This window comes from Caballeronia sp. LjRoot29 (genome assembly GCF_964252755.1).
In the GTDB taxonomy this organism is placed as follows: Bacteria; Pseudomonadota; Gammaproteobacteria; order Burkholderiales; family Burkholderiaceae; genus Caballeronia.
The window spans coordinates 1-40,874 of sequence record NZ_CAXUPU020000051.1; the positions used below are offsets into that span (position 1 = coordinate 1).

At 59.4% G+C, this 40,874-nt stretch carries 33 protein-coding genes and 1 pseudogene; 17 read left to right on the top strand and 17 right to left on the bottom strand.

What is annotated here, in order from left to right:
• Positions 1-151 precede the first annotated feature (151 nt).
• From ACSQ83_RS33315 to ACSQ83_RS33335, 5 genes are all read right to left on the bottom strand, one after another.
• On the bottom strand, positions 152-796 hold the full coding sequence (locus tag ACSQ83_RS33315) for a hypothetical protein (protein WP_414954219.1): 645 nt from the start codon (positions 794-796) through the stop codon (positions 152-154).
• A 61-nt stretch (positions 797-857) separates the two neighbouring features.
• Entirely contained in the window at positions 858-2,252 is a 1,395-nt protein-coding gene (locus tag ACSQ83_RS33320) for a selenium-binding family protein (protein WP_436231041.1), read from the bottom strand.
• A gap of 265 nt (positions 2,253-2,517) precedes the next feature.
• Entirely contained in the window at positions 2,518-2,739 is a 222-nt protein-coding gene (locus tag ACSQ83_RS33325; RefSeq protein ID WP_414954217.1) for a hypothetical protein, read from the bottom strand.
• 131 nt (positions 2,740-2,870) lie between these two features.
• A complete protein-coding gene (locus ACSQ83_RS33330) occupies positions 2,871-3,146 on the bottom strand; it encodes a hypothetical protein (RefSeq protein ID WP_414954216.1) in 276 nt (91 codons plus the stop codon).
• Between the two features lie 81 nt (positions 3,147-3,227).
• Positions 3,228-3,494 carry a hypothetical protein gene (locus ACSQ83_RS33335; RefSeq protein WP_414954215.1) on the bottom strand — a complete coding sequence of 89 codons (267 nt, stop codon included), beginning with the start codon at positions 3,492-3,494 and terminating at the stop codon, positions 3,228-3,230.
• 380 nt (positions 3,495-3,874) lie between these two features.
• Here ACSQ83_RS33335 and ACSQ83_RS33340 point away from each other — a divergent pair, with 380 nt between their 5' ends.
• A complete protein-coding gene (locus tag ACSQ83_RS33340) occupies positions 3,875-5,896 on the top strand; it encodes a protein kinase domain-containing protein (RefSeq protein WP_436231042.1) in 2,022 nt (673 codons plus the stop codon).
• A gap of 17 nt (positions 5,897-5,913) precedes the next feature.
• Here the strand turns inward: ACSQ83_RS33340 and ACSQ83_RS33345 are convergent, their stop codons facing one another.
• Positions 5,914-7,779, bottom strand: a complete 1,866-nt coding sequence (locus ACSQ83_RS33345) for an SUMF1/EgtB/PvdO family nonheme iron enzyme (protein ID WP_436231043.1) — start codon at positions 7,777-7,779, stop codon at positions 5,914-5,916.
• Between the two features lie 494 nt (positions 7,780-8,273).
• Between ACSQ83_RS33345 and ACSQ83_RS33350 the strand changes: the two genes are divergently transcribed.
• The 9 genes from ACSQ83_RS33350 (at position 8,274) to ACSQ83_RS33390 (ending at position 20,621) form a co-directional block, all read left to right on the top strand.
• On the top strand, positions 8,274-8,669 hold the full coding sequence (locus ACSQ83_RS33350; protein ID WP_436231056.1) for a DUF4399 domain-containing protein: 396 nt from the start codon (positions 8,274-8,276) through the stop codon (positions 8,667-8,669).
• 26 nt (positions 8,670-8,695) lie between these two features.
• Positions 8,696-9,136 carry a DUF4399 domain-containing protein gene (locus ACSQ83_RS33355; protein WP_436231044.1) on the top strand — a complete coding sequence of 147 codons (441 nt, stop codon included), beginning with the start codon at positions 8,696-8,698 and terminating at the stop codon, positions 9,134-9,136.
• Positions 9,137-9,411: 275 nt separating this feature from the next.
• Positions 9,412-9,678 (top strand): hypothetical protein, encoded by a 267-nt coding sequence (locus ACSQ83_RS33360; RefSeq protein WP_414954211.1) that lies wholly within the window; start codon positions 9,412-9,414, stop codon positions 9,676-9,678.
• Positions 9,679-9,775: 97 nt separating this feature from the next.
• Entirely contained in the window at positions 9,776-11,320 is a 1,545-nt protein-coding gene (locus tag ACSQ83_RS33365) for an efflux transporter outer membrane subunit (RefSeq protein ID WP_436231057.1), read from the top strand.
• 250 nt (positions 11,321-11,570) lie between these two features.
• A complete protein-coding gene (locus ACSQ83_RS33370; protein WP_436231045.1) occupies positions 11,571-14,093 on the top strand; it encodes an FHA domain-containing protein in 2,523 nt (840 codons plus the stop codon).
• Positions 14,071-15,444, top strand: coding sequence for an HlyD family efflux transporter periplasmic adaptor subunit (locus ACSQ83_RS33375; RefSeq protein WP_436231046.1), 1,374 nt, complete (start codon positions 14,071-14,073; stop codon positions 15,442-15,444). The genes ACSQ83_RS33370 and ACSQ83_RS33375 overlap by 23 nt, the downstream gene beginning before the upstream one ends.
• A gap of 50 nt (positions 15,445-15,494) precedes the next feature.
• Positions 15,495-16,247 (top strand): peptidylprolyl isomerase, encoded by a 753-nt coding sequence (locus ACSQ83_RS33380; RefSeq protein ID WP_414969948.1) that lies wholly within the window; start codon positions 15,495-15,497, stop codon positions 16,245-16,247.
• A 28-nt stretch (positions 16,248-16,275) separates the two neighbouring features.
• Complete coding sequence (locus tag ACSQ83_RS33385; protein WP_414954207.1) at positions 16,276-19,335, top strand: peptidase domain-containing ABC transporter; 3,060 nt, start codon at positions 16,276-16,278, stop codon at positions 19,333-19,335.
• Positions 19,332-20,621: a sigma-54 interaction domain-containing protein gene (locus ACSQ83_RS33390; protein WP_436231047.1), complete on the top strand. Its 1,290-nt coding sequence runs from the start codon at positions 19,332-19,334 to the stop codon at positions 20,619-20,621. Before ACSQ83_RS33385 ends, ACSQ83_RS33390 begins: the two co-directional genes overlap by 4 nt.
• Here the strand turns inward: ACSQ83_RS33390 and ACSQ83_RS33395 are convergent.
• Positions 20,618-21,397, bottom strand: a complete 780-nt coding sequence (locus ACSQ83_RS33395; RefSeq protein ID WP_414969946.1) for a PP2C family protein-serine/threonine phosphatase — start codon at positions 21,395-21,397, stop codon at positions 20,618-20,620. The two genes, ACSQ83_RS33390 and ACSQ83_RS33395, sit on opposite strands and share 4 nt — an antisense overlap.
• 113 nt (positions 21,398-21,510) lie before the next feature.
• Complete coding sequence (locus ACSQ83_RS33400; protein WP_414969945.1) at positions 21,511-21,804, bottom strand: hypothetical protein; 294 nt, start codon at positions 21,802-21,804, stop codon at positions 21,511-21,513.
• Between the two features lie 510 nt (positions 21,805-22,314).
• Here ACSQ83_RS33400 and ACSQ83_RS33405 point away from each other — a divergent pair.
• The 5 genes from ACSQ83_RS33405 (at position 22,315) to araH (ending at position 27,504) form a co-directional block, all read left to right on the top strand.
• Positions 22,315-22,812: a lecithin retinol acyltransferase family protein gene (locus tag ACSQ83_RS33405; RefSeq protein WP_436231048.1), complete on the top strand. Its 498-nt coding sequence runs from the start codon at positions 22,315-22,317 to the stop codon at positions 22,810-22,812.
• Between the two features lie 29 nt (positions 22,813-22,841).
• Positions 22,842-23,090 carry a hypothetical protein gene (locus ACSQ83_RS33410; protein ID WP_436231049.1) on the top strand — a complete coding sequence of 83 codons (249 nt, stop codon included), beginning with the start codon at positions 22,842-22,844 and terminating at the stop codon, positions 23,088-23,090.
• Positions 23,091-23,805: 715 nt separating this feature from the next.
• Positions 23,806-24,810, top strand: a complete 1,005-nt coding sequence (locus tag ACSQ83_RS33415; RefSeq protein ID WP_436231050.1) for an arabinose ABC transporter substrate-binding protein — start codon at positions 23,806-23,808, stop codon at positions 24,808-24,810.
• A gap of 49 nt (positions 24,811-24,859) precedes the next feature.
• Positions 24,860-26,431 carry an L-arabinose ABC transporter ATP-binding protein AraG gene (araG, locus tag ACSQ83_RS33420; protein ID WP_414954200.1) on the top strand — a complete coding sequence of 524 codons (1,572 nt, stop codon included), beginning with the start codon at positions 24,860-24,862 and terminating at the stop codon, positions 26,429-26,431.
• A gap of 68 nt (positions 26,432-26,499) precedes the next feature.
• A complete protein-coding gene (gene araH / locus ACSQ83_RS33425) occupies positions 26,500-27,504 on the top strand; it encodes an L-arabinose ABC transporter permease AraH (protein ID WP_299717926.1) in 1,005 nt (334 codons plus the stop codon).
• 1,043 nt (positions 27,505-28,547) lie between these two features.
• Here the strand turns inward: araH and ACSQ83_RS33430 are convergent.
• From ACSQ83_RS33430 to ACSQ83_RS33455, 6 genes are all read right to left on the bottom strand, one after another.
• Positions 28,548-29,477: a Gfo/Idh/MocA family protein gene (locus ACSQ83_RS33430; protein ID WP_414970156.1), complete on the bottom strand. Its 930-nt coding sequence runs from the start codon at positions 29,475-29,477 to the stop codon at positions 28,548-28,550.
• 64 nt (positions 29,478-29,541) lie between these two features.
• Complete coding sequence (locus tag ACSQ83_RS33435) at positions 29,542-31,284, bottom strand: IlvD/Edd family dehydratase (protein WP_436231051.1); 1,743 nt, start codon at positions 31,282-31,284, stop codon at positions 29,542-29,544.
• Between the two features lie 176 nt (positions 31,285-31,460).
• Entirely contained in the window at positions 31,461-32,555 is a 1,095-nt protein-coding gene (yjfF, locus tag ACSQ83_RS33440; RefSeq protein WP_436231052.1) for a galactofuranose ABC transporter, permease protein YjfF, read from the bottom strand.
• On the bottom strand, positions 32,552-33,589 hold the full coding sequence (locus ACSQ83_RS33445) for an ABC transporter permease (protein ID WP_436231053.1): 1,038 nt from the start codon (positions 33,587-33,589) through the stop codon (positions 32,552-32,554). Before ACSQ83_RS33445 ends, yjfF begins: the two co-directional genes overlap by 4 nt.
• Positions 33,586-35,100: a sugar ABC transporter ATP-binding protein gene (locus ACSQ83_RS33450; RefSeq protein WP_436231054.1), complete on the bottom strand. Its 1,515-nt coding sequence runs from the start codon at positions 35,098-35,100 to the stop codon at positions 33,586-33,588. Before ACSQ83_RS33450 ends, ACSQ83_RS33445 begins: the two co-directional genes overlap by 4 nt.
• An 89-nt stretch (positions 35,101-35,189) precedes the next feature.
• Complete coding sequence (locus ACSQ83_RS33455) at positions 35,190-36,155, bottom strand: ABC transporter substrate-binding protein (protein WP_414954194.1); 966 nt, start codon at positions 36,153-36,155, stop codon at positions 35,190-35,192.
• A gap of 178 nt (positions 36,156-36,333) precedes the next feature.
• Between ACSQ83_RS33455 and ACSQ83_RS33460 the strand changes: the two are divergent.
• Positions 36,334-37,284, top strand: a pseudogene (locus tag ACSQ83_RS33460) (SulP family inorganic anion transporter); the annotation flags it as partial.
• 3 nt (positions 37,285-37,287) lie between these two features.
• Here ACSQ83_RS33460 and ACSQ83_RS33465 read toward each other — a convergent pair.
• From ACSQ83_RS33465 to ACSQ83_RS33475, 3 genes are all read right to left on the bottom strand, one after another.
• On the bottom strand, positions 37,288-37,590 hold the full coding sequence (locus ACSQ83_RS33465; RefSeq protein WP_414954193.1) for a DUF4148 domain-containing protein: 303 nt from the start codon (positions 37,588-37,590) through the stop codon (positions 37,288-37,290).
• A gap of 120 nt (positions 37,591-37,710) precedes the next feature.
• Positions 37,711-38,133, bottom strand: a complete 423-nt coding sequence (locus tag ACSQ83_RS33470) for an ACT domain-containing protein (RefSeq protein WP_436231055.1) — start codon at positions 38,131-38,133, stop codon at positions 37,711-37,713.
• 79 nt (positions 38,134-38,212) lie between these two features.
• Positions 38,213-39,670 (bottom strand): NCS1 family nucleobase:cation symporter-1, encoded by a 1,458-nt coding sequence (locus ACSQ83_RS33475; protein ID WP_414954191.1) that lies wholly within the window; start codon positions 39,668-39,670, stop codon positions 38,213-38,215.
• A gap of 268 nt (positions 39,671-39,938) precedes the next feature.
• Here ACSQ83_RS33475 and ACSQ83_RS33480 point away from each other — a divergent pair, with 268 nt between their 5' ends.
• A complete protein-coding gene (locus ACSQ83_RS33480; protein ID WP_414954190.1) occupies positions 39,939-40,781 on the top strand; it encodes an EamA family transporter in 843 nt (280 codons plus the stop codon).
• Positions 40,782-40,874 lie beyond the last annotated feature (93 nt).

A 40,874-nucleotide genomic window follows, 5' to 3' on the forward strand; every position in this document is an offset into this window, starting at 1 on the left:
TCAGCCAACATAAAACCCGCGAAGACCTAAAAAGCAGCAACCCGGCAATGAACCCGACCGCTAACCCTAAAACCCGTGCAACCCGGCATTAACCCTGACCGCCACCCCAGAACCGCACCTCATCAAACCCGAGTGCGAACGACCCCCCGTGCTATGCAGTAGCAATCAGCAACACCCCCGTACCCGCGAGCCCGATTGTCCAGAGCCTGTCGAAGTTGATCCATCCGCGCCTGAGCACACCCACGCCCAGCCAGTCGTAAACCAGCAGCGCGATGGCACCCGTCACGACCAACGTGGTTAACGTATGAAGCCCAACAGCGGCAAGCGAAACCAGCAACGGCCCAGAGGAAAACTGGCCCGCCACAGACCCACATAAAGGAATCAGCGCAGGGATCAGCATGAGGCCGGCTCCATGAGCGGTTGCCATCAGGAACGACCAGAGGACGAGGCCGGCAAAGCCTGTCGTCATGCCAACACGCACGCGGTGCCGGTGCCCATAGCGAACCTGGTACACAGCCCAGGCGACAAGCAAGGCGCCGCTAGCGATACGGATCAGATGACTGTCCAGCACCATCCCGGTAGTGAACACGAGCGTGGCGACTATGCCAATAGAGAGCGCGTGGCCAAGCGCCATCGGCGGGATCGCAAGAAGAACCGCCCGCCGGCTACGCCGATGCAAACCAAGCGCGACCGCGAACAGCCAGCCCATCGCAGGGTTGATCCCATGAAATACGCCAAGGGCCGCTATGGCGAACCACTCCCATGCATGGCTACTCCCGGCCCATGCCATATTCATGACGTGCCCGGCGCGAACGCTTCACGAAAACGGCGGCTCACATAGAACACAACGAATAACATCACGGATAACAATACGAGTCCGACGAGCAATCGCCACCCTCGAGCCGTACCTGATGCGGCCGGTGCGTGGAAGGCCACTCAACTAGGAAGCGCGGATCAAATTCAATACCGCCGTCGAGCGCCGCATCGAGTTTCACCATCCAGCCTTTAAGACCTTCAGGATAAAACTGTTCGTCAATCGCGCCATACAGCGAGTTAGTGAAATACACACGGCGACCATCGCGACTGACTTCAACCATCTGCGGTCCGCCGTTCAGCGCGCGACCGTCCGCTTTCGGATGCGATTCTCGCGATACGATTCCACCGATCCGTACCGTCCCGGTGAGCTTGGGTGCAAAGGGATCGGACACGTCGTATTGCTTCAAATCACCGGTTCCCCAACACGCAACGTAGAGAAAGCGATCATCCATTGAAAGATCAATGTCGGTGACAAGCGGAGGCACTGCACCGAAACCCTTCAACATGGGCGGCAAAAGGTCAGGGTCGGCAGGCTCGGCAGGAATCTCGATGATCTTCTTGACGCCCCACTTGTCACCATCGCGATACCACGTCCAGATAGACGCCGATAAATCGTTCAGGCTGATAACGGAGTTAACGAAGCCGTATGCCTTGGTCGGATCGTGGGCCGGACGCAATTCGAATACGAGCTGGTTCTCTTTGCCGAAATCGATCTCCTGCTTATGTTTGCGCGTATGCAGGTCCCAGAAATGCAGCTTGTGTCCATATTGACCACCCAGCAAGATTTCCGGCACGAGGCCGTTCTCGAAGGTAGCAGGCAAACCCCATTCGCTTGTGACCAGGGTGTCGTGTCCGAGATGCCACCAGGCATCGTAGGAGAGTTGCTGAGGACCCCGATCAATTTCCCATTGACCGCGAATGTTGAAGGTCTCGTGGTCCATCAGGAAAATGCCACCCGGCGCCTCGCCTTGCGCATTGCCCAATGCGGCCACGTAGATTCCCTCGGGGCCGCAATGAACCGTATGCGGTCTCGTATAGCCGGCTTTCTCGGCGACTTCCGCAGGCTCCAGCACGCGCACGATCTTGGGGTTGCGCGGGTCGGCCTTGGTATCAAGAATATGGATTCTCGACGATCGCAAGCCCGGCACGACCAGATAGCGACGTTCGGCATGCGGGTGAGGTGCGTTCGGGCATAAACAGGAACTACAAGCGTTCCAGCCGAAATGATGAAGTTCGTCGCCCGTGTTGGGCATTGCAACAGTGCTGATTATTTGCGAATAGCTGGGCGACGCGGGGTCCACGTCTACAACGGCAATGGCATCCGGAACCTGTCGCGTGGGATCGAAACTCGCTACGTACGCAATGGTCTCGTGCGGCGCCTTCATGGCCATCCGCGGGGAAGGATAGAACGTTGGATCCGGGGTCCAATTTGCCATGTCATTTCTCCAGGAATGTTTGTCCCTGGTGGCCCGGTGGAAGCCCGTCCAAGGATTGCCCGCAGAACTACGGAGCAAATATACCTTGTTTTCAGCTTTCGACGAACGACCTGCCTAGCGACCAAAGCTTGATTTCTTCTAAGGGAATGCCGTGCGGCGATAAGCATTGGCTTAGCCGTTACGAATAGCTCTTACGGGTTCCAAGAACGAGAACGCCCGGCAATGGGATTGCCGGGCGTGCATTGAGCGCGTGCGCCAAACCAGTTTATTTACGCGGTTTCCGGCCGGTGATTTTGGCCGCGGGTTGCGCCGCGGCAACGCCAATCTGGCTAGCTGGAAAATTGACGATCCGCGTACTGTTCGCAGGCGCTGCATACGAGCGAAGCGCCCGGCGGACGCTCGACCTCGCGCCGCCGACAATCGCGCTCATCGCCTGCTTGTCGAGTTCCACGCTGTCGGGCAGATCCTTGATCAGAATTGCAGCCATGGTGTCATCCAGAAAAGTTGAGGGTGTCTATTCAGACCAGTATAGGCAATTTAGGCCCTTAGAAACGCCGGATCCGCCGCGGGAAAAATCTTCCCGCAGCGGACGTCGACGTGTGCAGACCTGCAGTGCGTTCAAAACATCACAGCCGTACCCGTGTTCGCGTACTGGGCTGGATTGACGTTTAGGTGTATCGGCCCGAGGTTGGCGCCAAGCACGCCGATGTTATTGAGCGCATTGACCTCTACGTTTTGATACTGAACGATGTTCTCGTTCGTGTTCACTGCGACGTTGACGTTGGCCAAGGCACCGGCGCTGGCAAGCGATGCATTGCCGCCGCGCACGTCCGACATGGCGTGACGGTCCAGCTCCCGGCTGTGAGATAAGTCGTGAATCGTGATGGATGACATGGCGGTGCTCCAAGCTAAAGAGTAAGGGAGGCCTGAACGGGCAACCGGAGGCCGCAAGGCCCCCGGAGTTGCCGCGCAGCTTCAGAAGTTGATCGTGTTCTTGTTGCTGGCGGTTTGCTTCGGGTCGACCGTCGAGTGAATGCCGCTCGCGAACGCCACGTTGTTGCCGTTGTTGTTCAGCGTGTTCTGGGTCTGGCTGATCAGTTGGTCGGCGCTGAACGATGCTTCGTACGACGACACGTTCACGCCGGGCCAGAAGCCGGGCAGGTTGCCGCCGCGTACGGCCGACATGGCGCGGCTGTCGAGTTCTTCGGTGACGGACAGGTCTTTGATGGAAAGTGATTTCATGGCAGTTCTCCTAAGGGTTAAGCCAGGTGGCTTTAAAGGTTGGTGAGCATCTTGTCTGCTCGCTGGACACTAATGCATGGCCTGTGCCAGAAGTGCCGCCCGTCGATGAAAAAGTCCTGGAAGGCTCGTGGAACAAGGCCTGGAAGACCCCAGTGGACGCGTGCCGCGCAGGTCTTCTCTCTGCCGTTCGAAACGCCTGACGGCTGGCGGCCAACATCTGGAAGCCGATCTGTTGGGCCGGCAACAACATGTGCCCGATCGAACATCTGCAACGAAACCATGTTGCGAAAGGCAGGGCTGTCACCTAGTATCGAAACACTGCGAGTGCGGGTAACTACAGACAATATGTTCACTAATGGAGCCGCGTACGAGCCGTCGAGATGACCAGTCTTGCCCAAGCTATTCGAACCTTCCAAAACAGCGGTGCGTCCCGCGATGAGTTCCTGATACTCGTCGACAGCGCGTTGTCCGTCGACGACACCTCGCCCGGGCGGCTGCTGGAAATACTCCGCGAAGAACAAGCCAGGACGCCGCTGCCAGCCGATCTTTATGGGGCCGTGCATCGGCGGATCGAGCAGGCGTCGCTTGCCGGTCACGGCGCGAATGCCGATGAGACTCGCCTGCAGACTTCGCCGGGCGCATTGCAACAACCATCGATTCCCTCCTCGCCGTCACGCTCTTCCTCATCCTCGTCCGCGCCCATGCGCGAGTTCGTGATGTCCGGGACGGATCAGGTGAAGGACGTCGGCGATACCCTCAACGGGCGCTTCGTGCTCGAAGAATGTCTCGGTGTGGGCGGCATGGGCACCGTCTACAAAGCGCTCGATCTGCGCAAGCTCGAAGCCTCTGATCGACGTCCATACATTGCGATCAAGGTCCTTAATCTGCAGTTTCGCGGCAATCCGAAATCGCTCATTGCCCTGCAGCGCGAAGCGAAGAAAGCGCAGGCGCTTGGGCATCGGAACATTGTCACGGTGTACGACTTCGATCGCGATGGCCCAGTGGTTTACCTGACCATGGAGTATTTGTCGGGCAAGCCGTTGAGCCGGATCTTGCGGGCACCGGATTTCAAGGGCATGCCGTATGCAGAGGCCTTGCCGATCTTCAAAGGCATGGCAAATGCGCTGGCCTACGCGCACGAGCGTGGTTTCGTGCATTGCGATTTCAAACCCGCGAACGTATTCCTGACCGATACCGGCGAGGTGAAGGTCATCGACTTTGGTATCGCCCGCGTGTTCCAGCGGCCCGAAGAAGAGACGGACGCAACAATCTTCGACCCTGGAAGTCTCGGCGCGCTGACACCCGCTTATGCGAGTCCGGAGATGCTTGAGCATCGCGAACCCGATCCCCGCGACGACATCTATGCGCTCGGCTGCACAACCTACGAGCTGCTCACGGGGCGGCATCCCTTTGACCGCATACCCGCAACGCAGGCGCGCAGCTCGGGGCTTAAGCCGCAGCGTCCTGAGAGTCTGGGGACGCGGCAATGGCGGGCGTTGAGGTCCGCGCTTGAATTCGAGCGTAAAGCGCGCATGCCGACGGTCGTGCGCTTTCTCCAGGAATTCGGCGAGCCCCAAAAACGTAGTGGTATGTCGGACGTCGCGGTAAAAGCGGCTATCTCCGCGGGCTTGCTGGCTGCGGTGGCTGCGGCCGGCTATTTCTACGCGTCGACGAATAGCATCACCCCACCGGAGAAAGCCGCCACGGCATCCGTACCCACACCGATTGTCCCGGCCACCCTCTCACTCGCCACGATCACCCCCGTGCTCGCACGTGTACCGTGTTCGGCGCTGGCTGCGTCGGTGCAGGATCAGGCACTGAGTGTGAGCGGCTATGTTGGCCGTAGCTATGGCACGCAGAAGTTGCGCACGACGCTAAGCCAGATTCCGGGCGTCACCGATCCCGGCGTACAGGTCCAGGAAGTCGATGACGATAAATGCGACATGCTCAAGCTGATCGCGCCTTACTTGACGACGAGCCGCCCGGCATCGATCCAAACGCGGAACCATGATGCGCAGTTGACCGAAGGCCATCCGCTGGTCGTTCAGATCACGACGCCGCCCTACGATTCATGGGTCAATATCGACTATTACCAACTCGATGGCAGCGTCGTTCATATGCTGCCGAACGCGCGTTCGAAAGACAATCAGGCGCCGCCGAACTACGCCGCGACGATTGGCAGCGCGGGTGACTGGATTGTCTCGAAGCCGTTTGGCTCCGAAATAATCGTGCTGCTCGTGACGCCCACAGCGCTGTTCGACCCGATCAGGCCGGAGAGCGAGTCGCGAGCGGATTATTTGCGCGCGGTCGAGAAGCGGCTTGCAGACATCGCGAACAAATTCGGACGCGACAAGATTGCCGTGGATCTCGTTCAGATCGACACGCATCCCCGCAAACAATAAAGCCCCTCTGGGCCGCGTTATTTCATGTCGCGTGCGACGCGCATGCCGTTCTGCGATTGCCGCACGCTCGCGCTGTATTTGAAGCGCGTGGACGACTGCATGTAGGCGGCGCCGTCGGGCCACGAGCCGCCGCGGATGACACGCACCGGGCAGCCCGCTTCATCCCATACACGGCCGTCCGCCGGCGCGCCCTTGTACGTGCTGTGCCAGCAGTCGCCGACCCATTCCCACACGCTGCCGTTCATGTCGAACAGTCCGAAGGGATTGGGCGTGAACGAGCCCACGTTCACTGGACTATCCTTGCGCCACGGCGCGCCGCAGTCCTTGCAGTCGGCGTAACCCTTGCGCATCTCGTTGCCCCACCAGTAGTTTGTGGTCGTGCCGCCGCGAGCGGCATATTCCCACTCGGCTTCTGCCGGCAGGCGATACGTCTTGCCGGTCGTCTTGGTCAGCCATTTGACGTAGGCCTGCGTGTCGTCCCAGCTTAGATTGCGCATCGGCGCAGATTTCGCGGCGTTGCCTTCTATATCGACGTGCGGGCATCCGTTTGCATCCGCGCAGGCGTTCCACTGTTCGATGGTCACTTCGTATTTGCCGATCGCAAATGGCCGGCCGATGCTGACTTTATGCGCAGGGCGTTCGGCGGGATCGTCGGAGTTACTGCCCATTTCGAAGGTGCCGCCCGGTAACGAGACCAGCGCCGGGCATGTGGCGCAGTCCTTGATCTCGCCGGTGGCGGACGCGGCTGTCTTGACGGCTGGAGCAGGAGAAGGCGTAGCTTCTGGCGGCGGGGAAACGGCCGCTTTTTCCGCAGGCGCGGGTGCGGGCGGCACGGCTGTGATAGGCGAGGCAGGCGAGCTGGCTGCGCGCGCATGCTCGGCCTGAGCAGGTGGTTGCGCCTTCGGAGCAGAGGCCGCCGCGCGGAGCCGGTCGATACGGGCGTGGGCGAGCGTGGCGAAGCGCCCGTTAGGATAGGCCTTCAAATAGGCTTCGTAATCGCTCGGGTAAGTGCTGTCCTTGATCGAGTCCCAGAACGTGAGCTCGTATTGTTCATTGCTGTCTTTAGGGAGAATTCCCCGGCTTTGATACGCGACGATGGTCTCAGGCATCGTCATGCTGCTGCGGTTCGCTCGTCCGCCAGCGGAAGCGAACTGGAATCCGTCTGTTGCCGTGGCGGGTCCCGCCATCATCCACGGTACCTGCTGCCCCTGCGTTGCAAGGCTCACTGATCGCGCCACATCGTGCAGCACGTCTTCAATACTTCGTCCCGGCTGGTTGATCGCGTTCAACAACGCTGCGGTGTACGTGCCATGCCGCGTGCCATCGGCCGCGTAGGCACCGGGTGCGGTCGCGTACGCCACGATCGTCCGCGAAGGCGGCTCGACCATGCTGACATTGACCGGGTCATAGGGATTGTTCAGACAGGTATCGAGCACGACCAGATTGAGTTGATCGACGCGGGGCGCCGACATGCCCGCAGTAATGCTATTCAAGTCGATACCCTGGGTGATCGGCGCCTCGGGCGACCCCTGCGCGTCGACCGGCAGCAGCAACGTTGACTTGCCGACCTGCATCGCATGTCCGGCGAAATAGAGCAGCCCGACACCGCCTGCAGCAAGCCGTTTGTTGAACTCCTGAACTGCTTCGTTCATGTGTGCGCGATCGAGGTTCGAGTACGTCATGACCTCGAAGCCGAGCCGGTTCAGCATCTCCCCGGTCGCCGTTGCGTCGCGCGTGGCATTGGCGAGCGGATGGTCGTCATAGTTCCCATTGCCGATGACCAGCGCAAGACGGCGCGGATGCGCCCCGCCATTCTGTTCACTAGCGGCGCTGCTGAACGCAACCGCTCCAAGCAGGACCGCGAGCCAAATGTTTCCCGACATGAGTCGTCGTCTGATTCTTCGTATGAGTCTTCGCCACATGAAAACACCCCGTGCCGGTATTGGACGGCACCCGTAAAGTCAAGGAGCCGCGCCAGAGCCGCATGATCCGCGGGAGGGGAACTCCTCTCACGCAGAATTCGTCCGTCCGATGGGCGAGCATCACAACCAACCATAGCACGCAACTACTTCATATCAACGTGGTCGAGCCGGCGTAACGATGCAACGTGTCGTGATTAGCCCGGGAATTGGCCTTTTATAACGAATCCATTTTTCCGATTAAGGACGGATACCTAAGTATTATGCCGATTCAGAATAAATAATTGGTCGTACCGTGCCTGTAAAACGGCCGAATTGCGCTCCCTCGAAGTATGTCTTTTTATCGGATTACGTCCTAAGCTAGCTAGGAGAAAAACGTGCGTAGCGTGCATAACGTGCATTAGGCTCGGGAGAATACGAAAATGCTAAGAAGAACCTTCCTCGGCGTGCTCGCTTTCATGACGGTGCTCATGCCGTCGCGCTCGTTCCCGGCTACGCGCACGCCGTCGCCTCCTGGCGCGGAGGCCTTCATCATCTGGCCGCCCGACGGCGCGGTGATCACGGGCGGAAAACTTTGGGTCCGCATGGGACTGCGCAACATGGGCGTGTGTCCGAAGGGCGTCAACATTCCCAATGTAGGTCACCATCATTTGCTGATCGATACGGAGTTGCCTCCGTTCGACGAGCCAATTCCCTCAGATCGCCAACATCTGCATTACGGTGCGGGCGAAACCGATGCCCGGCTTGAGTTGCCGCCCGGCAAGCACACGTTGCAGTTGCTCATGGGGGACTACAACCACGTGCCGCACGATCCCCCGATCTATTCGAAGAGGATCACGATCACCGTGAAATGACAGGCTGCAGATTAAGGGGGTGTGCCATGAAGAAATCTTGCACTGTCGCAATAGCTGCAATCTCGATCTCGATCTCGCTGATATCAGGGGCCGCGCTGGCCGGTCCCACTCCCGCTCCGGCCGATGCCTACGCGTATATCGGCTATCCGAACAATGGTCAGACGCTTCCGGCGGGCAAGCCATTTCGCGTGTGGTTCGGGTTGCGATACATGGGCGTTGCCCCGCGAGGCGTGAAGTATCCGAATACGGGTCACCATCATTTGCTGATCGACACGGACCTGCCCTCGTCGTTCGACGATGAGATTCCTTCCGACCGTCAGCACCTGCATTTTGGCGCAGGCGAAACAGAGACCACACTCGAGTTGCCCCCGGGCAAGCACACCCTGCAGTTGCTGATGGGTGACGCCGCGCACGTTCCGCACAATCCTCCCGTCTATTCAAAGAAGATCACGATCTACGTTAAATGATCGGGCAGGTTCACGCGCAGCGAGTGTCGCGGGTGAACCAACAGTTCACCGAGCAAGCGTTGGTTATGGCCCATCACGCGACTGCCGGATGACTCGCGAGCGGCCACCTCAGCCGCCGTGAATTAATCGCGCAAATCCTTTTCCAGTAAAGCTCAGAACGCCTCGGGCCAATTCATTGGTCACGCCTGGCATGCGCCATGCATTAGTGTCCAGCGAGCAGACATGATGCTCACCAACCTCTAAAGCCACCTGGCTTAACCTTTAGGAGAACTGCCATGAAATCACTTTCCATCAAAGACCTTTCCGTCACCGAAGAACTCGACAGCCGCGCCATGTCGGCCGTACGCGGCGGCAACCTGCCGGGCTTCTGGCCGAGCTATAACAGCTCGATGACCAGCCTCTCGTTTGGCGCAGAGCAGTTGATCAGCCAGACGCAAAACACGATCAACAACAACGGCAACAACGTTGCGTTTGCAAGCGGCATTTCGTCGACGGTCAAGCCGACGCAAACCGCCAGCAACCACAACACGGTCAACTTTTGATCATCAGGCGCAGGCAGCAAAGGCCGTCCGGCCTTTGCTGCCGCACCGGTTTTAACCTCGCCGCAATCAATTTCCCCGGAGTGAGATCATGCAAGTCATGTCGCCATCGCGCGGGTTGCAGGGCCGTGCTGCCGAGTCTTCATCTCTGGGTGTTGCGCGTTGCCTGTTCGTGCGCGCGGTACTTCCGATACTTGCCTGCACGACACTTCTCAGTGGTTGCATCGATGTGAACGTGCCGGACTACAAGCGTCCGGATACGCCGGCCAAGACCACGTGGTCGCAAACGGCCAAGTCGCTGGTCTCACCGGCCGACACCATCACCCTCGACTGGTGGAAACAATTCCATGACCCGTATCTCGACTCCCTCGTCAGCCGGGCCATTGCGAACAATTTCGATATCAAGATCCTTGCGGCGCGCGTGTCGGTCGCCGGCGGACAGATCAACGAAGCGCGTGCCGGTGCGCTGCCTACCGCGGATTTAGGCGCTGGCGCGGAGTTCGATAAAACCACGCGGCAAGATTTCTCCAAGCAATACAACGTGGCCACGCAGGTGAACTGGGACATCGACATCTGGGGCGCGGTCGAGAAGGGCGTACAGGCGCAGAAGGCCGAATATCGTGCGTCGGAAGCGGATTGGCGCGCGGGCTATCTCACGCTGGTGTCCGATGTCTCGACGACCTACTTCGAGATTCTTCAGTTCGATGACCAGATCGACCAGCAGCAAAAAACGCTGCGCGCCAACAAGCAGATCCTCACTATTTACGAAGGCATGGCCAAGAATGGCCTCGTGCCGAACACACAGGTTTTGCAGCAGCGTGCGGAAATTAATCGCATGACCAAAGACCTGCTCGAATTGCATCGCGCCCGCGATCTGGCGAACAACGCGCTCGCTACATTGATCGGTGTCCCGGCCGGTGAATTCACCGTGCCGTCGGGGCAGCTCGAGAAGCGCGTGCAGATTCCCGTGGTGCCGGCGGGCTTGCCGGCGCAATTGATGGCGCGGCGGCCCGATGTCGTGGCGGCCGAATATCGCGTGCTGGAAGCGTATGACGTCGTGGGCCAGGCGAAGCTCGCGCAGTTGCCGACCATCAGTCTCACGGGCCGGGGCGGCACGGCGAGTTTTGCTCTAACAGATCTATTGAAGTCCTTCACGTTCAGCTTCATGCCCAGCATCAATATTCCGCTGCTGGACCCAAGCGTCAGGGCGCATGTGAAGACGACCGAGGCGCAGACGGTCGTGGTCGAGCAGCAGTATCGGCGCACCGTGATGGGAGCGTTCGAAGAGGTGGAGAACGCGCTGGTCAACCTCGACGCACATACGAAGCAACGCACCGAACTGCAGGAACAAGTGGATCACCTGCAAGTGGTGGCGGCTCAGATTGAAGCGCAACTCAAGGAGGGCGTGGTGTCGCAACTCGAAGTCTTCGAGACCGAACGTACGTTGCTCGCGGCGGAATTGGCGTTGCTTGAAAACCATCAGCAACTGCTCTCCGATACGGTGACCCTCTATAAGTCGCTGGGCGGCGGATGGCCGTCGGTTGACGTGCAGAAGACCGATCAGGCAAGTGACCCGACCGCTACGTCCTCGTCCTCGTCCGATACACATGCTGTACTTGCCGCAAGTAAGGGAGTAACGAACTAAGCCCACGTGACGCGGCCAATTTTTTTAGGGCAATAGCTCACATCGGCCAAAACCAATGTTCGGAATGCAAAGTGTTAGTTCTCTTGCGACAGATGTGTTGCTGAATCATTGACTACCGCAGAGCGTGACTTACACTTCATGGCGTCACCGCTTTCAACGCGGTTTCGTCCAACACGGTTCATCGGCAGGAGTGCGCGGGTTTATCGCGCTGCGCTCATAGTGTGATGAACGTCCTTCGAGATGTGGACCCATGGCTCAAGGGGAAGCTTCCGTTGCCGAGGCCGGGCCGATGCTGCACAAGGCCTTCGATCTCTTGCTCGAGCCCGAGGCCTGCCCCGCGGCCGGTGTCATTCGTATTGACGAAGATTTGTTCGCAGTCGGGCGGTTTGAAGCGCCTTTCGTCGCTTATGAAACCGACGCGGTGGCTCAGTTGTCGAGGCGTCATGCGCGGATCTTTATCGAAAACGGCGCGGCGTACGCAGCGGACCTCGGCAGCAAGAACGGCACGACAGTGAACGGCGTGCTGCTGCGCGATAAACCCGCGCGGATTCACAGCGGCGACGTGATCGGTTTCGGCGGAAAACTCGCCTTCCGGGTGCGGATGGAACCGCGCGCCGCCTCGCGGGCATACACGTCTCAGCCTGTACATATGACGCTGACGCCGGAGCGCGGCGATCTTGGGTTGCATCCGGTCGAACTCATGGAGTTCCCGTTCCTCGTCAGCAAGGCGGACGAGACGTTTGCGCAATACAGTGACCGTTATCCTCATCAGGTTAACTATGTGTCACGGCGGCACGCGCATATTTTCATGAAGGCGGGCGTGCCGTTCGTCGAGGATCTCGGCAGCACCAACGGCACATTCGTCGACGGAAAACGGCTGGGTGAAACGGCAGTGCCGCTTCAAGATGGTGCATCGCTTGCGTTTGGCGGTAACCACTTCGCGTATATCGTGAGCCTGCGGCGAGAAGCCGAATCGGATGCAGCTACGACCACCAGCGCCGCTACGACGACCGCAACCGGCGCAGTCGCTCAAAGCCCACTAGACGATCTGGACAAGACGACGTTCATCGCAACGGCGCATTCGTTCCTGGATATCTTTTGCGTCGATCAGGGCCAACCGTCCGAGGATGAGATCAACCGCGAGCCATTGCCCGACGCGCGTGCTCCAGCCCGCCGCCGCTCTCGCAACAAATTTGTGCGCTTTGTCTCCGACCTGAGCGCGGCATTTGGCGGCGATCGTCCGATGAAGCGCCGGGTGATCTTCATCGGCCTCGCATTCGTCGCAGCAATGATCGCGATCGGCAGCGCGCTTTATTTCAGCGGCACGGCGGAGCGAAATCTTAAGAGCATGGTTGAGCACGGTGATTATCGCCACGCGGTGATAGTCGCTAATACTTATCTAGACAAGCATCCAAACGATCCACAGGCGATGGTCCTGGGCACCGAAGCGCTGCTTAAAGGGTATGTGCCGGACTGGCTCGATCGACTGAAACATCGAAGTTTCGACGCCGCCCACTCCGTCGTCTCGCAGATGAACACGTTGGCCGCGACGAATGCCGATGCGCGCTTTCTCGTCGATGAGATCGCATGGATCGGACGGCTTGAAACGTTCATGGCGAGCCGCGAGAAGGCGGATGCTCCTATCCGTATCTACGCCGATGAGAACCGCATGAGCGAGCTGCTGAAGCAGTGGGAGAGTGACCCCGGCGGTCATCAACGGCGGCTGGACCGGATCGCATCGACGGTGCCGGCGTTCAGGGACCTGTACGCCATTGCGCTCAGTCATCTGCGCAAGCTCGAAAGCGACGACTCCGTTTACCTCGCGGCCATCGAGCGCCTCAAGGCGAGTATCGACAAAGCATTGGCGCCGGGCGGCGATCCCGACGCGCTAAGCGGCGAGATAGCTGATTACGCCGACAAATACCCGCGCCTGGCGGGCCTCGATCATGTGCAGGACGACCTCCGGCAATACCTGGCGCTCGAGCATGTCCTCCAGTCGCGTCAGCTTGGTCCGATGATCGACGCCATGCAGAAAGCGCGCTTTACCACGCCGCCGTTTCAGGCGCAGCAGCATCAGCTCGATGCGAAGGCTCTGCCTGCGCCGGATGTCGTGCAGCGCTATCTGGCGGTATCGAATGCATGGAACAACGGCAAGACGGAGACGGCTATCGCGGGACTTCGATCCATGGCGGGCGGCCCCTGGGCCGACGCCGTCAGCACCGAGCTCGCGCACAAGCAGGCGGTGGCGAGTCAGTTCGCGGACCTGCAGAAGTCGCGCGGGGCGCAGGGCTACGACGACCGGGTGCTGTCGTTCTACGAATCACTTGATCTCGCCGCGGACGCCTGGTTCGTCAACGCGATCCAGCCGGATCTCACCGCGCTCAGGCAGAAGGCGCTTGCGCGAGCGGACGACGGGCTCAGTCGGGCGCAGACAGCGTGGACGCAATACAGGACCAACGGGGCTATCGGCGGGGACCAGCGGCTTGAAACAGGCCTCTCCGATACCTTCAGGAAGCAGGCGAAGCTGCTCACCGACGCGTGGTCAGGCGCGCAACGCGCCGCGCAGCTCCTCCATCAATTGAAGGCTGACCGTAGTGCGTTTGCTGACAAGCTGCTCGCCGAAATAAGCGCGGAAGTGGACTTGCAGCGGCGCTCGCTGGTTCAGTTGAGTTCGGTTCTGGACCCCGGGATTCTCAGCGCAAAGCTGGCGCTGATCGATTACGACAAGAACGCTAACAAAGGAGCGAACGGTGAAGAACGACGCGCGCCTTAAATCCTTTGCCGAATCGCTTGGCGACCACAGCGTGGAGGGTATATCCATCCTGGTGGCGGAGCCGGCGCGGTTGACGCAGGCATTAATCTATACGATGGTCGCGCTGGTCGTGAGCGGGCTCGTATGGTCGTTCGTTGGCCGCGCTGACGTGATTGTCACGGCGCAGGGCACGCTCTCGCCCGAGTCGGAAGTGCGCCGTTTCTATGCACCCATAGACGGCGAGCTGGCCGATGTTTATATCGCGGAAGGACAGCCGGTTTCGAAAGACGACGTGGTTGCACGACTCAACGCACGCGGTGCGATCCAGGCCGCGACCAACGCGCTGGAAGCGCAATTAAAACTCGATGACGCCGAGCGCGACTGGAAAGAATTCCCGGAGAAAAAGCTCTTGATGGAGCGTAAGGCGGCGGCGCTGAAAGACCAGATGGAGGTGGAAGAGCACTTGCATCAGACCCGCGTGGCCGAAGGAACGAGCAAGCTGGCAGAGGGACAGAAAGCGCAACTTGTGGAAGCCCGCACCGAGCTCGATAGCGCCCGGCGCACCCGTGACGCTGCAAAGCAGGAGCTGGACCGCTACGCCCGGCTGTTGGCGTTGCCGGGCGGTGGCGGGGTCTCGGAGATCCAGGTCGAAAGCAAACGCAACGCTTATATGGAAGCGGATAACGCGACCCGCATTGCTCAGTCGAAACTCACGGAACTCGATTTCCGCCTGAGCCACGAATTCTCCCAGGCGAAAGCGCAGCTTGAAACCAGCGGCCAGGAATCGATCAGCCTGAAGCTGCAATACGAATCGGCCATGCGGGAAATCGCAAGCGCGGGCGACAAGCTGCGGCTGCAATTGCAGACCGCGAGACTCGTTGCAGAAGCGGCGGACCGTATCCGTTTCGAAAATATTGATAAGGATAACTTCCTGCTAATCCTGGCGCCGGTGTCGGGTGTAATCACGGACGTCACGTCGACGCAACCCGGCGACAAGATCCAGGCCAATACGCCGCTGGGGGGCATCGCACCCAAGGACGCGCGGCCGGTGTTGAAGATCGCGATCGCCGAACATGATCGCGCTTTCCTGCGCGAGGGGCAGACGGTCAAGCTCAAGTTCAATGCGTTTCCATATCAGCGCTATGGAGTGATCGACGGAACGCTCGAGTTCATCTCGCCGGCGACGAAACCGTCACCGGAAACGAGACAGCCGGTCTACGAAGGACGCGTCACGCTCGCCCGTGACTATTACCAGGTGGCGGATACGCGCTACCCGCTGCGCTATGGCATGACGGCGACCGCTGAGATCGTGGTACGCGAGCGGCGGCTGATCGATCTTGGTCTTGATCCGTTCCGGCAAGTGGCGGGCTGACGGTGCCCGTCCCCATCGACTGCTTTCATGTTTAAAAGGGGCATAAAAAAATGACGGCGATTGTGCGAATAGACGATGAAGTCGTCGATGCCGATGAGTTCATCCGGGTGTTGAAACTGACCGGACAATTCGAGGGACTTGTCGAGCAACTCGTGCGTGACAAGCTCACCGTGCGCGCCGCGAAGAAGCAGCACGTAGACGTGTCCGATGCTGAGATCCAGATGCGCGCCGATCAGTTCAGGCGCGTGCGCGGCCTGCATCGCGCCGCCGACATGAACCGTTATCTCGATGCGCTAGGCGTGAACCTGGACGAGTTCGAGGCGTTCATCACGGACACGCTCTATCAGGAGAAGATGCTCGAGCAGATTGGTGGTGACGCCGACGTGGAGGCATTTTTCAAGCTGAACTCACCGCGGTTCGACAGCGTGGAAATCAGTCATATCGTGCTTGAAACACCGAGTCAGGCGAAGGAAATGATCTCCTACTTGCAGGACGATCCCGACAGCTTTACGGAGATGGCGCGAGAACATTCGATTGCCGATACCCGCGACCAGGGCGGCGTGCTTGGCAAGGTGTTGCGCGGGTCGCTCGCGCCCGAGATTGAAGCCAAGGTGTTCAATGCGTCGGCCGGCGACCTGCTCGGACCGTTCCCCACGCCCGACAGCACCGCGTACGAAATCTTTGCAGTGACGGCGAAACGTCCGGCTGAGCTGGACGCGGATGTCGCGTCGGAAATTCGCCGCTTGTTGCGCGAGCAATGGCTGCAGGCGCGGGCGCAGGAACACATTATCGAAGCACGCTAGGGCGTCGCGAACGAGAGGAGGCGAGCACATGGACGTACCGCAGAAACTTGATTCCCTGGCCGCATTCCTGGCGACCGTGGAGATCCTGTCGCCGTTTACGGCACAGGAAATCGATCAGCTAGCCGAGCACGCGGAGACGCGGTTTCATGCATTCGGGGAGACCGTCTGCAACGCGGGTGACGCGGCGGACGGACTGTTCGTGATCAAGGCCGGATCGGTGCGGATCTTTACGGAGGAGAACGGCAAGGAAATCAGCATGGGCGTGCGCCGCGAACGCGAAGTGTTCGCGGACATCGCCATGTTGCGCGAGTACCGGCATGAGTCGTCGGTGCGTTCGTCGGGGAAGACGGAATTGCTGTTTATTCCGCGCCGCGTGATCGAGCCGATCGTGGCGAGTAATCCGGCGGCGCTCGCGTTCGTCACGAGCTATGTTGCAATCAGTTCGGCCGGCGGTTTTGTCGCGAAACTCTTCGACCTGCGGGGCAAGATCGACAAGGCCGAGCTGGAGGCGTCGGTGCGCAGCGTCGGCGTGAAGCGGGTGGCTGCGGGCAAGGAGATCATCCATCAGGACGCGCGCGATGACCGGCGGCTGTACGTGGTTAGGCAGGGCGAAGTACGGATCGTGCGCACGGAGGGCGCTAACGAATATCTGCTTGCGACCTTGAGAGCAGGCGAGGTGTTCGGCGAGAAGGCTTGCTTGTTGCGGCAGGAGCAGCAGGCAACGGTCATCGCGAACGTGGATACGCGGCTTCTGGTCGTTCCAGAGAAAACCGTGCACCTCGTGCTTGAACGCAACCCGAAGCTGCGTGAAGTGCTGGAGGACCGCATGCGGTTTACCGAGCGCGAGTTGCAACGCCAGAAAAAGCTGGAGGAACGACGCTCGTTGCCAGCCATGCTCGACCTCCACTCGAAACCGGAGTTGGGCGAGCGCGTGATACGCCGCTTCGCATGGGTGCAGCAAGCAGAGGAAATGGATTGCGGCGCGGCCAGCCTGGCAATGATCTGCAAGCACTACGAGATCTCCATGACGCTCGGCAAGCTTCGCGAACTTGCCAACGTCACGACTCAGGGCGCGACGCTCGACAGTCTCGCGCGAGCAGGAGAAGTGCTGGGCTTCACCACGCGTGGCGTTCAATGCACCTTCGAATCACTGCGCGGTTTCGAACTGCCGTTCATTGTCCACTGGGAGGGATATCACTACGTGGTGGTGTACGGCATATCGAGGAACCAGGTATGGGTCGCTGACCCGGCGGTGGGCTTTCGCAAGATGGACGTAGAGGAGTTCGAGCGCGGCTGGAGCGGCACATGTCTGCTGTTCACAGCGCCACCCGAACTCGCGCAAGCCGCCGTCAGCCGTTCACCGTGGGTCCGGTTTGTCGGCTACCTGAAACCGTACAAGAAGATCCTGGCGCACCTCTTCCTTGCGACGTTCGTGATCCAGGTGCTCGGCGTGATTCCTCCGCTGATCATCCAGAATATTCTCGACGGGGTCATCGTTCATCAGAACGTCGGGCTGCTGCATTTGCTGATTGCCGGGTTGATCATCTCCAACCTGTTCTCGCAGTTGATGTCGACTATTCGCGCGTACCTTGCGAACTTCATGGTCCGCAACATGGACTTCGCGATGATGTCGCAGTTCTTCCGCCATACACTGTCGCTGCCATTCTCTTTCTTTGCCAAACGCAAGACCGGCGATATTTTTGCGCGCTTCCAGGAGAACCATACAATCCGCGCGTTCCTCACGGAGTCGACCGTCACGACCGCGCTCAACTTGCTGATGGTCTTCATCTACTTCACGATCATGTTTCTCTACAACGTGAAGATGACCTTGCTGCTGATCGGTTTTGTGATTCCGATCATGGCGCTGACCGCGCTCGCCACGCCGAAGATCAAGAACTACGCACGGGAGGTTTTCTCCGCGTCGACTGAATCGAAGTCGTTCCTGATGGAAGCGCTGGGCGGCGTGGAGACCATCAAGGGGATGGGTATCGAGCGGACCGTGCGGCTGAAATGGGAAAAGAAATACGCCAAGTCACTGGAGGTCCAGTATCGCGCGCAGGCGTTCAATATTGCGGTGTCGCTCGGCAGCCAGATGTTGAACGCCGCGACCACGATCGCGATTCTCTGGGTCGGCGCGAACATGGTCTTGACGCACGAGATGACCATCGGCCAACTGATTGCGTTCAACGCGTTCATGGGGAGCGTGCTGACGCCGCTGATGGGATTGATCGGCCTGTGGAGCCTGCTCAACGACGCGGGCGTCGCCATGGAGCGATTAGGCGATGTGCTCGACATGGAGCCGGAACAGAAGCCGGAGGATCTGCCGTCGCGCATCATGCTGCCGGACCTGCAAGGCGAGATCAGCCTGAACAACGTGTATTTTCGCTATGACGGCAATGACACGGAGTACGTGCTGGAGAACATCAGTTTCGAGATCAAGCCGGGTGAACTGATAGCAATCGTGGGCCGCAGCGGTTCGGGGAAGACTACGCTCGCGAAGCTGCTCGTTGGTTTCTACACGCCTACCGAAGGCAAGATGATGGTCGACGGCTACGACCTGAACGTGATCGATAAAAGCGTGTACCGCGCGCAGATCGGCTATGTCATGCAGAGCAACCTGCTGTTCTCCGGGACGATAGCGGAGAACGTGGCGAGCGGCGACGAAGCGCCCGACCGCCGGCGTATTGAAGAGGCCGCGAAGATGGCCGATGCCCACGCGTTCATCAGCAAGATGCCATTGGGTTATGAGCAGATCGTGGGCGAACGCGGCGTGGGTTTGTCGGGCGGCCAGATCCAGCGGCTCTGCATCGCACGCGCGCTGTACCACGATCCACGCCTTCTCGTTTTCGACGAAGCGACCTCCGCGCTCGATACCCAATCGGAAAGCAATATCCTCGGCAACATGCAAGAGATCCTGAAGGGGCGCACGGCCGTGATCATCGCCCACCGACTCAGCACGATCATGCGTGCTGACAAGATCCTCGTGTTGTACGAAGGCGCGATCGTCGAACAGGGACGCCACGACGAACTCGTCGCGCGCAAGGGCATGTACTACCAACTCGTGCAAAAACAACTGAGCGCAGCATGAAGATACTCGACGATATCGAAGACCTGCCGGCCAGCCCCGCGACTTCGTACGCCGGTCTGCTCGAGAAGATCGAAATTCTTCGCTCCACATTACGCTGGACGTCGCGCATGGAGCGGCCGGAAATCGAGAAGCTGCTGAGGCAGGCGAGCGTGCTGCGCGACGAGGTGATGCAGTTGTCACACAGGGAGCGTTTCGTTCAGGCGGCCGTCGCTGAGCCGCAGCGTGTGGCCGGATCGCCGCGCGAGCGCCGCGAGGCGTTGCTCGCGCGAAGCTTCATATTTGAAGGCACTTTCGGCGATAACCCCAAGCTGCTGGAGGCTCTGGAGATTGCCGAGAAGGCCGCGCCAACCGATCTGCCGGTGCTGGTGGACGGGGAGAGCGGAACGGGAAAGGAACTAATGGCGAAGGTGATTCATGCGAACGGCGCGCGTGCGGACAGGCCGTATATATCGGTGAATTGCGGCGCGATTCCGGACAACCTGCTGGAGTCCGAACTATTTGGGCACAAGAAGGGCGCGTTCACCGGCGCATCGAGTGATCGGAAGGGAAAATTCGAGAGCGCGCATACGGGCACTATTTTCCTGGATGAAATCGGTGAGTTGCCGCTTGCGGGACAGGTCAAGCTTCTGCGCGTACTCGAAGCGCATGAAATCCAGCGCGTGGGATCGGATGAGCCCATTGCGGTCGATACGCGGATTGTGGCCGCAACGAATCGCAACCTGCGGCGCATGAGCGAGGAGGGGCGCTTTCGCGAGGACCTGTTTTATCGGCTCAGTGTGATCCACTTGACCTTGCCGCCATTGCGCGAGCGACGCGATGAAATCGCGTTGCTGCTCGCTTATTTCGGCGACGAAGCCGCAGCAACGCTCAAGCGTCAGCCGGTGAATATGACGCTCAGGCTGCGCGAGTTCCTGCGGACCTACGACTACCCGGGCAACATTCGCGAATTGAGAAACCTGGTCTACCGGATCGTCTGCCTCGCACCGGAAACGGCGGACATAGAGCATCTTCCCGTCGATATCCGTCCCGGCAGTTCAACCTCTGCAATGAGCGGTTTGGCCGCAAGCGCGGTTTCTCTCAGCGACGCCAAACGCACGGCCAGTGATGAAGCGGAGCGCGCTTTTCTCGAACGTGGCCTGCACGAAGTGGGCGGGACGGTGGCGGAACTGGCGCGGCGCTTCGAGATGAATCGCTCGCATGTGCAGATGCTGCTGAAGAAGCACGGGCTGCATTCGAAGGATTTTCGTAATCACGCGGCGCCCGCTGCGAAGGACAAGGACCACTAGAGGGTTGGATTGATCTGCGTTTTATCGAGGCAGAAAATATCCTCGGCCTGCGCCACGACCACCGATATGTTGTCGCGTCCGCCGCGCTGCAGGGCAAGTTCAAGCAGCCGCGCTACCGCTTGCCGGCAATCCCCTGATGTCAGGACGCCGCCCATCTCCTCGTCGCTGAGCTCGTTGCTCAATCCGTCGCTGCAGAGCAGGAAGATGTCACCGTCATGCAGATCGATACGGTCAGCATCGAGTTCGAGCGTGTCCATTGCGCCGACAGCGCGCGTGATCAAGTGTTTGCCCGGATGATGCAACGCCTCTTCCGGGCTGATCTGGCCGCGTGCCTTGAGTTCTTCGACCTGGCTATGATCGCGCGTCAACTGTCGCAGGGCGCCCTGCCGGCAAAGATAAAGCCGGCTGTCGCCCGCCCACAGATACCCGCAAGACCGCTCGCTCGCCAGCAGCATGACGACCGTGCTGCCGATCCGCCGCACTTGCCGTCGCGCGGCTTCCGAGCGCAAGTCCGCATTGACCGCCATGAGCCTCTCGCGCGCTTCACGCATGCGCTCGTCGAGCGGGATGGGTGTGCCGGTCGCCGATGAGCGCTCCAGCCGGTCGATCACCATCTGGCTCGCGACATTGCCAACCGCGTGGCCGCCCATGCCGTCGGCGACGGCCCACAGCCCGTGTTCGGGCATTTCCAGGCAGGCGTCTTCGTTGACCTCGCGCACGAGACCTGTGTCCGTGCGGGCGGCCGATGTCCATCGAAACTCACCGGTGTTACTCATGAGACCTCCGATGTCTGCAGCGGCGCGCTTCTGCTCCGAAGCGTTGCCGCGTGAATGGCGAGTCAGAACCGGGTGCTTCGTGTGTGCTTCCGTGCGCGTGGTTTCGTTGCCGTTCAGCCAGCGTGGTTGAGGCTGTGCTCGTTCGGGTTGACCGAGACGTTCGAATTCGAACCGGTGTTATTCACATTGGTGGTCTGGAACTGATTGAGCATCTGTTCAGCATAGAAGTTGTTGGTCGTTTCGTACAGGTTCACGACCGGCATCGTGGACGAGGGGTGTGAATCGATGAAAGGCACCACCCAGCCGAACACCCAACTCCCAGGGCCGTTGCCGCCGTGGATGCAGGTCATCGCTTGACGATCGAGCGTGAGGTCACAGGGAATGTCTTCAATGGCGAGTGCGGTCATGGTGAGGCTCCGGTGGTCTTGCGCGATTAGTGAGGACGGTGAGAAGTAGACGCGCTTCTTCATGCAAGGTGCATGCCGAAAGCGCGGCTGCCGGGATGCGTTTCGCGCTGCGCCTTTTAGCGCATGCGTTTGCGTTGTATTGCGCGGAACGCGCGTGGTCTTCGGTCGTTGCGTCTCGTTGGTTCGGCACCAACAAGTGGAGTTGTTTTAGTCGTCGCAAGACCAACACTTGTAGGGCAAGCGATCGATCGGAACGCATAGACGTGTGATGCCCGGATCGTTTTCCCATTGAGCGCTTGGTGATGGGTTTGATCCAACATATCGATCGAAAAAGTGTTGGGTCTCTCACTGTCTTCCAGCTGCCTCAAACCTCTTCATTTTCCTCTGTGCCTTGTCACACAAGGCGATGCATGCATTGGCCCGGTTGATGCAATGACTTGATCAACCGCCGGCTTACTTGCAACACCCCGTTGCAACACCCGGCCTCCACCCTTCAAGGAGAAACCGGTCATGTCGGGCAATCAATCATCCAGGCCCTGCGCTCGACTCGGCCGCTCCATTCCGGATGTCGCCATCGACAGCGAACTTGCTCCCGGTGCTCACCTCGTGACGCAACGCTCGGGCTACGAACATCACGGCATCTATGTAGGCAATGGGCGCGTTGTGCACTACGCCGGCTTCGCGGGATCGCTGCATCGCGGTCCGATTGAAGAGACCACGCTCGACCGCTTCGGCGCAGGTCGGGAGATTCGCATTCGCGTCCACGCCATGCCGATGTACATCGGAGACGATGCAGTTCGCCGGGCTCGCTCAAGGCTGGGTGAAGACCGTTATCGGCTGCTTAGCAACAACTGCGAACACCTCTGCGCCTGGGTACTTTTCGGCGAGAACCGCAGCTCGCAAGTCGAGGCCTGTCTCTCTCATCCAGGTCTCGCTTACCGCGTGGCAATCGCAATGCTTAAAGGCTGGATCAACACAAGGGGTCGTGACGACCTGCTCGTCGCATAAACCTGTTCATGTCATTGAGGAGAAACATCATGAACACGCAACGTGATTCACTGCGCCGGATAGTCGACAAATGGCTCGCGCCAACACCCGGCACGCCGGTACGCGAGATACGCCTGTGCCGCATGCCGTCGAACCATATTCGCTATGTCCGCGTGGAAGCGCTCCGGCCGACCGGTGTACTAGCGTTGTTCTTCTTTCGTCACGATGACGGATCGTGGCAAGTGTTTCCGCCCGAAGCTATGCGCATGACAATGAGCCCGCGACGTTTGGCAATGTGATGTGTCGTGCGTTTGCACTAGAGAAGACTGATGCACTGCGGCAAGTGTTTTCCCTAAGCGGCTCACTGGTTCCGGCTAAGCGGATCTAGGGCAAGGCGCTAGTTACAACGACTTGGTCGCGCGTTATCCCAAAGTGTAGGAGCGGCGCACGCTTTTAGTGCTGCAATCCGGGGTTTATCGCTGCTTTAGGCCTTTCTGTCGCGCAACGAGTCGTGGGTATACCGAATTTGATATCGGCATCGCTGAAAATCTGATTGGAAAGGAATCGGCCGCTTCCTTAAGATGCACTCGAATATAAAATTTCGAGACATCACCGCTTCAATGAAACGCCAATCGCACGTTCCCCCGCTATTCAAGCGAACCATCGGCGGTGGCCGCGCAACGAGCGCAACCGTAAGCCCTTTCACCCATTCTTCCGCTCCCGGTGAAGCCGTTGACGACTGTGTCGACGCGCTATCGCTTGCCGTCGAAACAGCATTTGCCCGGCGCACGGAATCACGGAGATGCACGCGGGATTTCAAGCGCGCGAGCGTAAGCGCCGCAACGAACAAGCTCGACAAACCATGCTGCCAAACCGCCTGTCCAGCGGCTTGGCGCGGGCTGAAGATTGACCAGCAGCACCCGCTGTAAGGCAAGAAGGGCGAACGGGCTGCAAGCCTGCGCCCGCTGCAGAACACCCAAGCCATGCCTTTATTCCACACCAGGAGACGCCACCATGAATCACAAGCTTCGCCGTTTGACCCTGTCCGCTATTGCTGCCGCCACGCTTGGCATTCCGTTCGCCTCGCAAATGTCCGCTCACGCCGACGAGCCCTTGAAGGTAGGTTTCCTCGTCAAGATGCCGGAACAGGCATGGTTCATCAACGAGCAAAAAGCGGCGACGGCACTCGGGCAGAAGGAAAAATTCTCGGTGGTGAACATTGGTACGCCGGACGGTGAGAAGGTGCTGTCCGCAATCGATAATCTCGGCGCGCAAGGCGCTCAGGGCTTCGTGATCTGCGCGCCCGACGTGCGCCTCGGACCGGCAATTCAGGCTCGTGCAAAACGCTACAACATGAAGTTCGTGACGGTCGATGACCAGCTTGTCGACTCAACGGGCAAGCCGTTGCCGAACGTGCCGCACCTTGGCATGTCCGCGTTCAAGATCGGCAATCAGGTAGGCACCGCCATCTCCGATGAAATGAAAAAGCGTGGCTGGAAACCTGAAGAAGTAGGCGCATTGCGCATCACGGATTACGAACTGCCGACCGCTAAGCAACGTACGGATGGCGCGACGGAGACGCTGTTGGCTGGTGGCTTCAAGAAAGAAAATATCTTCGATGCCCCGCAAAAGACGACGGATGACGAAGGCGGTTTCAATGCGGCATCGCCGGTGTTGTCGCAGCATCCGAACATCAAGAAATGGGTGATCTTCGCGATCAATGAAGAGACCGTTCTGGGCGCTGTGCGCGCGACTGAACAACTGCATATTGCGTCAGCCGATGTGATCGGCGTCGGTATCAACGGCGCGGGCGAAGCGTTCGCCGAGTTCCAGAAGAAGGAACCCACTGGCTTCTTCGGCACCATCGCAGTGAGTTCGACGAACCACGGCAAGGACAGCACGCAGAACCTCGTCGACTGGATCAAGTCTGGCAAGACGCCGCCGGCCGATACACAGACCACGGGCAAGCTGATGGTTCGCAGCAACTGGCAGGACGTGCGCAAGGAATTGGGTATCTGAGCGTTTCGCGACGGGCGTGGATCTGGTCAATGAGGGTCTATGAGGGTCAATGAGGGTCGATGACCGTCGACCAGGACCACGCCCCGATTTAGTTTTCAACGAGGAACGCCCAATGACGGATACCGCAGTGGCTACGGCCGCGCCTTATCTTTTGCTCGATAACATCACCGTGCGTTTCCCCGGCGTGCTTGCGCTCGACTCCGTGTCGCTGGACGTGCGCCCCGGTGAAGTCCACGGGTTGATGGGCGAGAACGGCGCGGGCAAATCCACTTTGCTGAAGGTGCTTTCGGGCGTCAATTCAACGAGTGGCGGCAGCTTGTCGCTGGACGGCGTGGAGCAGCAGTTCACGACCACTAAAGCAGCTATTGAAGCAGGCGTTGCGATCATTTATCAGGAACTGCATCTTGTTCCGGAACTGACCGTGGCCGAGAACCTGATGCTTGGTGCAATGCCAAGCCGCTTCGGCGTGCTCGATGAAAAGGCCTTGGTCAAGCGCGCGATCAGCGAGCTTGATCGCCTGGGAGAAAAGATCGATCCGAATATGCAGGTCAAGCATTTGTCGATCGGGCAGCGGCAGATGATCGAGATCGGCAAGGCGTTGATGCGCAACGCCCGCGTGATTGCGTTCGATGAACCTACGAGTTCGCTATCGTCGCGTGAGACGGAGCAATTGTTCAAGATCATCCGCGCGCTGAAGGAAGAAGGGCGCGCGATCATCTATGTCACGCATCGGATGGATGAGGTGTATGCGCTTTGCGATCGCGTGACGGTGTTTCGGGATGGCCGTCGTATCGAGACATTCGAGGAAGTCGATGGACTCGAGCGCGACCGCTTGATCAGTTGCATGGTCGGGCGCTCGATTCACGATGTGTACGGATACCGCACGCGCGAGATAGGCGAGGTGCAACTCGATGTCCAGGAACTGATGGGACCGGGCCTTGCGGAGCCAGCCTCGTTCAGCGTGCGCAAAGGCGAGATAGTCGGGTTCTTCGGGCTCGTTGGCGCTGGACGTTCTGAGCTGATGAAGCTGATTTACGGCGCGGTGAAACCCGTATCCGGGCAGATCGTCCTCAAGGGTTCGAAACGCAAGTTCAGGTCGCCGCGCGACGCGGTTCGTGCCGGCGTGGCGCTGTGCCCGGAGGACCGTAAGCAAGAGGGCATTGTCGCGATTGCTTCAGTATCCGACAACCTGAACATGAGTTGCCGGCGGCATTTCAGCCCGTTCAACATTCTGAACAACCGCAAGGAAGCGTCGACTACCACTGACTATATTGCGAAGCTTGCGATCAAGACACGCAATGGCAACACGCCGATTGGCACGCTGTCAGGCGGCAATCAGCAGAAGGTCATTCTCTCGCGGTGGCTCGCGGAAGAGATCGATGTGTTCCTGATGGATGAGCCTACACGCGGTATCGATGTCGGTGCGCGCAGCGAGATCTATGGCCTGCTGTATGCGCTCGCGGAAGCCGGGCGAACAGTCATCGTGGTGTCGAGCGATCTGGCCGAAGTGATTGGCGTGGCGGATCGCGTGATGGTGATGCGCGAAGGAAAGATAGTTGGCAACTTGCCCAAGGCGCAGGCCACGCCGGATCACTTAATCAAGCTCGCGCTTCCCGGCTGATAGCACGCACGGTTACACCAGAGACTACCCGCGGCGCGTATCAGCGCGTGGCGAACGAAAGAGACATTATGCAAATCACTCCAGTCACCAATCAGTCGAATCCTGCCGAAAGCACGGGCGCTCGTGCGCGTGCCGCACGGACCTGGGACCTCATCAACAAGTCGGGCATCGTCATGGTGTTCGTGATCTTGTTCGCGACGTTGTCCTTTACCGTGCCGGATTTCATCAGCTCGCGCAACATCCAGGGCTTGCTGTTGTCGGTCACGCTGATCGGCTCCATTTCCGTCACCATGATGTTCGTGCTGGCGCTGGGTGAGGTGGATTTGTCGGTGGCGTCCATCGTGGCGTTTGCCGGGGTGGTGGCGTCGACGCTGATTACGAGCACGCATAGCGTGACGCTCGGCATAGCGGGCGGTGTGCTGGCAGGCGGCGCGGTCGGGCTGGTGAACGGCGTGTTGATTGCGCGCTGGAAGATCAATTCGCTGATCGTCACGCTGGCCATGATGGAAGTGGTGCGGGGGCTGGCTTACATCACGTCGAATGGCGACGCGGTGATGATTTCCGAAGAGCGTTTCTTCGATTTGGGTGGTGGTTCGTTTCTGGGGATCTCGTTTCCTATCTGGTCGAATATTGTTGGATTCGTGATATTCGGTTTCCTGTTGAAGAAGACGGTGTTCGGGAAGAATGTGCTGGCCGTTGGTGGCAATAGCGAAGCGGCGCTGCTGGCCGGGTTGCCGGTGATGCGCATCAAGATCACGGTGTTCGTGCTGCAGGGGCTTGTGACCGGGTTTGCGGGCGTCATGCTGGCATCGAGGATGAGTTTGGGCGACCCCAAGACTTCGGTCGGGCTGGAGTTGGGCGTGATTTCAGCGTGCGTGCTGGGCGGCGTTTCGCTGACGGGCGGCGTGGCTACTATTTCTGGCGTGCTGGTCGGGGTGTTGATCATGGGCTCGGTGCAGGACGCAATGAGTCTCATGAATGTACCGACGTTTTATCAGTATCTGATTCGCGGTGGGATTTTGCTGTTGGCCGTGCTGTTCGATCAGTATCGGAGGAGCAAACGAGTCGCTTGATTTTCGTTCGCACTTGGGGGGATTGGTGCCGGGATGCTAGGTTCTGGCGTTAGCGGTCGGGTTCAATGCCGGGTTGCACGGGATCTGCGTTAGCGGTCGGGGTCATTGCCGGGTTGCTGCTTTCCAGGTTTTTGCGGGTTCGGTGTTAGCTGATTTCTTTATCACTATTAGCCACTGCGCGTGGCGGCGCGTCATTTCTTTGTCCAAAGCGACAAAGAAACGAAGCAAAGAAAACGCTTTCACCGCTCTACCCTAAGTGTCCACAGCGTGCAGTTTCTATTCATGGGTGCCCCAAAAGCACGGTGCTCGCCAGAGCCACGGATGGTTGAAACCCTCCTTCTCGCGAATCCTGACAGTAAAACGCTTCGCCCCGTACGCTCTCGGGCTAGCACTAGCGACTGAACCCGCCCAAGGAGCACCCCGCGCTATCCGCGGAAAACCAATCACCGAATTTATATGCATGACGAACCACTTCGCCAACCAATAAGAAAATGGCCAGCCAAACACGTAAGGCCGTACCCCACGAAAACGTCCATGCGATTCACCAGCCAACTCACCAAAAATTGAAGCAATAAATGCACATCAATCTGTGATCCGCAACGCTGGACATGCGACCTCTTCGGCAAAGACTGTTCAACCAAGCTACCAAGACCGGCACCTCAAGTATGCGTGGCGCCGTACCGGTTCGTGGGGCTCCGGTGCTAGCCCGAGAGCGTACGGGGCGAAGCGTTTTACTGTCAGGATTCACGAGAAGGAGGGGTTCACACATCCTAAGCTCTTGCGAGCACCGTGCTTTTGGGGCACCCATGAAATGGAACTGCACGCTGTGGACACTTAGGGTAGAGCGGTGAAAGCGTTTTCTTTGCTTCGTTTCTTTTTCGCTTTGGAAAAAGAAATGACGCGCCGCCACGCGCAGTGGCTAATAGTGATAAAGAAAACAGCTAACGTAAAACCCGCGAAGACCTGGAAAGCAGCAACCCGGCATTGAACCCGCCCGCTACCCTCAGAACCTCCCCCCCCCGAGTGCGAACGAAAACCCCGTTCTATTCTTCAAACGCCTCAACCTCGTGCCGCCCCCCAAGCAACATCGCATCGGCGACATGCTGCAGCGGACTCACATCAACATCACTAGCCCCGGTCGAGATCAACTCGAAGAACCGATCATAAAGGCTCGGATATTCCCTCTCCGGTCCGATGTCCTTCACCTGTCCATCGATCTTCAAAAACTTCCCGCCCTGAGCCAGATGCAAGACACCATCGCGTGTAGTCACCTCGATCTGCCACAACTCTTGCGGACCAAATCGCCAATCAAATTCCGCGCGGATCGGCGTGCCAAGCGCGTCGCTGAAATCAAGATTCGCAGCAATCGGATTGTGTCGGTTCGCCGGAACAAACAACTCCGCCGACTTCAGGAAAAACGCATGCGGCAAGATCCGCGTGATGATCGATAAGGCATTAATACCCGGGTCAAACACACCCAGCCCACCCGGTTGCCAGATCCAGTCCTGACCCGGATGCCAGCGGCGCACATCCTCTTTCCACAAGACATTCACCGCCGTAATCTCTTTGCCGCCCAACCACGCACGCGCAGTTTCAACACCCGGCGCATGACGCGAATGCCACGACGCAAACAACGTGCATTGGTTTTGCCGCGCGAGTTCGGCGAGCACCGTCACTTCAGTCACGCTCGCGCCCGGTGGTTTCTCAAGCATCACATGTTTGCCTGCTTCAAGCGCCGCACGCGCCTGGGAGAAACGCACTTGCGGCGGCGCGCAGAGCGACACCGCTTGCATGAGCGGCTCGGCCGCCAGCATGTCCTCGACATTCTGGTAATTGTTGACCCCGTCAACCCGCGCGTTCCGGCTCGCGCCCGCAATGAGCTTGAACCGGGAGTTACCGGCAATAGCGGGTAAATGCTGATCGCGAGCGATCTTGCCGACACCGGCAATGCCTATCGCAACTTGCTCTGTCATGGTTAAACCTTAAAGAAAGCTTCGTTGATATGGTACGCAATCGTCGTGCATGCAACGCGCCGGATCAATGCGAATGCCTCGGCACATCGGCGCCCCGACATCCTACGAGAAAATCGAAGTCGCATCCCTGGTCCGCTTGCAGGACGTGATCCACGTACAGCTTTCTATACCCGCTTGTGTCCGCCGGCGCAACGGTTTGCACTTCGGCCCAATTAGCGAGACGCGTGGTGAGTTCCGCATCGCTGACATCAAGCTGCAGCTTTCCCGCAAGGCAGTCCAGCTCGATCCAGTCGCCTTCCTGCACGACCGCAAGCGGCCCGCCCGCACGCGCTTCGGGCGCCACATGCAGCACCACAGTGCCATACGCCGTGCCGCTCATTCGGGCATCGGAAATTCGCACCATGTCGGTCACGCCTTGCGCCAGCAGCTTGGGCGGCAAGCCCATGTTGCCGACTTCCGCCATGCCCGGATAACCCTTCGGTCCGCAGTTCTTCAACACGAGAACCGAGTCCGCGGCGACGTCGAGTTCGGGGTCGCCGATGCGGGCTTTGTAGTCATCAAAGTTTTCAAACACGACTGCGCGCCCGCGATGCTTGAGCAATGACGCCGTCGCTGCCGACGGTTTGACGACCGCGCCGTTGGGCGCGAGATTGCCGCGCACGATGCACAGGCCGCCATCGGCGACGAGAGGTTTGTCGAGTGGACGGATGACTTCTTCGTCGTAAATAGGCGCCTCTTTTGAGTTCTCCCATAACGAATGGCCGTTAGCCGTCAGCGCGTCAGGGTGGGGCAGCAAACCTGCTTCGCCCAGGCGCCGGATCACGCCGGGCAAACCGCCCGCGTAATAAAACTCCTCCATCAGGAAGCGCCCCGATGGTTGCAGATCAACGAGCGTCGGCGTGCCGCGACCAATGCGCGTCCAGTCATCGAGTTCAAGATTCACGCCGATGCGTCCCGCGATCGCCTTCAAATGAATTGCGGCATTCGTCGATCCGCCAATGGCCGCGTTCACGCGAATGGCGTTTTCAAAGGCCTCTTTCGTCAGGAGTTTCGAGAGCTTCAGGTCTTCCAGCGCCATCTCCACGATACGCATGCCCGACATATGCGCGAGCACGTAGCGCCGCGAATCCACGGCCGGAATGGCGGCGTTGTGCGGCAGCGTCACGCCGAGCGCTTCAGCCATGCAGGCCATCGTGGATGCCGTGCCCATGGTGTTGCACGTACCCGCCGAGCGCGACATGCCCGCTTCCGCCGACATGAATTCGTGCAGCGTGATCTTGCCGGCCTTCACCTGTTCGCTAAGCTGCCAGACCACCGTGCCCGAGCCGATATCGCGGCCATGATGCTTGCCGTTAAGCATCGGGCCACCGCTCACCGCGATGGCGGGCACGTCGCAACTTGCTGCGCCCATCAACAAGGCGGGCGTGGTTTTATCGCAGCCAACGAGCAGCACGACGGCATCGACGGGATTGCCGCGGATCGATTCCTCTACGTCCATGCTGGCGAGATTGCGCGTGAACATTGCGGTCGGGCGCAGGTTCGATTCGCCATTGGAGAACACGGGAAATTCGACCGGGAATCCGCCCGCTTCGAACACGCCGCGCTTCACATGTTCGGCAATCTTCCTGAAATGCGCATTGCAGGGCGTGAGTTCGGACCACGTATTACAAATGCCGATGAGCGGCTTGCCCTGGAATTCGTGATCGGGGATGCCCTGGTTTTTCATCCAGCTTCGGTACATGAAACCGTTCTTGTCGGCGCTTCCGAACCATTGGGCGGAGCGCAGCGGGCGTTTTGCGTCTGACATCGATTTTTCCTTAACCGTTGCTATGTGTTTGCTGATTCAATACTTCATTTGCCCGAACGCGCTTTGCGTTCAGGACCTTTTTTGTGATTGCGCTTTATGCGCTGACTATCCGTTTTATAGAACATGCAGAGCAGTCGTGCTGTCTTACATCTCTTACTGCTGTCCTTGGATCGCGTTTAACTCCGCGATCCGAGCGCGACGGGGTCGGCTTTATTCGCGGCATCGTGTTGCCGTGCCGCATCTCGCCGCTTGAACCTTGACCTCGCTCGTTCACCCGACGCGGTCCCATCCGATTTGCGCCGTGCCGCATGCCGTTCGATCACGCGCTGCAACAGGCAGAACGCGCACAGCAAGGCGCCGATAACGATGCGGGTCCACCACGAGCTCAGCGTGCCGTCGAACGTGATGAGCGTCTGGATGGTCCCGAGAATGCCGACGCCGAAGACCGATCCGATCACATAACCGACGCCACCCGTGAGCAAGGTTCCGCCAATGACCGTGGCGGCGATTGCATCGAGTTCCATGCCTTGTCCTTGCAAGCCGTAACCCGAAAGCACATACAGCGTGAACACCACGCCGCCCAGCGCCGAGCAGAAGCCGCTCAATGCATACACGCCAACTTTCGTGCGCGCCACGGGCAGCCCCATCAGCAATGCGGACCGTTCGTTGCCGCCGACTGCATAAACGTTGCGCCCGAAACGCGTGAAGTGCGCGACAAAGATGGCGCCTAATAGCGTGGCAATCGCGATCAGGCCGCCGGCGGTGAGCGATGCGCCGTGGATATCGATGTGAAAGCCCGACAGCGCGTGGAAGGCGGGATCGTTGATGGTGATCGACTGCGTCGTGATCAGGAAGCACGCGCCGCGCGCGAGGAACATGCCCGCCAGCGTGACAATGAACGGCTGCAGCTTGAAGAAGTGGATCAGCGCGCCCATCGCGGCGCCATACAACGCGCCAAGCATGAGGACGAGCGGCACGATGACCCATATTGGCCAGTGCAGATGTTCAGCGAATACAGCGCAGAGGATGGTCGTCAACGCGACGACCGATCCCACCGACAAGTCGATGCCGCCCGATACGATCACGAACGTCATGCCGATCGCGACGATCAGCAAGAAGGCGTTATCGACGAGCAGGCCGAGCAGTACTTGTAGCGAGAAAAATCCGGTGTACATCACGGAGCCGAAGCCGAACAGCGCGATGAACAACACAATAGTGACGACGATCGGCAGCGTACGCGGATCGACCAGGCGATCGAGAAGGTTCCTCATTTTGCAGCCTCGCTAAGGGGCTTTTTCATGGCGTAGGGAAGAGCACGTTTTAGTTGCCGCATGATGACCGTGCGGGCCGTGGCCGACTGGATCACGCTGACGACCAGCACGACCGCTGCCTTCACGACCAGTGTGGCTTCGGGCGGTACGCCGATTGAGTACGTGGTGTATGTCAGCGTCTGGATGATCAACGCGCCGAGCACGGTTCCCGCGAGGCTGAACTTCCCGCCGAGCAGTGATGTACCACCCAACGTGACGGCGAGAATGGCGTCGAGTTCTAGCAACAAGCCGGCGTTGTTGCCGTCGGCGCTGCGCACGTTGGAGCTGATCAGAATGCCTGCAATAGCCGCCGTTAATCCAGAGAAGGTATAGACCCCAAACACGATCGCGCTCGAGCGCAGTCCGACCAGTTTCGTGGCCACTGGATTAATACCGATCGCACGAATGAACATGCCGAGCGCGGTGCGATTCATGAGCAGCGCAGTTGCGGTTATCGCCCCAGCCGCGACCCACACAGAGCAGGGCATTCGCGCCAGATATCCGCCGCCCACCAAAAGATAACCCGGTGCGCCGATAGGGATAATCTGGCCGCCCGTAAGCAACTGCGCGACGCCGCGGCCGGCCACCATCAGGATCAACGTGGCGATGATCGGCTGCATGCCGACGAACGCCACCAGCACGCCATTCCACATGCCGGCGAGCACGCCCACTGCGAGCGCGGCAACGAGCGCTTCGCTGACCTGCGAAGGATTGTCGGCGAGGATGCTGGCGGCTGCCGCACCGGCAATCGCAACGACCGCACCGACGGAGATATCAATCCCGCGTGTTGCAATCACGAGTGTCATGCCGAGCGAGACGAGCACGAGCGGTGCGGCACGATTCAGGATGTCGATAGGCGCACCAAACCAGTGGCCGTCGAGCACGGTGATTGAGAGGAAGTGCGCGTTCTGGCTCAGGTCGAGCAGGATCAGCAGCACGAGCGTGAGGACCGGCCAGACGAGAGGATTCTGCAAAGCGGCTTTAAGGCGGTTCATCGGCTGCCTCCCGCAATGAGTCTGTACACCTGGTCTTCCGACGCTGCGTGTCCCTCGACCTCCGCCACTTTGCGCCGGTCGCGCAGCACGGCGATCCGATGACTCACGCGCACGACCTCGCTCACTTCCGACGAGATGAAAACAATGGCAAGCCCCTTTGCACAGAGTGCCAGCACGCGATCCATGATTTCGAATTTGGCCGCGACGTCGATGCCGCGCGTGGGTTCATCGAGGATCAACATCCTGGGTTCTGTCGCGAGCCAGCGCGCGAGCAGGACCTTCTGCTGGTTGCCGCCCGACAAAAGTCCAATGGGCTGTTCTGCATCGGGCGCCTTGATGCCCAGGCGCTCGATATAGTCATCGGCTATCTGGCGCTGTTTCGCCCGGCTGATTGCCCGCCACCAGCCACGTTGCACTTGCAGCGCCAGAATGATGTTCTCGCGTATGGAAAGATCCGCGACAATGCCTTCCTTCTTCCGGTCCTCCGGGCAATATCCTATGCCGCGACGCACTGCATCGCGAGGAGAACGAAGCTTTACCGCCTTGCCGTCGATAGACATCGCGCCCGCATCCGCCCGTTCCGCGCCGAACAGCAACCGCGCGGTTTCGGTGCGGCCTGAACCGAGCAGGCCGGCGAGTCCGAGGATCTGACCGGGCTGTACATCAATATCAACAGGATTCATCACGCCACGCCGGCCGATGCCGCGCATTTCGAAAAATGACGGCACGGCAGTTTTCGGCGCGGGTGGTTCGTCGGCAGCACGCTTGAGGCGTTCGGTCATCCGTTCGTGGCCCACCATCTTCGAAACGAGCAGTTCGACTGGTAAATCGCGGGCAAGATATTCGCCTTCGCGCTCGCCATTACGCATGACCGTGATGCGGTCCGATATTGCATAGGTCTGCTCTAGAAAGTGCGTGACGAACAGGATCGCCATGCCCGACTGCTTGAGCGAACGCAACACGTCGAAGAGTCTGGCGACTTCACCATCGTCAAGGCTCGAGGTGGGTTCATCGAGGATCAGAACGCGCGCATCCACCGACACCGCGCGCGCGATGGCCACCATCTGCTGCACGGCGATGGGATAGGTATCGAGTGATTTGGTCACGTCCAGGAAGACGTTCAGGTCCGCAAGCGCCGCTTCGGCCCGCGCATGAATGGTCTTCCAGTCGATAGCACCACGCCGCTTCGGTTGCCGTCCCGCGAATACGTTTTCAGCGACAGACAAATTCGGGCAGAGGTTCACTTCCTGATAAAGCGTCCTGATTCCAGCGGCTTCCGCGTGAAGCGGCGTCGCGAAATTGACGGCTTCGCCACCGAGCCGTATCTCGCCTGCATCGTGTGTGTGGACGCCGGTGAGTACGTTGATGAGCGTCGATTTACCGGCGCCGTTCTGGCCCATCAAGGTATGGATTTCGCCGGGATACAAGCTGAAATCCACGTTCTGCAACGCCTTGACACCCGGGAACGACTTGGAGATGCCAATGGTTTCAAGAATAGGCGAGCCGGTCATGAACGAGGCCGTAAAAGGGGATTGAAAACGGGCGCTGCGAGTCCGCCGTTACAGCCGGACTCGCGGATGTTCTCCGTAACCGCTGCGGCCTAATACTTACGCTGCGGCAGGACTTGCGCGGCCACGCTCATCGGGAAAATGGTTTCCTCGGTCACGATGCGCTTCGGCAAGGTCTTGCCCGCCTTCACGTCCTTCACGGCCGTCATGAGTTGCGGCCCAAGCAACGGACTGCATTCCACGTCGACGTTGATCTTGCCCGCGACCATGGCTTCAAAGCCGCCCTTGGTGGCGTCGAACGAGACTACGGTCACGTCCTTGCCGGGCTTGATGCCGGCTTCTTCCATCGCCTGGATTGCACCGAGCGCCATGTCGTCGTTATGGGCGTAGACCACGTTGATCTGCTTGCCGTAGGTCTTGATGAAGGCTTCCATGACCTGCTTGCCGCCGGCGAGCGTGAAGTCGCCGCTTTGCGAAGCGATGACCTTGAACTTCGGATCGTTCTTGATCACTTCGAGCAATCCGGCGCGACGATCGTTGGCCGGTGCCGAGCCAACCGTGCCCTGCAATTCGGCAATGTTGATCGGACCTGCATCGTTCTTATAGTGATCTTCAAGCCATTTGCCTCCACGACGGCCTTCTTCGAGGAAGTCCGAGCCGATCATGGTCACGTACAGCGACGTGTCTTTTACATCGATATTGCGGTCAGTGAGAATCACCGGGATCTTGGCGTTTTTCGCTTCGATCAATACCGGCTCCCAGCCGGATTCCACGACGGGAGAGAACGCGATCACATCGACTTTCTGCGCAATATACGAGCGGATCGCCTTGATCTGGTTTTCCTGCTTTTGCTGCGCATCGGAGAATTTCAGATTGACGCCGGCGTCTTTAGCCGCGCTTTTGACCGAAACGGTATTCGCGGTGCGCCAGGCGCTTTCCGCGCCGACCTGGGAGAAGCCCAGGGTGATCTTGTCATCGGCGTGGGCGGTCAGGCTTGCGCCCAGCAATAGGGCAGAACCAAGCAGCGCACCAATGGCTGCGCGTCGAGCATGTTTCATGGTTGTCTCCGATTTAGTTGTGTTTGTGTTCGGTACTGCCGCGCTTGATGCACTCGGTGCGTCCAATGATTTTGCGCGGTCATCTGATTAGGGACGTACCGGGATGAAGCGTAGCGCCGGGGTTCATGGCGGTCCAATCAGTTATTCGGTGTTTGCGATACCAGAATTGATATGAAAGGTGCCGCCGGCACTGGTTGCCATCGTGAGCGTCGGCATGCTCAGCCATCTCACGCATCTGCCCACCCGGACTTTGGCCGACATGGCGCATATTGCAGGCGCCTTTCCAAGCTTTCATCTGCCGCGGATACCGGTCGACTTCGAGACTTTTCGGATTATCTTTCCCTACGCGCTGCTCATGGCAATAGTGGGTTTGCTGGAAACATTGCTCACTTTCAATCTCACCGATGAGATCACCGAGACCAGTGGCCAGCCTAATCGCGAATGTCTCGCACTCGGCGTTTCAAATGTCGTGTCGGGTTTGTTCGGCGGCATGGGCGGTTGCGCGATGATCGGTCAAACCATGATCAACCTGAGTTCCGGAGGACGCAGCCGCCTGTCAGGCGCGACGAGCGGCATCATGATCCTGCTCTTCATCCTCTTGCTGTCGCCGCTCATCGAACGGATCCCCTTGGCCGCGCTGGTCGGCGTGACGTTCGTTGTCGCGCAACAAACCTTCGCATGGGGATCGCTTCGAGTGCTGGGTAAAGTGCCCCGCAACGACGCGCTGGTGATCATCGCCGTGACGGTCATCACTGTTTTTACCGACCTGGCCATTGCCGTGTTGTGCGGCATCGTCATCGCCGCATTGAACTTCGCCTGGCAGCATGCCCGCGAAATCCGCGCCGAGGTTAAAAGCAACGATGAAGGTGCGCGGACCTATGTCTTGCACGGCACGTTGTTTTTCGCGTCGACCGCAAATTTCCAGGGCCTGTTCCAGCCCCAGACCGGTGCGGAAGAGGTCATCGTCGATTGCCAGCATTTGCACGTGGCTGACCACTCCGCGATTGTCGCTTTCGAAACGCTGAGGGACCGCTATCAAAAGGCCGGAAGGCGTTTACGATTTGCGAACCTGTCGACGCGTAATCAACATATTCTTGAACGCGCCGGCGTTTCACTCGCCAACGTCTGAGGCCTAGGTTTGCGGGCACTCGGTCGCGTACCAGATATCGACCTGATGCTGGGCGGCCTCAAGATCGGCCGGATAGTAAGGATCAAAAAACCATCCCGGGTGGTAGCCCGCTTTCTCCAGGGCCGCCAATTCGCTCATGTTGCGCTCATGGGTGACGGGCGCCTTGTTCCTGATGGCAGTCAGGTCGCGGCATTCCATGGCGCTAAGGTGCGTCCCCGTGCCCGCCTGCATGCCCCCGGTGGCGCATGCAGCGAGCAGGACCGCTAACGCGGGGATTATTAGCCAAGCTTTGATTGCGTTCTTCATTTCGAATTTCCCTCCGATGAAGAAGTAACGCTTAGCACGCATGGTTTATTCCCGGGCGTTAACCGGGTGTCGCGTCGAGGGGTTCCGCGGCCGTTTGAGGTTGCGCGAAGGTTTTAAGCGTCAAGCCCTCTGCAAAACGTCCACGGCTTTTTCGGCGTCGTCCAGGGAATCGATCGCGAGATACGCAATGAACTGTGTGCCAAGCACGGCGGCGGACACGCCGCGCAGGTTGATCCCTTCATCGGCCAGCATCTGGGCCAGTTGCGCGATGATTCCCAACCGGTCCAGACCCATTACGCGGACGGAGTGAAGACTCGATGTGATGCTGAACCCTGCCTGTGTCGCGGCGCGGATTTCTCTCTCGCCCTGCAGCGGCGCGATAAACACAACGCCCTTGCCCGGAGTCTCCGGCGTGCGTCGGGCGACGACAAACTGCACGTCCACGGCAGCATCGCGTAAAGCGCTTAATACTTGCGCGAGTCCACCCGCTTTGTCGTCGATAGTCGCTGCCCAGACATCGATACGTTCTACGTTCAGTTCCATGGCAATCCCTCCCGCCTGATGTCCCGCTCAATAAAATCTACTTCACCGACTGCACGCAAGCAAGGCCGGCGGCGAATCATCAGGCACGTGTCGGTGCGATCGCAGCGCGCGGCCGCAGCGTTGCCATGATCAAATAAACGCCGCCGCCGATCAGCACGCCGAAGAACCAGCCATAGGTATTCCACCAGACCGGCAGCAGGTTGGTGAAGTTGGGCAGGAAGGTCGAAAACACGCTGCCGGCCGCCGCCGAGACCAGCGCGTTGACGTTCCAGCCGCCTTCGTATCGATACTCCCCGTGTTCCTGGTAGAGCGCCGCGACGTTGACGTTGCCCTTGGCCACCAAGTAGTAGTCCACCAGGATGATCCCCAGCAGCGGGCCCATCGTGGCGCCTATGGCGTTGACGAAGTGCGCTGCATTGCCTTCCCACGGCGCGAACGGATAGAGCACCAGTGCGATGGCCGCAGCAATGTACCCACCCTTCTTGAAGCTGATCTGCTTGGGGAAAACGTTGGAGATGTCGAACGCGGCCGAGACGAAATTGGCCACCACGTTAATCCCCAGCGTGGCGACGGCGAAGGTTAGCGCCGCGATGAGCGCCAGCACCCAGCTGTCGAACTTGGCCGAGATCTGTTCGGGATGCAGCAGCACTTCGCCGTACACCTTGAAGGCCGCAATGGTGGTCACGCCGGCAACCAGCGAGAACGCGATCAGGTTGACCGGCAGGCCCCACAGGTTGCCCTTTTTCACTGCGCTGCGGTTTTTCGCGTAACGCGAGAAGTCGCAGAAGTTCAGGTACAGCGCCGCAAAATAGGTGATCCAGGTGGCGCCCACTGCCATCAACGCCCAGAACGATCCGGGCTCGCCGCTGACGCCGGCGTCCTTGGTTTTATCGAGCAGAACGTCCATTGGAATGCCACTGCTGAACGAGAAGCCACCGGCCTTGACGCACAGGCCGATAGCCAGGAGCAGCATGGCGATCCATACCGCCGGGCCCGCCCAGTCCTGGAATTTGCGCACCGTCTCCATGCCCTTCTGGATGATGAGCAACTGCAGCGCCCAGATCACCACGTAGCAAATCACCTCCAGCCCCGAGTGGCCCAGGAATTGAGTGCCTTTGTGGAACGCCATCATGCTGTCGCTGCGGATGAGCAGCGCGACCATCGCACTCGCCGCCGCTGCCGTCTGCGCGCCATACCAGAAGCAGGCCACCACGGCGCGCACCAGCGCCGCCAGGTTGGCTCCCCATACGCCGAAGGAAGCGCGCGCCAGCACGGGGTAGGGCACACCGGTCTTCTCGCCGGCGAAGCCGATCAGATTCATCAACGCGAAGATCACCAGCGAGCCGATCCCGATCGCGAGCACGAAGTTGATAAAGCTGCCGCACAGGAGGAAGAGGCTGGCGGCGAGGTAGTAACCCCAGAGACTGTGAACGTCCGACGTCCAGACGTTGAAGATGCTGAAGGCACCCCAGTTGCGCTCGCGGGCAGGTGCGAGATCTTCGTTGTAAAGGCCAGGGGACGGGTCGCGGATTTCCATTTGTCATCTCCTTTCAGTTCGTGGAACTGCGGAAACACCGCCAGACGCCCCTACGCAGAAACGCCCCCGCGCACGAAGCTAACTGGTATGCAAGAACTGTAGATACTTTGCCGCACAGTTTCGAATGGGTTTACCCCTGATCGGGATTTCGCCGGCAAATGACACGGGTAATTCGGTTTAGATTATTTAACTCGAAAGGTCAAATTATCTGGTTTGTTAGCGGACGCCAAGATAGATATCCTTGTTCTTTTGCCGCGCCCAAACCTGAATGCTTAGTTATACCGGTGGTTTCGTACTCCTTGCCGCCGTGCTCCACGCGAGCTGGAACGCGCTGCTGCACGGCAACCGCGACCGCTTCCTGTCCATGACGTGGATGAGCATCGCCATCGCGGGAGTCTCCTCGCTCGTCGTCGTGTTCGCGCCGTGGCCGGCCAAGGCGGCGTGGCCGTATATCGTCGCATCGGGGCTTGTGCACATTGTCTATAACGTGAGCCTCGTGCGCTCGTATCGACGCAACGATCTGGCGCAGGCTTATCCGATCGCACGCGGTTCGTCGCCGTTGCTCGTCACACTCGGCGCCGCGCTTTTCGCGCATGAGTCGATCGGCCCGTTGCACGCGTTCGGCATCGTCATGATCTCGGGCGGCATTCTCGCGCTCGCGCTGGAGGGGAGTCATGTGTCGCGCGCGGGCGTGCTGGCCGCCGTGACGACGGGCGTGACGATCGCGCTTTATACGGTGATCGATGGCATCGGCGTGCGGTCGTCTGGCGGGCAGGCGCTCGCCTACACCGCGTGGATGTTCCTGTTCTATTGGCTGATGCCGGTGTTGTTCGTCGCCATGCGCGGTCCCGGGGCGATTTGGAAACCGGTGCGGAAAGCGCCGATGACACTTGGCTCGTCGCTTGCTGGCGGACTGGTATCGATCGCGGCATACGGCATTGTGATCTGGGCGATGCAGTCGGGCGCAATGGGCGCGGTGTCGGCGTTGCGCGAAACCAGCGTGGTGTTCGCCGTGTTGATCGGACGGATGTTCCTGCGTGAACAAGTCAGTGGAAAGCGCTGGATTGCGTGCGTGATTGTGGCGGCGGGCGCGGTTTGTCTGGGCGTTTGATATCGCTTGAAACGCGCAGTGTGTGATTTTTGCGTAATCTAAGCAGACACTCGATTGCCTGATCGATCTCACGCGAAGGATGACTTCATGCTA

What these genes read in the sequence shown, in the direction of transcription:
- ACSQ83_RS33315 (WP_414954219.1), bottom strand. Translation starts at nt 796, where the DNA reads ATGAATATGGCATGGGCCGGGAGTAGCCATGCATGGGAGTGGTTCGCC.
- ACSQ83_RS33320 (WP_436231041.1), bottom strand. Translation starts at nt 2,252, where the DNA reads ATGGCAAATTGGACCCCGGATCCAACGTTCTATCCTTCCCCGCGGATG.
- ACSQ83_RS33325 (WP_414954217.1), bottom strand. Translation starts at nt 2,739, where the DNA reads ATGGCTGCAATTCTGATCAAGGATCTGCCCGACAGCGTGGAACTCGAC.
- ACSQ83_RS33330 (WP_414954216.1), bottom strand. Translation starts at nt 3,146, where the DNA reads ATGTCATCCATCACGATTCACGACTTATCTCACAGCCGGGAGCTGGAC.
- ACSQ83_RS33335 (WP_414954215.1), bottom strand. Translation starts at nt 3,494, where the DNA reads ATGAAATCACTTTCCATCAAAGACCTGTCCGTCACCGAAGAACTCGAC.
- ACSQ83_RS33340 (WP_436231042.1), top strand. Translation starts at nt 3,875, where the DNA reads ATGACCAGTCTTGCCCAAGCTATTCGAACCTTCCAAAACAGCGGTGCG.
- ACSQ83_RS33345 (WP_436231043.1), bottom strand. Translation starts at nt 7,779, where the DNA reads ATGTCGGGAAACATTTGGCTCGCGGTCCTGCTTGGAGCGGTTGCGTTC.
- ACSQ83_RS33350 (WP_436231056.1), top strand. Translation starts at nt 8,274, where the DNA reads ATGACGGTGCTCATGCCGTCGCGCTCGTTCCCGGCTACGCGCACGCCG.
- ACSQ83_RS33355 (WP_436231044.1), top strand. Translation starts at nt 8,696, where the DNA reads ATGAAGAAATCTTGCACTGTCGCAATAGCTGCAATCTCGATCTCGATC.
- ACSQ83_RS33360 (WP_414954211.1), top strand. Translation starts at nt 9,412, where the DNA reads ATGAAATCACTTTCCATCAAAGACCTTTCCGTCACCGAAGAACTCGAC.
- ACSQ83_RS33365 (WP_436231057.1), top strand. Translation starts at nt 9,776, where the DNA reads ATGTCGCCATCGCGCGGGTTGCAGGGCCGTGCTGCCGAGTCTTCATCT.
- ACSQ83_RS33370 (WP_436231045.1), top strand. Translation starts at nt 11,571, where the DNA reads ATGGCTCAAGGGGAAGCTTCCGTTGCCGAGGCCGGGCCGATGCTGCAC.
- ACSQ83_RS33380 (WP_414969948.1), top strand. Translation starts at nt 15,495, where the DNA reads ATGACGGCGATTGTGCGAATAGACGATGAAGTCGTCGATGCCGATGAG.
- ACSQ83_RS33385 (WP_414954207.1), top strand. Translation starts at nt 16,276, where the DNA reads ATGGACGTACCGCAGAAACTTGATTCCCTGGCCGCATTCCTGGCGACC.
- ACSQ83_RS33390 (WP_436231047.1), top strand. Translation starts at nt 19,332, where the DNA reads ATGAAGATACTCGACGATATCGAAGACCTGCCGGCCAGCCCCGCGACT.
- ACSQ83_RS33395 (WP_414969946.1), bottom strand. Translation starts at nt 21,397, where the DNA reads ATGAGTAACACCGGTGAGTTTCGATGGACATCGGCCGCCCGCACGGAC.
- ACSQ83_RS33400 (WP_414969945.1), bottom strand. Translation starts at nt 21,804, where the DNA reads ATGACCGCACTCGCCATTGAAGACATTCCCTGTGACCTCACGCTCGAT.
- ACSQ83_RS33405 (WP_436231048.1), top strand. Translation starts at nt 22,315, where the DNA reads ATGTCGGGCAATCAATCATCCAGGCCCTGCGCTCGACTCGGCCGCTCC.
- ACSQ83_RS33410 (WP_436231049.1), top strand. Translation starts at nt 22,842, where the DNA reads ATGAACACGCAACGTGATTCACTGCGCCGGATAGTCGACAAATGGCTC.
- ACSQ83_RS33415 (WP_436231050.1), top strand. Translation starts at nt 23,806, where the DNA reads ATGAATCACAAGCTTCGCCGTTTGACCCTGTCCGCTATTGCTGCCGCC.
- araG (WP_414954200.1), top strand. Translation starts at nt 24,860, where the DNA reads ATGAGGGTCGATGACCGTCGACCAGGACCACGCCCCGATTTAGTTTTC.
- araH (WP_299717926.1), top strand. Translation starts at nt 26,500, where the DNA reads ATGCAAATCACTCCAGTCACCAATCAGTCGAATCCTGCCGAAAGCACG.
- ACSQ83_RS33430 (WP_414970156.1), bottom strand. Translation starts at nt 29,477, where the DNA reads ATGACAGAGCAAGTTGCGATAGGCATTGCCGGTGTCGGCAAGATCGCT.
- ACSQ83_RS33435 (WP_436231051.1), bottom strand. Translation starts at nt 31,284, where the DNA reads ATGTCAGACGCAAAACGCCCGCTGCGCTCCGCCCAATGGTTCGGAAGC.
- yjfF (WP_436231052.1), bottom strand. Translation starts at nt 32,555, where the DNA reads ATGAGGAACCTTCTCGATCGCCTGGTCGATCCGCGTACGCTGCCGATC.
- ACSQ83_RS33445 (WP_436231053.1), bottom strand. Translation starts at nt 33,589, where the DNA reads ATGAACCGCCTTAAAGCCGCTTTGCAGAATCCTCTCGTCTGGCCGGTC.
- ACSQ83_RS33450 (WP_436231054.1), bottom strand. Translation starts at nt 35,100, where the DNA reads ATGACCGGCTCGCCTATTCTTGAAACCATTGGCATCTCCAAGTCGTTC.
- ACSQ83_RS33455 (WP_414954194.1), bottom strand. Translation starts at nt 36,155, where the DNA reads ATGAAACATGCTCGACGCGCAGCCATTGGTGCGCTGCTTGGTTCTGCC.
- ACSQ83_RS33465 (WP_414954193.1), bottom strand. Translation starts at nt 37,590, where the DNA reads ATGAAGAACGCAATCAAAGCTTGGCTAATAATCCCCGCGTTAGCGGTC.
- ACSQ83_RS33470 (WP_436231055.1), bottom strand. Translation starts at nt 38,133, where the DNA reads ATGGAACTGAACGTAGAACGTATCGATGTCTGGGCAGCGACTATCGAC.
- ACSQ83_RS33475 (WP_414954191.1), bottom strand. Translation starts at nt 39,670, where the DNA reads ATGGAAATCCGCGACCCGTCCCCTGGCCTTTACAACGAAGATCTCGCA.
- ACSQ83_RS33480 (WP_414954190.1), top strand. Translation starts at nt 39,939, where the DNA reads ATGCTTAGTTATACCGGTGGTTTCGTACTCCTTGCCGCCGTGCTCCAC.